We start from the raw sequence: 56,353 nt of genomic DNA, 5'->3' as shown, positions 1-56,353 counted from the left end.
TCATCGTGTGGGCGATCGCCGAGGGGCGGGCGGTGGCGGCGGCCGTCGACCGTTATCTGACGGGGAGTTCGCGCCTGCCGGCGCCGATCTCGCCGTACGACCGTCCGATGACGGTGTGACGGGGGCGCCGGACCACCCCTCCCCCGCCTCCCCTCCTTCCTCCCCTAGCGCCGCTCGTCCGTCCCCGCCACCTTCCCCGTGGCCAGCGCCACCCTGTTCCACGTGTTGATGGCGAGGATCAGGGCCAGTACGTGGGCCAGCTCCTGGTCGTCGAAGTGCGCCGCGGCCTGGGCGTAGACCTCGTCGGGAACCCCGCCGTCGGCCACCAGGGTCACCGCCTCCGTCAGCGCCAGGGCCGCCTGTTCCTTCTCGGTGTAGAAGTGGCGGGCCTCGCGCCAGACGGCGACCAGGTGCAGCCGGTCCTCGCTCTCGCCGGCCTTGCGGGCGTCGTTGGTGTGCATGTGGAGGCAGTAGGCGCAGTGGTTGAGGTGCGAGGCGCGGATCTGGATCAGCTCGACCAGCGCCGGGTCCAGGCCCTCGCGGGCGGCGGCGTCGAAGCCGATGATGGCGCGGAAGACCTTGGGGGCGGACTTCGCGAGGTCCAGACGGGTCCGCGCGGCCTCGGCCGTGGCGATGGCGGAGTCGATGCCGGAAGTGCCCTGCGTCGCAGTCGTGTTCGTCGTCATGTGCTCCAAGGTACGAGCCCGAAAGACCCACTGTAGGGTGCATTTCCATGGCGAGATCGTGGGTCAATTCCGCGGAGCGGATCGGTGCCGACCTGCACCTGGACCTCTCGGAGTCATCCGGGGCATCCGGGCCCGGCGGGCGGCGGGCCGCGCTGACCCGTGGGCTGCGCGAGGCGGTACGCGACGGGCGGCTCGCGCCCGGCACGCGGCTGCCGCCGTACCGCTCGCTCGCCGCGGATCTCGGGATCGCCCGCAACACCGTGGCCGACGCGTATGCGGAGCTGGTGGCCGAGGGCTGGCTCACCGCCCGGCAGGGCTCGGGGACGCGGGTGGCCGAGCGCGCCGAGCCCCTGCGGCGCGCCGAGCGGGTGCCCCGTAAGGCACCGCCACGCGCGCGTGGACCTCGGCACGACCTGCGGCAGGGCACGCCGGACGCGTCGGCGTTCCCGCGCGCGGCGTGGCTGGCCTCCTATCGGCGGGCCCTCCAGCAGGCGCCGAACGAGGTCTTCGGGCCCGGTGATCCCGCCGGACGGATCGAACTGCGGGAGGCGCTCACCGAATACCTGGCACGCGCGCGTGGCGTGCGCACCGAGCCGGGCCGGATCGTGATCTGCTCCGGCTTCGCGCACGCCCTGCGCCTGCTGTTCTCCCAGGAGGGCGGCGGCGTGCTGCGCGGTCCGCTGGCCATGGAGGCGTACGGACTGGGCTTCCACCGGGAGCTGCTCGCCGCCGCGGGCGTACGGACCGTACCGCTGCCCCTCGACGAGGACGGCGCCCGCGTCGACCGGCTGGCACGCGAGCGGGCCGTGCTGCTCACGCCCGCGCATCAGTTCCCGACCGGCGGCCCGCTGCACCCCGAGCGCCGGGCCGCCGTGATCGACTGGGCACGCGCGCGTGGGGGCGTCGTGCTGGAGGACGACTACGACGGGGAGTTCCGCTACGACCGCAAGCCCGTCGGTGCCGTCCAGGGCCTCGATCCCGAGCGGGTGATCTTCATCGGCTCGGTCAGCAAGAGCCTGTCGCCGGCGGTGCGGCTCGGGTGGATGGTGCTGCCGGAGCGGTTCGTCGGCGACGTCCTCGCGGCCAAGGGCGAGCGCGAGGCGTGGGCGAGCGTCCTCGATCAGCTGAGCCTCGCCGACTTCATCGTCTCCGGGGCGTACGACCGTCATGTACGGCGCATGCGGCAGCGGTACCGGAGCCGCCGCGACCGGCTCGTCTCAGCCCTCGCCGCGCACGCACCGGACATCGAGGTCACCGGTGTCGCCGCCGGACTCCACGCGGTACTGCGGCTGCCGCCGGGCAGCGAGCGGTCCGTGGTCAAGGCGGCCACCTGGCAGGGCATCGCCCTGGAGGGCCTGGCCGAGTTCCGGCACCCGGAGGCGGCGGAGCCCGGCATGCCGGTCCGTGACGGCATCGTCGTCGGATACGCGACGCCCTCGGAACACGCGTACGGAGCGGCACTGGAGGCGCTGTGCGGGGTGCTGCCGCCGGGTCCGTAGCGGAGGCCGGACGGGGCGTCCTGCCGTGCCGGAATCCTGCCTGCGGAGGATCGCTTGGACCCGGGTCCTGCCCAGGACGGCCCGGCCGTCGTGCCGCTGGACCAGCCCGGCACCGCCCTCCCTTGGCTGCTGGGCTCCAAGGCTGCCGACCCCGCCCGCGCGGCCCGCGCCGGACTGCCCGTCCTGCCCGGCATCGTCATCCCGTACCGAGCCGCCGGCGACACGTTCGCCCTGCGCCGCGCCCGGACGAGCTCTCCGACTGCGGCGCCCGCCCTCTCGTCGTACGGTCGTCCTCGCCGCGGGAGGACACGGAGGTAACCCCCGAACCGGTGAGCACGCCGGCCGCTACGGCTTGCGGCCCACCGCCCCGTACCCGGGAATGACCCCGTCGTCCTGCCCGGGGACCGGCTCACCCAGTTCGGGGTGCCACTGGTGCGGCACCTCGACGCCGGGCTCGACGAGTTCGAGGCCGTCGAAGAAGCGCGCGAACTCCTCGCGGGAGCGCAGGGCCAGCGTGACGCCGGCCGCCTTGAGCTTCTCGGTCGCCGCCTTCGACTCCTCGGGAGTGAAGTCGGCGGTCGCGTGCGTCATCACCAGGTAGCTGCCGGAGGGGAGTTCGGACAGCAGCCGGCCGACCAGTTCGTGCGCGCCGTCCTCGTCGGAGACGAAGTGCAACAGCGCGACGAGGGAAAGGGCCACCGGGCGGCTGAAGTCCAGTATCTTCCGGGCGCCTTCGACGATGGCGTCCGGGTTGCGCACATCGGCCTGCAGATACTCGGTGGCGCCCTCGTCCGTGCCACGCAGCAGGGCCGCCGCGTGGGCCAGCACGATGGGGTCGTTGTCGCAGTAGACGACGCGTGCGCCAGAGGCGATTCCCTGGGCGATCTGGTGGAGGTTCGGCTCGGTCGGGATTCCGGTGCCGACGTCCAGGAACTGGCGCACGCCGTTCTTGGCGAGCCAGCGGGTGGTGCGGTGCATGAACGCGCGGTTGACCCGCGCCATCACCGGGACGCGCGGGTCGAGGGCGAGCATCTGCTGCCCCATGGCCTCGTCGACCGGGTAGTTGTCCTTGCCGCCGAGGTACCAGTCGTACATCCGCGCGGGATGCGGCTTGCTGGTGTCGATCTCGACGAAACGGTTCCGCCCGGTCATGACGAACTCCATAAGGGTCTGCAGCAGTCGGTGGCTGTCAACTCGGCGACTATCAACTCAGTGGCTATCAACTCAGGACCAAAATAAGGGAATTGACTGAAAAACAAGTCCGCTCACGACAGCAGGAAGTCCGCCTCCCCGGCCTTGGCGCCCTCGATGAACGCCGTCATCTCGTCCGTGGTGTAGATCAGCGCCGGCCCGTCCGGGTCGGTCGACTGCCGGACGGCGATACGGCCGTCGGCGAGCTTCATCGCCTCCAGGCAGTTACCTCCGTTGCCGCCGCTCCACGGCTTGTGCCAGCCTTCGCTGCCCAAGTCCCGCGCGGGCATGCCGTTGTAGACGCGTATGCGCGGCTTGATGCGATCCATTCACAGCTCCTTGCGGAGATCCCGGAGGATCTCCTTCGTGCGATGTGCCGTAGCGGCCTGCGCCGCCATGCGGTCCATGACCTCGAGGTGGGTCGCCACCTCGGTGCGCGCGTCGAGGTAGACGGCGCCGGTCAGGTACTCGCTGTAGACCATGTCCGGCAGTTCTGACATGGCAAATCGGAACAGCACGAAGGGCCCGTACGTGCCGGGGTGCGGCCCGTTCGCGAACGGGGCCACCTGCAGCGTCACGTTGGGCAGCCTCGTGGCCTGGAGCAGCCGGTCGATCTGGGCCCGCATCACCTCCGGGCCGCCGACCTGGCGGCGCAGCACGGTCTCGTCCATCACGACCCACAACCGCGGCGCGTCCTCACGGGTGAGCAGTTGCTGGCGTTGCATACGCAGCGCGACATGGCGCTCTATGTCGTCGGGGCTGGTCTGGCCGATGGCGCCCGACGTCAGCACGCCGCGCGCGTAGTCCTCGGTCTGCAACAGGCCGGGTACGAAGTGGGGTTCGTAGGACCGGATGAGCGCGGCGGCGCCCTCCAGGCTGACGTACATCGAGAACCAGCCGGGCAGGATGTCGTGGAAGCGCTGCCACCAGCCGGGCCTGTTGGCCTCCTCGGCCAGTTGCACGAAGGCGTCGGCCTCGTCGTCGGAGATGCCGTAGGCCTTCAGGAGCAGTTGAAGGTACGGGATCTTGAGCGAGACCTCGGCCATCTCCATACGGCGGACGGTCGCTGGAGCGACCCGGAGCACCCGGGCTGCCTCCTCGCGCTTGAGCCCGGCGCGTTCGCGCAGGTCGAGCAGGCGGCGGCCGAGGACGACCTGGCCGACCGTAGGTGCGGACCGCGGCTCGCTCACGCTCCACCTCCACGTATGAATCCCGACAGGTCGATTGAATCCTGACAGGCCGACGGCGCCATTCGAAGACCCATTCGAAGATCTCGGTGGATCTTCGGCGATCTCAACTGGCGCCGTTCGACATGCTGTTGCGAGCAGTGTGCCACGGCCTTCCAGAGAGTCACACAGCACTCTGCATTTTTCAGAGTGACACTTGCCAAGTGTTCACGCCGGGGAGATAGTGGCAAGCGTGATTCCGTCCCCGCCCTTAGGAACAGACGCCACCGTGGTCCCCCACGACCTCGGTGCCGCCCCGACAGTGGGACCCCAGCGGAACACCGCCGCCGAGCGCCGGTTCCGTTTCGAACTGGCCGCGCATCCGGGTTCTCCCGCGCAGGCCAGACGCCTGACGAAGGCGCGGCTGAACGGCTGGGCGGTGTGCGAGGACACCTGCGCCACGGCGGCTCTCGTCGTGTCGGAACTGGTCACCAACGCGATCGTGCACACCGCCAGCGAGCACATAGTGTGCGAGCTGCGCGACGGCGCCGACCTGGTGCGCATAGCCGTGCGCGACGAAGGATGCGCGCCGGGTGAGCCGCATCCCCTGTCGGCGCGACCCGAGGAGGAGCACGGGAGGGGACTGCTCCTCATAGACGCCCTCTGCCAGGCCTGGGGGGCGGGCGAGGACGGGACCGGGCTGGTGGTCTGGGCCGACCTGCCGAGGGTCGCCGGGTTCCAGGACGCCTCTCGAGGTGACACCGGGCCGTACAACGTCGGGCCGTACAACGACCTCGGGTGGAAGTCCCGGCCCAAGCCGGGTTCCTCCGGGGGCTCGGGCGACGAGGACGAGGACGAAACACAGGCGCGGTACGGCAGGGGAACGGGGTCCGCATGGCTGTGAGGGGCGCGTCCGGCGGCGGTCAGGTCCTGAGCCTGGACACGCTGGTCCGCCTTCGCCGCGACATGCCGACGAGGGGGGCGCCTCGACGGCTGCCGGTCCCCGACGGGATGACGGCGCCGCTGGGCTTCGACGCGGTGGCGGTGCCCGCCCGCTACGGGCCTCTGATCATGCCTCGGCTGCCTCGGGTCGGCTGTGTGTACGCCGATGAGTCGCACTGGTGGTGGATCGTGCCGTCCGACTCCGACTACGCGCTGGAGTGGCCGGCGTCCGTGCGGTACCTGACGGGCGCGGTCGCCCTGGACACGCCTCCACTGATCCACCGGCCCGACGGGCCCGTGCCCTATACGCCGCCGATTCCGCTGTATCTGGCGTTGTGCAGGGTTACGGGGACTACGCCTACGTGGCAACGGCAGATCTCTGCGTGAGGCTCCGCCGGTTGGGCGGGGGTTTTGGTGCTGTGAGTGACGGGGCGTCGCCGCTGTCGTCCCGTACCAAGGGGCTGCCGCCCCCTGGACCCCCGCTTCGGCCCTGGCGGGCCTCGTCCTCAAACGCCGGACGGGCTGGAATACCTGGGCCGGCGCCGAAGAGTGACCGGCCGTCTCGCGCCCCAGACCCGCCCGCGCGGCGTACGCCCGCGCGCACCCCCTGCCCTCACTCACGCCCTCCCCCGAACTCGCCCGCCCCGCCATAGTGGCCCTCCGTCGCGAGGGCGGTCGGGGGAGGGTGGACGGTGGGGAAGAAACGCGCTGCCGGTGGGCCCGAGGTGTCCGAGTCGGAGCAGCTGCTCTTCGGGGGGCCGCTGCGGTACGACATGGGGTGGAACCGGCATCGGGACGCCTTTCTGGAGCTGAACTTCCGGGCGATGGTGACGCGGCTGCCGTCCCTGCTGTCGTCGAGTTTCCGGCTCGCGTGGCAGGCCGACCGGCGGGCCGCGCGGACCGTGCTGGTGGCCGAGGTGGGGCGCGGGCTTGCACAGGCGGTCGGGCTGCTTGCCGTGAACAGTGTGCTGGGGCGGCTGATCGGGGGCGGGGCCCTGGAGGAGCGGTTACGGGGTGCCGTTCCCGCGCTGGTCACCATGGCCGCCGTGATGGTGGTCTCGACGCTGCTGCGGGCCGCGTCGATCTACGCCACCGGGCGCCTGGAGCCCAAGGTGGAGCGGGTGGCGACCGAGCTGTATCTGGAGCGGGCGGCGGCCGTGGAGCTCGCCGCGATCGAGGACCACGCCTTCCACAAGCTGCTGGACACCGCACAGTACGGCGCCGGAGCCGCCCGCCGGATGATCTCGTACAGCACGCGGGTCGTGAACGCGGCCATCTCGTTGATCGCGGCGGCGGGCGTCCTCACCGTGCTGCACCCTGCCCTGCTGCCCCTCCTCGCCACGATGACGCTGCCCAGCGCCTGGAGCGCCCTGACGAACGCCCGACGCCGCTACGAGTCCTTCCACACCTGGGTGCAGCACTCCCGGGCCGGCCATCTGATCAGCGGGCTGCTGACCGAGCCCGCCGCGGCGCCCGAGATCCGTGTGCACGGGGTCGGGCCGTTCCTCCTGCGCCACTACCGGGCGATGTCGGAGACGGCGGAGGCAGAGCAGGCGCGACTGGCCAGGCTTGCGGCGCGTACCGGGCTCATCGCGGCGGCGTGGACGGGGCTCGCGACCGTCGCGACGTACGCCACGCTGGGCGGGCTGCTGCTCGCCGGTGCCATGGCGCTGTCCGTGGCGGGTACGGCCGTCATCGCGATCCGCACGGGCTCGTCGAGCCTCGACAGCCTGGTCCTGGAGGTGAACGCGCTCCACGAGGAAGCGCTTTTCGTGGGCGATCTGCAACGGCTGTACGTCGAGGCGGCCGAACGGGCGATTCCGGTCGGTGGCGCCGCGCTGCCCGAGGACCCGCGGGAGGTCCGCTTCGAGAACGTCAGCTTCAGCTACCCGGGTGAATCGGCCCGCCCCGCCCTCGACGACGTCACGCTCGCCCTCCCCCTCGGCCGGATCATCGCCCTGGTCGGCGAGAACGGCTCCGGCAAGACCACCCTGGTCAAGCTGCTGGCCGGGCTCTACACCCCGGACTCCGGCCGCATCCTGTGGGACGACGTCGACGCGGCCGGTGCCGACCGGCACCAACTCGCCGAGCGCATCGCGATGGTGGCCCAGGACTTCAAGCGCTGGCCGTTCACCGCCCGGGTCAATGTGGCGGTCGGCCGTTCCTCCGCGCCTCTCACCGAGGAACGTCTGGCCACGGCGGTCGCGGAGGCGGGGGCCGGGGACGTGGTGGCCGATCTGCCGCGCGGCCTGGACACGTTGCTGGCACGCCAGTTCAACGGCGGGCACGAGCTGTCCGGGGGGCAGTGGCAGCGGCTCGGGATCGCGCGGGCCGCCTACCGGCGGGGCCGCATCCTGATCGTGGACGAGCCGACCGCGGCCCTGGACGCACGCGCCGAACTGGAGGTTTTCGAGAAGATCCGCGCCCTGGCCTCCACCGGCCAGACGGTCGTCCTCATCACCCACCGGCTGGCGTCCGTACGCCACGCCGATCTGGTGCATGTCCTCGACCAGGGCAAGCTCGTGGAGTCCGGCACGCCCGACGAGCTGCTGGCCACGGGCGGAGTCTACGCGGAGCTGTACTCGCTCCAGGCGGAGCAGTTCACGACGCGGGTGCCCGCGCCGAAGGCGGGCTGACCTCGACGAGGGCCCGGCGCAAAGCCGGGCCGACCCTCATCTGACGCGCCCTCACCTCGCTCGGCGGCGTCACGCGGCGGCGTCGACCACCATGTCACCGCGGACGATCACGAGGAACGCGTCCGTGGCGAGGTCCATGACGACCTCGGCGGGCAGACCTTCCATCCGCCGCGCGTGTGCGAACTCCTCCGCCGGCCACGAACCTCGCGGCCCTCCCGCGGGAAAGCGTTCGAGCACTGTTCGCCCGTTCACCATCCTGCACCTCCCGAAAGCGTCGTACTTGTAGGAGTTAACGCCTGCCGGAGGTGAAACGCCTCGCCCGGTGACGGGACTGAGACGTAGTTGACACTCGTTCACCGCTATGTGTGAGCTTCCGATCACCCTCGATGATCAATCGCTACACCTTGTGTCAGTCCTCGTACTCGTCGTGATATCGGATCCGTTCACTGCCCGCAGGCGCACCAAGAGCCGACGCACGCCCCTTGGGCTCCTCCCACTCCTCCTGCCGGCCCAGCGCGGTGAGGTCCAGGAAGCCGGTGGTCGAGCCCAGCCCGTCGAGACCGCGCTCGTACGTCGAGTAGGTGTGGAAGATGCGGTCCCGGTCCCGCAGGAAACAGCTGACACCGGGGCGTTCCACCAGCTCGCCCTCGTGCTCCAGGGTCGCTTCGAAGTCGTGGTTGAAGTCGCTGCCGCACGACGAGTACCAGGGCACCGTCCAGCCCATGCGCGCCTTGAACGGCAGGATCTTCGTGTACGGCGCCCTGGACACGGCGGCGAAGGTCGTCCCCCGTGCCTTCAGGTGCGCCACATGCCCGATCTGGTCCAGGAATCCGGAGCAGCTGCGGCATCCGGCGTCCCAGTCCGGGGCGAACATGAAGTGGTAGACGACGAGTTGGTGCCGCCCCTCGAAGAGGTCGAGCAGGGTGGCCTTGCCGTCGCCGCCCTCGAAGACGTACTCCTCCTCGATCTCGACCATGGGCAGTCTGCGCCGCTCGGCGTTGAGCGCGTCACGCGCGCGTGTGGCTGCCTTCTCCCTGACCAGCAGTTCCTCGCGCGCCACGCGCCACTGCTCGCGCGAGACGATCTCCGGAAGCGACATGGGCGCCCCTCCTGTGCAACGGTCCGTCCGGGTGGTGACCGGCGCGAGGGGCGTAACTCATCGCCCGCCCGGAGAATTTCAGGAGTTTTTCTCGGAGTACGTCACCGGCAGCGCGAGCAGGCCACGGGCGCGCAGCGAGCGGCGCCACCGGAGGTCGCCGTCGGCGAGGGCGAGTTCGGGGAACCGTTCCAGGAGGGCGGCCAGGGCGATCTCGGTCTCGGCGCGGGCGAGCGGGGCGCCGAGGCAGTAGTGGATGCCGTGTCCGAGCGCGAGGTGACCGGAGGCGTCGCGGCCGAGGTCGAGGCGGTCGGGGTCGGGGAAGCGGGCGGGGTCGCGGTCGGCGGCGGAGAGTGAGAGCAGGACGGTGTCCCCGGCGGGGACGGTCACGCCGCCGATGGTCACGTCCTCGGTCGGGAAGCGCCGGATGGCGAGGAGGGCGGGGCCGTCGTAGCGCGCGAACTCCTCGACCGCGAAGGGGATGCGGGACGGGTCTGCGCGCAGGGCCGCAAGCTGCTCGGGGTGGTCGAGCAGGGCGAGCACGGCGTTGCCGATGAGCTGCACGGTGTTCTCGTACCCGGCGAACAGGATGAGGAAGGCGAGGGACATCAGCTCGTCCTCGCTCAGCCGGTCGCCGTCGGTGTCGCGGACCGCGATGAGGTCACAGAGCAGGTCGTCGGCAGGTTCCGTGCGCTTGTCGGCGAGGAGCCGGGTGAAGAACCCGAGCATCGCCACGACAGCCTCCTTGGCGGCCTGCGGTCGCGCCGGGTCGGGGGCGACGAGGGCGTCGGTCCACTCCCGGAAGTCCCGTCGGTGCTCGTCGGGGACGCCGAGGAGGTCGCAGATGACGGTGATGGGGAGGGGGGCGGCGTAGGAGGCGATCAGGTCGGCGGTGCCGTGCGGGCCGAGGGCGTCGAGGAGCCGGTCGGCGGTCCGCCGTATGGGCATGCGGAGCTGCTCGACGCGGCGCGGGGTGAAGGCACGGCCGACCAGGCGGCGCAAGCGGGTGTGGTCGGGCGGGTCCATGTTGAGGAGGTTGGCGTCGAGGGCGGGAGGGAGAGCCAGGCCCCGGTAACTCCCGGGTGCCGCATGCCTCTTGTCCAGGGACAGCCGTGGGTCGGCGAGAGCCTCGCGGACGTCGTCGTACCGGGTGACGAGCCAGGCGGGACTGCCGTCGGGTCCGGCCGTGCGGTGCACCGGGGCGGTGTCGCGCAGGCGCCGGTACACGTCGTACGGGTGATCGAGGAGGCCGTCGGCGAGATCCATGGTCCTCAGACTATGCACCTCGGATCATGCACCTCGGAAACAGGCCCTAGGTGCCGTACTCCTGGATGCGCCGGCCGTGGCTGCGGTCCAGGAGCGCGGGCATCCGCTCGCCCAACTCCCGTACGACGGCGGGCACATCGATGGTGAGCAGCTCCCGGTCACGCATCAGCACGCGCCCGTCCACGATCGTCGTGCGGACGTCGGAGGAGCGGGCGCTGTGGACGAGCGTGGCGGCGAGGTCGTGGACGGGCTGGGTGTGCGGTCCGGTGAGGTCGACCAGGATGATGTCGGCGCGCCGGCCGGGTGCGATGCTGCCGGCCACCTCACCGAGTCCGACGGCGCGGGCGCTCTGGAGCGTGGCGTGGTGCAGCGCTTGACGGGCTGTCAGCCAGCGGGGATCGCCGGTGGTCGACTTCTGGATGAGGGCGGTGAGGGCCATCGACTCCCATACGTCGAGGGAGTTGTTGGAGGCGGCGCCGTCCGTGGCGAGGCCGACCGGGATGCCGAGGTCGCGCAGGGCACGTACGGGTGTGGTGGTGGGCCAGGCGAACTTGAGGTAGCCGCGCGGGGCGCTGGCGACGGCGACGCGGCCGGCGGCGTTGCGCAGGATCGGCAGGTCGCGGTCGAGGATGCCGGTGCCGTGCGCGATGAGGACGTCGACGTCGAGGATGCCGGTGCGCCGGAGTACCTCGATGGGCGTGACGCCGTGGCGGGCGAGGCTGGCCTCTGCCTGGTCGCGGTTCTCGGAGGCGTGGAGGTGGACGGGGAGGCCGTGCTCACGGGCGAGTTCGGCGGTGGCGGCCAGGTCGGCGTCGTCGACGGTGTAGGGGGCGTGCGGGGCGAGGGTGGTGGTGATACGGCCGCCCGCGCCGCCGCGATGCCGTAGCGCGAACTCCAGTGACCTCTCCCGCCCTTGCGGGCCCTGGGAGGAGAAGTAGGCCTCGCCGAGGTGGGCACGCATCCCGCACTCGTCGACCACGGCGGCGACGGCGTCCATCGAGAAGTAGTGGTCGGCGAAACAGGTGACCCCGCCGCGGATCATCTCGGCGCAGGCGAGCCGGGCCCCCGACGCCACGTCCTGCTCGGTGAGGTTGGACTCGACGGGCCACACGACGTCGTTGAACCACTCCTCGGTGGGCAGGTCCTCGGCGACCCCGCGCAGGGCGACCATGGGGGCGTGGGTGTGGCAGTTGACGAGGCCGGGGAGGGCGACCTGGCCGTGGGCGTCGATGCGCTCGGTCGCGGTCAGCTCCTCGGCCTGAGCGCTGCTGATCACCGCCTCGACGACCCCGTCCCGTACGACGATCGCGGAGTCCTCGGCGAACCCGATCCCCTCATGATCGTCGTGCGTGAGCACCGTGCACCGGGTGATGATGAGACCGGCGGGAGAAGGCGTCATGCAGTCACCGTACGACGCGGTCGTGCCCCCGGACGGGGTGAACCGCGTATCCCGTCGGCGCTCTGTCCCGGCGGCGTGGGCACGTGCACTCTGGCCTCACCACCGCCCGTCGTACGGCTTCCGGAAAGGGGCCCGACATGCTCCTCGGTACCTGGAATCTAGAGAATCTGATGCTGCCGGGCAGCGGTGACGGCGCGCCCGAGACCGACGCCGAGTACGAGGCGAAGGTGACGTCCCTCGCCTCGGTGATCACCGCGCTCGACCCGATGCTGCTGGGCGTCCAGGAGGTCAAGCAGGAGGAGGCGCTCGACGACCTGGTCCGGGCGGTGGGCGGGGAGTGGCACACCGCGCTCTCCCGGCACCGGGACGCCCGCGGCATCCGAGTCGGCTTCATCAGCCGTACGCCGATGCGGGTGCGCCGGGACACGCGCGTGTTCGCGCAGAAGCTGCGCCCCGTGCAGAGCGACGACGGCGCGCAGCCCGGCGATCACGACCAGGAGGCGAGCCGTGGCTTCCTGGCGGTGGAGGTCGACACGGCGGACGGGCCCGTGCGGGTGGCCGTGGCGCACCTCAAGTCGAAGCTGCTGACGTACCCGGGCAATGGCAGCAAGTCGCGCTTCCACCCGCACAACGAGGTCGAACGGGCGCGCTTCGGCGCCTACGCCCTCTATCGCCGGGCAGCCGAGGCGGCAACTCTGCGCGGCCTCGCGGACTTCCTGCTGGAGGACGACGGGCGCGAGCGGGACGTGGCCGTCCTCGGTGACATGAACGACGTGGTGAACGCCGCGACGACGCAGATCCTGCTCGGCCCTCCGGGATCCGAGCTCGACAGGGAGCACGCCTTCAGGAAACCCGATCTGGGCGATGCGCTCCGGCTGTGGAACGTGGCCCCGCTGATACCCGTGAAGCGACGCTTCTCCCGCGTCAACTTCGGGCGCGGGGAGCTGATCGACCACGTCCTGACCAGCCACCGCTTGGTCCACCGCGTCTCGGAGGCGGGCACGGGCCTGCCCGACCAGCAGGACCGGGCCCTCGAACTGCCGTCGGTCGGCGACGACCCGACGGAGCGGGTCGGGACGCCTGGGTCGGACCATGCGCCGGTGTGGATACGGTTCGGCGACTGACACCGCGGTGCCACTCAGGCCGGTCCCGGAGCGACTGACCTGGGCGGTGGAGAACCTTGACCTCGCGCCCGGCGACCGAGTACTGGAGATCGGCTGCGGCCGGGGAGTCGCGGTGGCCCTGGTCAGGTACTCGCCGTCGACGTGAACCTGTTCTGGGTGCGCTCCCCCGACCGGGAGTTGGCCGCGCCGAGACGCCGGCCGGCGCCGGGCCGAGGAGATCGCCGGGAAGGTGACGGCGGCCGTGGCGTCGCGGGGGTTCGTGGCGGAGGTGCGGGTGGGGGTGACCTGGGCGGGCAGCAGGTTGGTGTGCGTGCGGGCACGGGGCTGACGGACATCACCCGGCGAGAGGTACGTCGGTGGTCGCGGGACCCCGTGGCCCGTGCAGCCCGGCCCGGTCGCGCTTCTCACCGAGTTCCTCCAGCAACTCGGTGAGCCGGTCGGTGTGCCAGGGCGTGAGCCGGCCCGAGTCGTCGAGGTGCACGGCGCAGGCGGTGGTCGCGTCGACGAGCTGTTCGAGGGTGGCGACGACCTCGTCCGCGCCCTCCGTGTGCCGGGCGAGCGCGGGAAGTTCGGCGGCGGCGAGGGCATGGGCGGTACGGGCCTCGGCGAGCGCACGGTAGGCCTCGCGGCGCAGGGTCCAGCGGACGGCGCGGGAGTCGGTGCGGGTCGGGTCGGGCTCGTACGGCATGCGGGGGGCGTCGGCCTCGCGCCGAGCAGAGGTGGCCTCGGACTCCCGCAGCACGTGCGCGAGGTAGGCATGTGCCGCCCGGTCGGCCGTCGCGAGTCGGGACCGTACGCCCCCGCCCCGCTGCCCCGGCATCGGCAGGTGCCCCACGACCAGCACGATCGTGCAGGCCAGCAGCGTCTCGCCGATCCTGCTCACGGAGGCCTGCGGCTCGCCGCCGACCATGACCAGGGCGAGCACGAGAACGGTCACGACGGCGGTCTGGGCGGCGAAGTGCCGGGTGGCCACGGGAATCAGGGCACCGCTGAGAGCCACGAGCGCGATGAGCCCGTCCGGCCGGGGCAGTACGGCCGCGAACCCGGCGAAGAGCAGGGCTCCCAGCACGGTGCCGGCGGCGCGGCACAGCACCCGGGACGCGAGCGGTCCGAGGTCTGGCTTGACGAGGAAGACGGCGGTGGCGGGGAGCCAGTACCAGTGCTCGTGCTGCCCGTACCACTGGGTGTGGTGCAGCGCCTGGGCGACGGCGGCGCTGGCTCCGAAGCACAGGGCGACGCGCAGGCCGTACTCCCGTCCGCCGGCCCCGAACACGGATCGGGCGAGGTCCGCGGCGGTACGGCGCCGGGTGTGCAGGTCGCGGTTGCCCCGGCCCCGGTCGAAGGCCTCGGCGGCGTGCAGCAGGGCATCGTCCAGGGCGCGCAGGGCGGGCGCGGAGCGGGAGGGCGCCGGGAGGGGTCCGGTGTGGGTGTTGCCGCGTACGGCGGCGGCGAGGCGCCGGGGGCCTTCGGAGGCCCGCGCGGGCACGGCTTCCCCGGCCCAGGCGAGCGCGGTGGCGGCCTCGGCGAGGGGCAGTGCGGCCGCGTACTGCGCGTGCAGCCGCCGCTCGGTGGACGAGGAGGCGTACCGCCGCAGCCGGGGCCCGGTGAGGGCGTCCTGCGCATGGTCCAGGGCGGCGGTGAGCGCGACCCGGCGGGCGGTGGCGTGCCGGGTGCCGACGGCGTCGAGGAGGTCCGCGACGGCGTCGTACACGTCGGCTACGGCGTCACGCTCGCCGTCGAACCGGAAGTCACCGACGAGGGAGCCGGGCGTGGGGAGGGCCAGCCGCAGCCCGAGCAGCCAGGCGGCACCGCCGAGATAGGCGAGCGCCCGCAGCCACCCGCTCTCCGGCAACGGCATCCCCGCCCCGATGGCGGAGGCGACGAGCAGCTGCGTACCGGCGGCGGAGGCAACGGGCCCGACGGCGCTGATCCCTCCCGCGAAGAGCCCGAGCCCGGTGAGGAGGAGGGTGAGCGGAACGGCCCCTAGGCGGTCCCCGGCCATCGTTCCGGCGAGGAGCCCGACCGCCCCCGCCAGCGCGGGCACCCCGAGCCGGTGGACGGAGACACGACGGCTGCCGGGACGGTCGTTGATCCCGGCGAGCATGGCGGCGATGGCGGCCACGACCCCGAGAGAGGGCCGGCCGGCGAGCACGGCGGCGAGGAGGAGCGGCCCGGCGGCCAGGGCTCCCCGGACCACGGCACTCCAGGGGACCGGGCCGCGCTGGGCGCGCAGGGTGTGGGCGAGCCAGGGCGGGAGAGCGAGGGCCGGACGTGCGGGGCGGGACACAGGGCTCCTGTCGGGGCGAGGGCGGGGGTGTGCCTTCGGGCGACGGTGGCCGGGCTCGGGCTGGGCTGTGGTGTCCACGGTAGGGCGAGCCCTTGGAGGCTATGGGACGCCGACGTTTCGACGATGTGACGATGCGTGGAAACGCCACGTTCTTTATGAACGCAACTACGGGCGGGCGCACCGAGCGGCGAGGGGTCCTGCGGAGTCCGGCGGTCGTACTGTCGAACCCGTCACCGAGGAGGACTCTGATGCGCAGCGTGACCTATTCGATGGGCGTCTCACTCGACGGCTACATCGTGGGGCCGGACGGCGACTTCGACTGGGGGGACCCCAGCGAGGACGTCTTTCGTCTCGCCGTCGACGAGATCCGTGGGGTCGGCGTCCATCTGATGGGCCGCCGGCTGTACGAGACGATGCTGTACTGGGAGACCGCCGACCAGCATCCAGCGCTCGCCTTCTCCACGCTCGATTTTGCCGCGCTCTGGAAGGCGCTCCCGAAGGTGGTGTTCTCCACCACGCTGTCGGCGGTGCAGGGCAATGCCCGTCTGGCCTCCGGCAGTCTGGCGGAGGAGATCGAGCGGTTGCGGGCCGAGCCCGGGGAGGGCGACATCGCGATCGGCGGCGCGACGCTCGCCGCCGAGGCGGCCGCGTCCGATCTGATCGACGAGTACCGGGCCAGGGTCTACCCGGTGCTGCTCGGCGGCGGCATTCCGTTCTTTGCCCAGCACGAGCGCCGGGTGGATCTGGAACTCGTCGAGACCCGCACCTTCAACTCCAAAGTCGTCTACCTCCGCTACCGCGTGGCGCGGTAGTCGGGAGTTCCCTCGCTCTCCCCGGAGAACCGTCCCCGCCCCTCGTGCCGAAGGTGGCAGGGATGTGGACATTCACCTCGGCCCGGCCGGGGTCGGACGGCACGGCCAGGCTGCCGCTGTCGACGGTGCGGCTCGCGCCGAAGCTGAGCCTTGAGGGGACGGCTCCGGCATGCGGCACGCTCACGGTGCCGCTGAAGCTGAGCGGCGCCGCCGCCGCGGCCGGGCAGGTCGCCGCGCTGACCGTGAACGTCTCCTACGACGGCGGCCGGACCTGGAAGCCGCTCGCTCCGTGAAGTGACGGTGCGACCGACGCTGGGATATTCGGATGCGAGGAGGGGTGCGGGCGCGCATGATCGGCGGATCGACCGCCGACTGCGCTGCACCGCCCAGGAGCCCCCATGATCCGACGCGTCACCTCCCCCGCCCTCTTCCCGCCCCCCACCTACTCCCATGCCTCCGTCGTCGAAGCCGGCACGAGGCTCGCCTTCCTCGCCGGTTCCGTGCCCCTCGACCGCGACGGGAACCTCGTCGGTGAAGGAGATGCGGTGCGGCAGGCCGAGCAGGTGATCGCCAACCTCGAAGTACAACTGGAGGCGATCGGCAGCGACTTGGCGCACGTCCTGGCGACCGACGTGTACGTGGTGAGCGGTGAGCCGGCGGTGCTGTCCGCCGTCTGGGAGGTCGTCGAGGCGTCAGGGCTGAGCGTCGGACCGCACTCGTCGACGCTGCTCGGCGTCGCCTGCCTCGGATACACGGGGCAGTTGGTGGAGATCACGGCCACGGCCGCCGTCCCGGAAGAGGCGCCGCGCCCATGACGCCCGTAGCGCTCCGCCGCGCCAGGCCCACCGATGCCGGTGCCGCGGCCGACGTCTGGCTGCGGTCGTTCGCCGCCGCGCTGCCGACGGTCGTCCGGCCGCGCACCGACGACGACGTGCGGACGTACTTCCGGGAGGTGGTGGTGCTGCTCAGGGAGACCTGGGTCGCCGAGGCCGCCGACCGCATCGTCGGCCTGATGGTCCTCGACGCGGACCAACTCTCCCAGCTCTACCTGGATCCCGACTGGCGCGGCCACGGCATCGGCGACCGTCTCGTCGACCTCGCCAAGCGGCGCCGCCCGGACGGGCTGAGCCTGTGGACCTTCCAGGTCAACAGGCCCGCCCACCGGTTCTACGAGCGCCACGGCTTCGTCGCCGTCGAGTTCACGGACGGCAGCGGGAACGAGGAGCAGGAGCCGGACGTGCGGTACGTCTGGCAGCCCGGCCGACCCGATTCCCGGTGATCACTCCCGCGTCCGACCCCACACCCGCCCCTTGGGCAACGGCCGCGCATACCCCCCGACCCGGCTCGTCCTCAGCCCCAACCCCACCAGCGATTCGGCGAGTTTCACGGCCGCACCCACCCCGTCGACCACCGGAACCCCCAGCTTCTCCCCCATGGCCCGCTGCAGCCCAGTCATCCCGGCGCAGCCCAGCACCAACACCTCCGCACCCGCGTCCCGCGCCCGTTCGGCGGCCGCCAGGAAGGCGGACTCGGTGCGTTCGGCGTCCTCCAGGTCCAGCACTCCGAGCCCCGTACCGATGACGGCGACGCAGTTGCGGCCCACCCCGGCCGTATCGAGGCTGTCCTCGATCTGCCCGCACGAGCGCTCCAGCGTGGTCACCACCCCGTACCGGCGCCCGATCAGACAGGCCAGGTGCGCGGCGGCCTCCGTGATGTCGACGACCGGTACGTCCACCAGCTCCCGGACGCCTTCGCGGCCGTGCTCCCCGAAGCCGGCCATGACGACCGCGTCGTAGGCGGGACCGTCGTACGTCCGCAGCGCGTCCATCACCGCCGCCGCCGAGAGGTAGCTGTCGAGCCAGCCCTCGGCCGACTCGGGTCCCCACCCGGGGGTCAGCCCGAGCACGGTGGTGCCCGGGCCTGCGGCGGCCCGGGCTCCTCGTACGATCTCCTCGGTCATCTCCTGCGTGGTGTTGCAGTTGGTGACGACGATCCGCACGTCCTTCAGACCTCCCGCGCCACGGACCCGGCAGCCGGCTCATCGGCGCCTGCGGCGCGCTCATCGCGGCACAGCACCAGATACAGCCCCGCCGCCATCGCCGTCCCGATGAACCACGAGTACGGCGCCACATCGCTGAACGTCTTCACCAGCGCCAGCACCGCCGCGACCCCAGCCGCCGGCAGGAAGGCCCACAGCGCCCTGGGGTTGACGCCCTTGCGGTAGTAGTAGCGCGAGCCCGGTGCGGCGGAGAACAGTTCGTTCACGTCCACCCGGCCCCGCTTGACCAGGTAGTAGTCGACCATGATCACACCGAACAGGGGCCCCAGGAAGGCGCCGAGGCCGCCGAGGAAGTAGTTGACGACCGTCGGGTTCGAGAACAGATTCCACGGCGTCACCACGAGCGCCGCCACCGTGCTGATCATGCCGCCGACCTTGAAGGTGATCTTCTGCGGCCAGACGTTGGCCAGGTCGTACGCCGGTGAGACGAAGTTGGCGACGATGTTGACGCCCATCGTGGCGATGGCGAACGTCAGGGCGGCGAGCACCAGGACCCAGGTGTTGCCGACCTTCGCCACCAGTTCCGCCGGATCCGTGATGGCCTCGCCGAACACCTCCAGCGAACCGGCCGTGACGATCACCGAAACGACCACGAAGGCGGTGGAGTTGATGGGCAGGCCCCAGAAGTTGCCCTTCCGCACCGTCCGGTAGTCCGGCGCGAAGCGCGAGAAGTCGCAGAAGTTGAGCATCAGCGTGCCGTACGTGGCGAGGATCAGGCCGATCGCGCCGAACCACTGCCGCCACTGCTCGCCGACGGACACCGGGTGCGGGGTGGTCGTGAGCGAGATCGTCCAGCCGGCCTTGGCGAGGATCCACACCGCCAGCGCGATCATCACGATCCAGATCGCCGGGCCGCAGAAGTCCTGGAACTTGCGCACCGACTCCATGCCCCGGCTGATGATCAGCGCCTGGATCAGCCACAGGGAGAGGAACGACACCCAGCCGAGCGCGTCCAGCCCCAGGAAGGAGCTGTGTGTCCAGGACTCCAGCCCCGGCCACGCGGCCAGCAGCATGATGTTGACGGCGACGGAGGCCAGATAGGTCTGGATGCCGTACCACATGATGGCGATCACGGCCCTGATCAGCGCAGGGATGTTCGCGCCCCACACCCCGAAGCTGATCCGGCTGACGACCGGGAACGGGACGCCGTGCCGCTGGCCGATCCTGCCCATCCAGTTCATGCCGATGTAGATGAGCACGAAGCCGACGAGCAGGGACGTGAAGACCTGCCACACGTTCATGCCGAGGACCAGCAGACCGGCCGCGAACGTGTAGTTGCCGAGGTTGTGGACGTCGGACATCCACATGGCGAAGAGGTCGAAGACCTTCCAGTTGCGCTTGCCCGCGGGCGCGAGGTCTTCGTTGGTGAGCCGGGGATCGGGGACGAACGCTGGTGTGCCGGTGACTTCGGCACGGTCGGCGAGGGACACGGGGCCTCCAGGAGCCGGGGGACGGAGGACTGCTTATGGAGGGGCGCCTTGTGAAGGGGGCACCGAGGCGCGTGTTTGGTATACCAAACTGCGGACATGGTCCTCCCGTCAACCGTTCTGACCGATGTCGCTCCCGTTAACGCTCCGTAAATCACACCCGGAGTCGGCGAAGATGGCCCCATGAGCTCCTCGACGAAGACCGAACCCCTGGGTGCGGTACGGGAACGCGTCCTGGCGACCCTGCGGCAGGACATCATCGCCGGCCGCCTCCGGCCAGGTGACCGGCTCGTCGAACGGGAGCTGGCCGAGCGCCTCGGGGTCTCGCGCGTTCCGGTCCGCGAGGCGATCCGGGCCTTGGTCGCCGAAGGCTTCGTCCAGTTCGAGTCGGCACGCCGGACGGTCGTACGCCGGCTGACCCCGGCCGACGTCAAGGAGCTCTTCGAACTGCGCGAGGCCCTGGAGGTGTACGCGGCCGGACTCGCCGCGTCACGGGCGACGCCGGACGACCTCGCCGAGGTGGAAGGGCTCCTCGACCAGGCTGCCGCCGCGACCGCGGCGGGTGACGCGGAAGCGATCACCGACGTCAACAGCCGGCTGCACGACCGCATCGTCGCCATGGCCGGCAACACCCTGCTGATCGAGGCACTGGAACCGGTCGCCGGCCGCCTGCGCTGGATGACCCGGCGGAACGAGGAGTGGCCCCAACTCCTCGTGGAGCACCGTGAGTTGTACGAGGCGATCGCCTCAGGGGACCCGAACCGGGCCCGCGCGCACGCACTCACCCACGTGCGCACCAACCACCGCTCGACGGTACGGCAGCTCTTCGGCGAGGCGGCGGCCGAGGAGCTCTCCTAGCGACCGCCGTACTTGGCTGTCATCGGTCCGCGTACTTGTCCGTCGCCGCCACCAGCGCCGCCGCCACGGTCGGCGCCCCCGCGTCGTGCCCCACGTCGTCGACGACGACCAGCTCGCTGCCGGGCCAGGCCCGATGGAGCCGCCACACGGTCCCCAGCAGGTTGCCGAAGTCGAGGCTGCCCTGGACCAGGGTGCCGGGGATGCCCTTCAGCAGCGGGGCGTCCCGCAGGACGACGCCCTCGTCGTTGCCCTCGCCCAGGAAGTGGTCGTTGCCGAAGTAGTGCGTGACGGTACGGGCGAAAGCCATGCGGAACCGCTCGTCCTCGTACCTCGGGAACGACCGGGGCGGGGCGGGGACGCACGCCGTCTCCCAGTCCGTCCAGGCCCGCGCCGCCCGCACCCGCACGCCGGGGTCGGGCGACTCGATCAGCCTGTGGTACGCGGCGGCAAGGTTGCCGTCGCGCTCCCCGGGCGGCAGCTCACCCAGGAACCGCTCGAACGCCGCCGGGAAGATCCGCCCCAACCCCCTGGTCAGCAGGGCCACTTCGGGGTTCGACCCGGTGGCGACCCCGGTCAGCACCAGCTCGGACACGGCCCCCGGACGCGTCTGCGCATACCGCAGCCCCAGCACCGACCCCCACGACACACCCCACACCAGCCAGCGCCCGATGCCGAGATGCCGTCGCAGCAGCTCCAGGTCGGCGATGAGATGAGCCGTCGTGTTCACGCTCATGTCGGTCTCGTACGCGCTCGCGTGCGGCGTCGAACGCCCGCACCCGCGCTGGTCGAGCAGCACGATCCGGTAGGCGGCCGGATCGAACAGCCGCCGGAAGTACGGGGTGCAGCCGGAGCCCGGCCCGCCGTGCAGCACGAGCGCGGGCTTGCCGTGCGGGTTCCCGCAGGTCTCCCAGTAGACGTGGTTGCCGTCGCCGACATCGAGCATGCCGTGGTCGTACGGTTCGATCTCCGGGTAGAGGGTCATCCGGGCACCGTATCGACGGCCCGACCGCCCCCGCCCCTCATTTCAGGCCGGCCGCCTCCGCCGCCGTACGCAGCACGTCCCGCAGCATCTCGGGCGTGAGCCTGCCGGTGAAGGTGTTGCGCTGGCTGACGTGGAAGCACCCGAAGACGTCGAGCCCGGCGCGGCCGTCGGCGCCGTCCAGCGGGACCCGCGCCCCGTGCGCGAACGCCGGCCGCGGCCTGGGCACGCTCCACCCCGCCTCCACCAGTGCGGGCAGCGTCGCCTGCCAGCCGAAGGCGCCCAGTACGACGACCGCCCGCACGGTCGGGCGCAGCAGCCTCAGCTCCTGCACCAGCCAGGACCGGCAGGTCTCCCGCTCATCCGGCGTGGGTTTGTTGGCGGGCGGTGCGCAGTGCACCGGGGCCGTGACGCGCACGCCGTACAGCTCCAGGCCGTCCCCGACGGCGACGGACGTGGGCTGCGAGGCGAGGCCCACGTCGTACAGCGCCTGGTAGAGCACGTCTCCGGAGCGGTCCCCGGTGAACATCCGCCCGGTGCGGTTGCCCCCGTGCGCGGCCGGGGCGAGCCCGATGATCAGCAGCCGCGCGTCGGGCGGGCCGAAGCCGGGCACTGGGCGGCCCCAGTACGTCTGGTCGGCGAAGGCGGCGCGCTTGGTGCGGGCCACTTCCTCACGCCAGTCGACCAGCCGGGGGCAGGCCCGGCAGCCCGCGATTCTGCGGTCGAGATCGGCCAGTGCGTCCACAGCTCCACCGTAAGGCCGTCGCGGTCCCGCAGGGGGACTCCATGCGGGACGCCGTGCGAGGACTGCGAGGGCCGGGACGGGACTAAGGTCGAGGCATGGCTTCCGAGGATGACGAGGAGAAGGCCGGCAGCACGGCCGAGGGGCAGCCGGCCACGGCCGACGCGCAGGCGGCCGTGGACCCGCAGGTCGCCGCCGCCGTGGCCGCGGCCGAGGCCGCCGGTGCGCAGAGCGGCGAGTCCGTACGGATCGACAGCTGGATCTGGGCCGTACGCCTGGTCAAGACCCGCTCCATGGGCGCCACCGCCTGCAAGGGCGGCCACGTGCGCGTGAACGGCCAGAACGTGAAGCCCTCCCACGCCCTGCGCATCGGCGACGAGGTGCGCCTGCGCCAGGAGAACCGGGAGCGGATCATCATCGTCAAGCGGCTCATCCGCAAGCGGGTCGGCGCACCGGTGGCGGTCCAGTGCTACGTCGACAACTCGCCCCCTCCCCCGCCGCGCGAGGCCGTCGCCCCGGCCGGCATCCGCGACCGCGGCACGGGCCGCCCGACCAAGCGGGACCGCCGCGAGCTGGAACGACTCCGCGGACTCATGGGCGGCGACGCGGAACGACCGCGCGGACGGTGACATACAGCGGTGGCGTCCGGCAGGCCGGGAAGGCCCGGTCCGGACGCCACCGAAGTCGTTTCGCGCAGGCGCACGCGCGCACGGGCGCACCGGTCAGGCGCGTCGTCGCACCAGCCGCAGCAGATCCGCGTTCGAGCTCCGCCGTGCCCAGGCGATCAGGGCGAGGGGCACGATGAGGATGAGCGGTGTCGCCGCGTTCTCGCCGCCGTAGGCGGTGATCGTGACGACGAACGCGCCGACCATCAGCGCGCTCAGCGCCATCGCCGCCACCGACTGCAGCACCGGGATCAACAGCGCTATGGCCCCGGCCAGTTCGAGCGCACCGATGGTGTACATGCCCGCGCTGCCCCAGCCCAGCTCGTCGAAGCCCTCGGCTGCCGACGGGTGCGCGATCAGCTTGGGCAGCGCGCTCGCGATCGCGTAGAAGAGGGCGAGCAGAATCTGCAGGCCGCGCAGGGCGATGCGGGCACGGCGACCGCGCGGGGTGGCGGACTCGGCGATGACGGTGCCGGAGGTGCGGGCCGTGGCGGAGGCGGTGGTCTCGGGCATGAGGGTCTCCTGGGTGAAGCGTTCCGTGGTGATGTCGGAGAGGTAGACCGGGGCCGACTCCGGAACTCATCGCCGTGGGACGGCAATTCGTCATCGCCGTACGAAAAACTTCACCCGCGCCCGTCGAACGGCAGCCACCCGTGCCCCACAAACCAGTGACCGCCCGCCCGCAGGTGGTCCCCGACGGCCCGCTCCACGGCCGTGCGCCGCGGCAGGCTCTCGACCGGCAACTCCGGGTCGCCGAAGACGAACTGGACGGGCTCGCTGTCGGCCTGCTCCCGGTCCTCGTGGGCGACGCGGAAACGCTCCTGGAAGCGCACGATGTTGGAGTCCTCGGGCAGGTACTTCCGCAGCTGCGGGTCCAGCAGCCAGGAGTGGCAGGTCGCCACCTCGTACCGCTCCTGCGGAAAGTGCACGGCGAAGAACTCCCGGGCCAGTGCCAGGGAACGGTCGACCGCGGCCGGTGACAGCGGGCCGTAGAAGTCGGGGATGTGCACGTTGAGGCAGCCCGAGTCGGGGCCCACGTCGAGCCCGGCCGCCGCGAGTCTCGTCCCCGCACGCTGCCCGAGCCGTGCCCGCTCGAACTGCAGCCGTCCCAGCTGGTACAGCTCGCCTCGGAAGTGATGGACGAGCCACCACGGTGCCTGCACCCCCGTCCTGCCATGGCGTCTGCGGTGCACGGCCATGTTCCGCCCGATGTCCGCGAGGGTGCGCCGGGAGACATCGGCGGGGATGCCGCGCTCCCGGTGGTAGGCGCGCGTGGACGGCAGCGCCGCGACGAACACGTACACCGGGAAGCAGCGCCGCAGGGGTCCCGAGGCCCAGTCGAGGTCGGGCAGGTCGACCGCGCCGCCGACCTGGCCGATCCCCCGGACGAGCTCGTCGACGGACCGCTCCAGGTGGTGCCGCAGCTCCGGGTCGTCCGTCACCCGTGGGCCCATCCGCACGAGGTCGTTGATGTCCTCATGGGGTACTCCGAGGTCGAGCAGGCTTTCGGCCAGTTCATCGGTGTCCGGCAGCACGAGGCCCCCTTCGAGGAGTACGAGCGGTACGAGCGGTACGAGCGGTACGAGCGGTACGGGGAATACGAGGAGTACGTTTCAGTAAGGAGTGGTGATCCCGATGCGTACGGGCAGTGAGCCGAGGACAGCGCGCAGTGCACTGCGGGCCCGTTTCTGGCTGTGCGTGTGGGGCGTGGTGTGGGCGATCTTCGGTACCGTCGCGTTCGTGCTCGCGGGACGCCCCGGCTGGGCGGCGGCCTGCGGGGCGCTGTGGCTGGTGATCACCATCGACATGGCCATGGTCCTCAGACACATCCGTCAGGGCCCGCACTACCAGCCGGGCCGCGACATCCCCCCGTATCGCCCGCCTGAGAACCGCCACCCCTAGGCGCCGCTCACGCTTCGAACCGTGCCGCCTTGAGGTACTGCGGGTTCGGGTCGAGCGCGGCCGCCAGCCGGAAGTGGCGCTTGGCCTCGTCGGGCCGGCCCCGGCGCTCGTAGGTCCGGGCGAGCGCGAAGTGCGCGAACGCGTTGTCCGGCTCGCGCTCCAGGACGATGGTGAACTCCAGCTCGGCGGGCCGCAGTTGCGCGGCGGCGAAGAAGGCACGCGCGCGCAGCAGCCGGGCGGCGGTGTTCTCCGGGTGCGCGGCGATGACTCCGTCGAGCAGCTTCACCGCGCCCCGCGGATCCCGCGCGGCGAGCAGCTGCTCGGCGGCGCGGAAGTCGATGACATGCGTCTCCGGAGTACGTCCGGGCGATCCGCTGGTCTCGGGCACGGCAAAGTCCTTCCCTCGCTGGAAGGGTTCAACGCGCGATCGCGCCGGGGCTATTCCTGGGGCGAGCGGGACCGAGGGCTCCCCTGGGCGCCGTGGGATCTGCGCACCAGCTCGTCCCAGACGTCCTTCACGCGTCGCTGAAGTTCTTCCAGTGGTACGTCGTTGTCGATGACGATGTCCGCGATCTCCAGGCGCTTGTCACGCGTCGCCTGCGCGGCCATACGCGCGCGTGCGTCCTCCTCGGCCATGCCGCGCAGCCGGACGAGCCGGTCGAGCTGGGTCTCGGGGCCGGCGTCGACGACGACCACCACGTCGTACAGCGGTGCCAGGCCGTTCTCCGTGAGGAGCGGGACGTCGTGGACGAGGACGGCGTCCTCGGTGGCGGCCTCTTCGAGCTCGCGGGAGCGGGCGCCTACGAGGGGGTGCACGATCGAGTTCAGTACGGCGAGCCGGTCGGGGTCGGCGAAGACGATCGAGCCCAGCTTGGGCCGGTCAAGGCTGCCGTCGTCGGTGAGCACGTCCTCGCCGAACGCCTCGACGACGGCGGCGAGGCCGGGGGTGCCGGGTGCGACGACCTCCCGCGCGATCCGGTCCGCGTCGATCAGCACGGCCCCGTGCTCCACGAGCAGCCGCGACACCTCGCTCTTACCGGCTCCGATGCCCCCGGTCAGGCCCACCTTCAGCATGACCCGAAGCTTAGGGCCTGCCACTGACAAAGCGCCGGGCAGGCCGCACTTCGCCCTCGACCGCCGTCTCCGGCGGCCCTCAGTTGTCGCCTTCCCGTTCCGCCAGGAACCGCTCGAACTCCCGCCCGATCTCGTCCGCCGACGGGATGTCCACCGGCTCGGCGAGCATGTTGCCGCGGCTCTCGGCGCCCGCGACCGCGTCGTACTGGTGCTCCAGGCCCTCGACGAGGTTGGTGAGCTCCTCGTCGCCCTCGCGGATCTGCCGGTCGATCTCGTTCTGCGTGCGGTGTGCGTCCGTGCGCAGGGAGTGGGCGATGCCCGGCAGGACCAGCCCGGTCGCCGCGGTGACCGTCTCCAGGACGGTGAGCGCCGCGTCCGGGTACGGGGAGCGAGCGATGTAGTGCGGGACGTGCGCGGCGACGCCCAGGACGTCGTGCCCGGCCTCCATCAGCCGGTACTCGACGAGGGACTCGGCGCTGCCGGGCACCTGCGCCTCGTCGAAGGGGCTGCGGTGGCCGGGGACGAGGTCGACGCGGTTGCCGTGCGGGGTGACGCCGACCGGGCGGGTGTGCGGGACGCCCATCGGGATGCCGTGGAAGTTCACCGACAGACGCACCCCGAGGCGCTCCACGATCTCCTTGACGGCCGCGGCGAAGCGCTCCCACTCCACGTCCGGCTCGGGCCCGGACAGCAGCAGGAACGGCGCGCCGGTGGCGTCCTGGACCAGCCGCACCTCGATCGCGGGATCCTCGTACTCGGCCCAGCGGTCGCGCTTGAACGTCAGCAGCGGGCGACGGGCGCGGTAGTCCACCAGCCGGTCGTGGTCGAAGCGGGCGACGACCTGGTGGGGCAGCGAGTCCAGAAGCCCGTCGACGATCTGGTCGCCGGTCTCACCCGCGTCGATGTATCCGTCGAAGTGGTAGAGCATGACAAGGCCGGCCGACTCCTGGGCAAGCGCCATGTCGACAACGGCGAGGCCCTTCGGCTCCCATGCGTACAAACCCTGCGGATCAAGCACTGTGACCGCTCCTCCTCGTGTTCATACCCCACAACACCCGTACGGGCGTGGGCATTCCCGAGGGAGGAGCTCATTGATCTTGCCGGGCTGGGCAACGCCCTTCCAGGGGCGCGGGGAACTGCGCGACAAGCCCCCACCGGCCGGCAGCCGAAGGACGAGCCTTCCGCGCAGCACTGAGGGGCCGCACCTCGAAAGGTACGGCCCCTCAGTCAACTGCTAGGCGTCAGCGAGCCAGCGTTCAGCTCTGGCCGCCCGCCAGCTTCTCGCGCAGCGCGGCAAGCGCCTCGTCCGAGGCAAGCGCGCCGGAGTTGTCCGGGCCCTCGGAGGAGTAGGAACCGCCACCGGACGCGGCCGGAGCCGCACCCGCCGCGTCGCCACCCTCGGCGGCAGCCGCAGCGTCCGCCTCGCGGGACTTGATGACCTGGGCCTGGTGCTGCTCGAAGCGCTGCTGCGCCTCGGCGTACTGGCCCTCCCAAGCCTCGCGCTGGGTCTCGTAACCCTCGAGCCAGTCGTTGGTCTCGGGGTCGAAGCCCTCGGGGTAGATGTAGTTGCCCTGGTCGTCGTACGAGGCAGCCATGCCGTACAGGGTCGGGTCGAACTCGACCGAGGCCGGGTCGGCACCGAAGGACTCGTTGGCCTGCTTCAGCGAGAGGCTGATGCGGCGGCGCTCGAGGTCGATGTCGATGACCTTGACGAAGATCTCGTCGTTGACCTGGACGACCTGCTCCGGGATCTCCACGTGGCGCTCGGCCAGCTCGGAGATGTGGACCAGACCCTCGATGCCCTCGTCCACGCGGACGAACGCACCGAACGGAACCAGCTTGGTGACCTTACCCGGGACGACCTGACCGATCTGGTGGGTCCGGGCGAACTGCTGCCACGGGTCCTCCTGCGTCGCCTTCAGCGACAGGGAGACACGCTCGCGGTCCATGTCGACGTCGAGAACCTCGACGGTGACTTCCTGGCCGACCTCGACAACCTCGGAGGGGTGGTCGATGTGCTTCCAGGAGAGCTCGGAGACGTGGACCAGACCGTCGACGCCACCCAGGTCCACGAAGGCACCGAAGTTGACGATCGAGGAGACGACGCCGGAACGGACCTGACCCTTCTGGAGGGTGGTGAGGAACGTCTGGCGGACCTCGGACTGGGTCTGCTCCAGCCAGGCACGGCGGGACAGGACCACGTTGTTGCGGTTCTTGTCCAGCTCGATGATCTTGGCCTCGAGCTCCTTGCCCACGTAGGGCTGGAGGTCGCGAACGCGGCGCATCTCGACCAGGGAGGCCGGGAGGAAGCCACGGAGGCCGATGTCGAGGATGAGACCACCCTTGACGACCTCGATGACGGTACCGGTAACGATGCCGTCCTCTTCCTTGATCTTCTCGATGGTGCCCCAGGCGCGCTCGTACTGGGCGCGCTTCTTCGAGAGGATCAGGCGGCCTTCCTTGTCCTCCTTCTGGAGAACAAGGGCTTCGATCTCGTCACCGACGGCGACGACCTCGTTGGGGTCGACGTCGTGCTTGATCGAGAGCTCTCGGCTCGGGATGACACCTTCGGTCTTGTAACCGATGTCGAGCAGGACCTCGTCCCGGTCGACCTTCACGATGACGCCGTCGACGATGTCGCCGTCGTTGAAGTACTTGATCGTCTCGTCGATCGCGGCGAGGAATGCTTCCTCGTTACCGATGTCGTTGACCGCAACCTGCGGGGTGGTGGCGGTGGTCTCGGTGCTGCTCGTCATGTGGGAAAGGGCTCCGGTACGGACATTGAGTCGTAGGTACTGCTACGCCGGGAGCCCGTATCGCTCTGAAGAAGCCGGACAGCCAAGGAAGCGCCCCACCAGGGAAGGGTGATGGCGCCTCGAAAACCGAGGGGACATACAACAGATGCGAGCGCAGCCTGCTACGTCTGAGGTGCGCAGGCCCGCAGCGCAACTTGTAGCATACGGGGGCAGCCGGACAGGGTCAATGCGCGAAGCCGCCCACCCGGGGCGGATCGCCGCATACCCGGCACAAAACGTGTCTCCTGAGGCCACGCAGGCCTTGGAGCACCCCTCACGTGACACCACCGTGAGGGCCCCGCGCCGTTCAGGTGACGGAAGAGTACGACGAGGGAGCCGATCATCCAAGAGTACGAACCGGAGGCCACGCGCCGTGAGTCCGGCGTTGCGGAGAGCTCGCACGCCAACCGTGGCTGGTGGGACCGGAACGCAGACGAGTACCAGACCGAGCACGGCACGTTCCTCGGCGACGATCGTTTCGTCTGGGGTCCCGAGGGCCTGGACGAGGTGGAGGCCGAGCTGCTCGGCCCGCCGGAGGACCTCAAGGGCAAGGACGTCCTGGAGATCGGCGCCGGCGCGGCTCAATGCTCGCGCTGGCTGACCGCGCAGGGGGCCCGCCCGGTCGCCCTGGACATCTCCCACCGTCAGCTCCAGCACGCGCTGCGCATCGGCGGTGCGTTCCCCCTGGTGTGCGCCGACGCGGGCGCCCTTCCCTTCGCCGACGCCTCCTTCGACCTGGTGTGCTCGGCGTACGGCGCGCTGCCGTTCGTCGCCGACCCGGTGCTGGTGCTGAAGGAGGTGCGCCGGGTGCTGCGGCCGGGAGGGCGTCTCGTCTTCTCCGTGACCCATCCCATCCGCTGGGCGTTCCCCGACGAGCCGGGCCCCGAGGGTCTGTCCGTCTCGGCCTCTTACTTCGACCGCACTCCTTACGTCGAGCAGGACGACGAGGGCCGCGCGGTCTACGTCGAGCATCACCGCACGATCGGCGACCGGGTCCGGGACGTCGTGGCGGCGGGCTTGCGGCTGGTGGACCTGGTGGAGCCGGAGTGGCCGGCCTGGAACACCTCGGAGTGGGGCGGCTGGTCGCCGCTGCGCGGGAACCTGATCCCGGGCACGGCGATCTTCGTGTGCGAGCGAAGCGAGATGGGGGCACCCCCGGCCGGAGGCTGGGGGAGAGACTGAGAGCGTGATCCGTTACGACGCCCTGGACGCGCTGCCCGTACGCAGCGCCCTGCCCGGTCTGAACGACGCCCTGGCCACGCACGGCACCGCGGTGCTCGTCGCGCCGCCCGGCACCGGCAAGACCACCCTGGTGCCGCTGGTGCTGGCCGGGCTGCTCGGCGAGGGACCGGCGAGGCGGGTCGTCGTGGCCGAGCCGCGGCGGATCGCGGCCCGGGCCGCCGCCCGGCGGATGGCGTGGCTGCTCGGCGAGAAGGTCGGCGAGAGCGTCGGCTACACCGTGCGCGGCGAACGGGTCGTCGGGCGGCACGCACGCGTGGAGGTCGTCACGACCGGTGTGCTGTTGCAGCGTTTGCAGCGCGACCAGGAGCTGGCGGGCGTGGACGTGGTGGTGCTCGACGAGTGCCACGAGCGGCATCTGGACGCGGACACGGTGGCGGCGTTCCTGTGGGACGTACGTCAGACGCTGCGGCCGGAGCTGCGGCTGGTGGCCGCATCGGCGACGACGGACGCGCAGGGGTGGGCTCGGCTGCTGGGCGATGCGCCGGTGGTGGCGGCGGAGGGCGTCTCGCACCCCGTGGAGGTGGTGTGGGCACCGCCGACGCGCCCCGTAAGGCGCCCGCACGGCATGCGGGTCGACCCGGCGCTGCTGACGCACGTGGCCTCGACCGTACGACGGGCGCTGGCCGAGCGGACGGGGGACGTGCTGTGTTTCCTGCCGGGTGTCGGCGAGATCGCGCGGGTGGCCGGGCAGCTGGGGCAGCACGGGGACGTCGAGGTGCTGCACGTGCACGGTCGGGCGTCGGCGGCCGTGCAGGACGCGGTGCTGACCGGCGGGGAGCGGCGCCGGGTGGTGCTGGCGACGTCCGTCGCGGAGTCGTCGCTGACGGTCCCCGGGGTGCGCGTGGTCGTCGACTCCGGGCTGGCGCGGGAGCCGCGGGTCGATCACGCGCGCGGGCTGAGCGCACTGACGACGGTACGGGCCTCCCAGGCGGCCGGGCGGCAGCGGGCGGGGCGGGCCGGGCGTGAGGCGCCGGGCGCGGTGTACCGGTGCTGGGCGGAGGCGGAGGACGTGCGGCTGCCGCGGTTCCCGTCGCCGGAGATCAAGGTGGCCGACCTGACGGCGTTCGCGTTGCAGGCGGCGTGCTGGGGCGACCCGGAGGCGACCGGGCTGGCGTTGCTCGATCCACCGCCCAGTGGAGCGATGGCGGTGGCACGGAGCGTCCTTGCGGCCATCGGTGCGGTGGACTCCGACGGGCGGGCCACGGCGCGGGGCACTGCGCTGTCCCGGCTGGGGCTGCACCCCCGACTGGGCAGGGCGCTGCTGGACACGTCCGGTGCGGGTGCCGAGGCGGTCGCGCTGCTGAGCGAGGAGGCACCGAGGGAGTACGGGGACGACCTGGCTGCCGCTCTGCGGGCGGCTCGGCGTGGCGGTGACGCCTATGCGGGGCGCTGGCGGGCGGAGGTGCGGCGTTTGCGGGCGAACATTGAGAACTCGGCTGCGCAGAGCGTCGACGACCGCACCGTGGGCCTCGTCGCCGCCCTCGCCTTCCCCGAGCGGGTGGCCAAAGCCGACGGCGGTTCCTACCTCATGGCCTCCGGCACCCGCGCCGAGCTCGGTGCCGGCAGCCCGCTGCGCGGTGCCCCGTGGATCGCCGTGGCCATCGCGGACCGTCCCGTCGGCAAGGGGCACGCGCGCGTGCAGCTCGCCGCCGTGGCGGACGAGGACATGGCCCGGTCCGCGGCAGCCTCGATGTACTCCGCGAGCCAGGAGGTCCACTGGGGCGACGGGGACGTCGTCGCCCGGCGGGTCGAGCGGCTCGGGGCGATCGAACTCGCGGTGCGGCCCCTGCGGGACGCCGACCCCGTACTCGTACGCGATGCGCTCCTCGAAGGGCTGCGGCAGGAAGGGCTCGGCCTGCTGCGGTGGTCCCCTGACGCCGGCGTACTGCGGCAGCGGCTCGCTTTCCTGCACCTCCACCTCGGCGCGCCCTGGCCCGACGTCCGCGACGACGCGCTCCACGCGCGCGTGGACGAGTGGCTGGAGCCCGAGCTGAGCCGGGCGCGGCGGCGGGCCGATCTGGCCCGGATCGACGCCGGGCAGGCGCTCACCAGGCTGCTGCCGTGGGCCTCCGGGGAGGCGGGGCGGCTCGACGAGCTGGCGCCCGAGCGCATGGCGGCACCCAGTGGGTCCAGGATCCGGATCGACTACGGCAACCCCGAGCAGCCCGTCCTCGCCGTGAAGGTGCAGGAGATGTTCGGACTGCACGAGTCACCGTCCGTCGCCGGCGTACCGCTCCTCGTCCACCTGCTCTCCCCCGCGGGCCGGCCCGCCGCCGTCACCGCGGACCTCGCGTCGTTCTGGAGGGACGGCTACCGAGCAGTTCGTGCGGAGTTGCGCGGGCGTTATCCGAAGCATCCGTGGCCCGAGGACCCCGCCTCCGCCGAGCCGACCCGGTACACGAACGCCAGACTCAGGCGCTGACCGGTTCCGGTTCGGTGTCCTTGGTCGGTTCCGGGTCGCCGGGACGGCGGCTGCGTGCCTCCACATACAGGGACAGCGCCAGTAGCAGCAGGCCCAGGGCCAGGAAGCCCCACGGGAGGTACGACGTCAGCAGCAGGACCAGCGTGCGGTTGGACTTGACCAGGTCCACCGTGGAGACGATGTAGTCCTCGCGCATCTTCACGTGGCCGGCGAACGCCGTCACCTTGTCGCGGTCCCCGAGCAGGGTGCCGCCGCGCAGTTCCTCCTTGTGGATCTCCTCGCCGTAGACGGGCGCTCCGGTGAGCGGTTCGACCCAGAACTTGCGGACGGTGGTGTACCAGCGGGTCGTGCCGGTCTTGGCGACCGACTCCGGGGTGATGCCCTCGACCGGCATCGTCCTGGGGAACCTGACCTTCGTCCACGGGATGGTCTGTTCGAAGTAGTAGACCTCGACGCCGCGGAAGTTCTGGGTGCCCTTGTAGTGGATGGGGGCGGTGATGCGGGCCTGCGCGTCGAAGTACTCGTAGTCCCGCTTCTCCGTCAGGAAGGGCCACTTGAACTCGATGCCCTGTCGCTTCACGGGGTCGCCGTCGACCATCTCACCGGTGGCATGGACGGGTTCCTGGGTGTGGGCGTCGAAGATGTAGCGCTCGGGGATCTTGGAGACCATCTTGCCGTCGGGGCCGACGACGTAGGACAGACCATCCCAGACCACCACGTCCTTGCCTGCCGTCTCCTCGATCTTCTCCGAGGCTTCGACGTTGCCCTTGAGCGTCTGCACGATGGTGACCTTGGAGACCTTGCGGGCCTTCATCGTGCCGTAGTCGAGGAGGGTCGCGTCCTTCGCCTCCAGGACCATGTCCTGGTACTGGTTGGCCGGGATCTTGGCCAGGCGCGGGAATGCGTACCAGCGCAGCAGCGGGGACAGCGCCGCGAAGAACACGGCGAGGGCGAGCAGGACCAGGCCGGCCTTGCGGCGCATCTCGGCCTCCCTCCCGGACGGGCGGTTACGGGTGTGTGGGCACCGTCGTCAGCAGCGGCTTGGGGGATGTCTCACCGGCCGGTGAACCCAGCGCGGTCATCGCGAGGACCAGGGCGAGCGCGGCGACGAGACCGGTCGCCGCGGCGATCAGGGCGCGCATAGGGGCCTCCCGAATCCGGACTGTGACGATCCACGGCGTGAAAATCCGGGACTGTGAAAATCCGCGACTGTGACATCTGATACATCGTCAGGTCCGGCACCGTAGCAACGGGCGGGCAAGATGAGAACACGTTGCGCGCATGAACAAAGGGCGCCCCGTCCGCCGTAGCGGAAGAGGCGCCCTTCGGTGGACTCTGCGGTGCCTACGCGCTCGGGCTCGGCGATGCCGATCCGGACGCGGATTCCGATGCCGACGGCGTCGGGCTGGGCGACGTCTCGGCCGCCGCCACCTTCAGCTCGACGGTCAGCGTCGCGCCGCCCGCGGTGTTGATGCGGAGCAGGAACGTGCCGGTGGTGTCGTCGGCGTACAGCTTCGGCAGCTTGAGCATGCCCTTGGCGTCCGTCGTCAGGCCGGTCAGGGTGCGTACGGCCTTGCCGTCGGCGTCCTTGAAGTAGGGGCCCTTGTCGTTCTCGGCCGGGTCGTCCGCCGACTTGACGAGCGTGGCGGTGGCCGCGACCTTGTCGGCCACGGCGTCCTTGTAGGTCGCCTTCACCTCGACCTGGTCGGCGAACTCGCCGCCGGGCGTGCAGGTCAGCGCGGTGTCGCTGGTGCGGGTCAGGGTGTCGGCGGCACGCTCGGTGACGGTGGCCTTGTAGTCGAGACCGGCGATCGTGCGGCCGACGACGGTGACGCGGACGACGAACTCGCCGGTGTTCTCACCCGCCTTGAGCGCGGGCGCCGACGCCTCACCGATGCTGCTGGTGAGGACGGTCGCGTACTTCTCACCGGTGCTGAAGGTCGCGTCGGTGGCGCCGATGATCGTGAAGCGGACACGGACCTTGGCGACGGCCTTGCCGGCCTTGGTCTCGGCGCGCGCGGAGATCTTCTCGGCGAAGGTGTCGCCCGCCATCGCGCTGAGCTTGGCGGTGCCCGCGTCCTCCAGGTGGTGCACGGTGTCGGTGGGCGTGGGCGGCGTCGTGCTCGGCGGGGTGGTGGCCGGCGGGATCGGCTTCGGGCTGGAGGAGCCGTTGTCGCCGCCGGGCTTGGGGCTGCTCGGCGTGGTCGGTGTCGTCGGGGTGCCGGGCGTGGAGGGCGCCGTCGGTGTCGGGTTCGCGCCCGCCGTGTCGTCGCTGCGGTCCGACGGGACGGTGCCGGTGCCGTCCGGGATCTCGTGGGTGCCCTTGCGGTAGTACTCCAGCCACCTCATGACGAGGTTGAGGTAGTCCTGCGAGTTGTTGTAGCTGAGGATCGCGCGGTCGAGGTCGCCCTGGGTGGACAGGTCCCAGCCGAAGCGGCACAGGTAGTGGCCGGCGGCGAGCGCGGCGTCGTAGATGTTGTTGGGGTCCTTCTTGCCGTCGTCGTTGCCGTCGCGGCCGGCCCACTCCCAGGTGGAGGGGATGAACTGCATGGGTCCGACGGCACGGTCGTACGAGCTGTCCCCGTCGTAGGCGCCGTTGTCGGTGTCGCCGATGTTCGCGAAGCCGTTGCCGTTGAGCTGCGGGCCGAGGATCGGGGAGATCGTGGTGCCGTCGGCGTTGACGCGGCCGCCGCCTGCCTGGCCCGACTCGACCTTGCCGATCGCGGCGAGGAGTTCCCAGGGGAGGTTGCAGCCGGGCTTGGCCTGCTGGAGCGCGGCCTGGGCCCTCTTGTACGCGTCGAGGACGGTCGCGGGGATGCCGGCCTCGGTGACGCCCGGGTCGACGGGGGTGTCCGCGGACGGCGAGGGGTTGGGGCTGTTCAGCGGCGGCAGGTCCGTGTAGTACGGCGAATTGCCGGTCGCGCTGTCCTCGGCGGGTGTGTCCGGGGAGGGCTGGGTGCCGTTGGTGACTCTTCTGCCGGCGTCGTCGGTTATCACTCCCGGAGCCTGGGACGCGGCCAGTGCCGCGACCACGACCGCGGCCACCGTGGTGTTCACCGCCCCCTTGCGGAGCCTGCCGAATTGCGCCGCCATGAAATGGACCCCTCCCGTGGGCGCCCGGGCGCCCGACTCTGCCTGCCGGTCTGCCGGCCGGGCTCGCCGTGCCGAGCCCGCCCCTGTTGTGACGATCGACTCGCCGCGACAGTTGCCCCCGCGGCACGCTTTTAGTCGCCGTTCATCTGTTCGACCACACGCCCCCGGCGCGGTGACCCAGGCGACACTACGACAACTTCCTTTGCGGGGGCACCCGTTGGTGCCCGTTTTTTACCGGTTGGCCACATGCGGTCCGTCCGTCGGATGTCCCTCATACTGGCTTCGCCGACGCCCTGGGCCGACCGGCCCCGCCAACATCCCTCATGAGGAGCCCCGTTGCCGTTCACGCTCAGCCACGCGGCGGCCGTACTGCCCGGCGTACGCACCGACGGAACCGGCCGCCTCGCACTTGTACCGGCCATGCTGGTGGCGGGGTCGTTCTCTCCCGACATGACCTATTACGTGGCGAGTGTCCTGCCGGAGGCGATGGAGTTCGGCGATGTCACGCACTCGTTCGCCGGCGTGTTCACCGTCGATGTGGCGATCGCCTGGGCGCTGGTGGGCCTCTGGCTCCTGCTGCGTGAGCCGCTGGTGGCACTGCTGCCACCGCGGCGACAGGCGCGGGTGGCCACACTGGTGCGCTGCGGGGCGCCACGCGCGCGTGTACGGCCGTCGTCGGCGCTGCGCTGGTACGTCTCGGCCGTCCTCGGCTCGCTGACGCATGTCGTGTGGGACGCGTTCACCCACCTCGACCGCTGGGGGATGCGGCTCTTTCCCGTCCTGGGCGAGGAGATCGCGGGATCGCCGCTGTACTGGTATCTGCAGTACGGCGGTTCGGCGGTCGCCGCGGTCGCCATCGCCGCAATTGTGATCGTGGCGCTGCGGCGGACCGGTGCTGTCGCGCCGGTCGGGGTCCCGGTGCTTTCGGTACGGGACCGGTGGTGGGCCGCCGTGGTGATCGGCGGGATTGCCGCAGTGGCGGCCGTGCAGCGGGCGTCGCGCTGGTGGGCCTACTGGGGGTCGACCGCGAAGTACTGGGAGCTGATTCCCACGCTGTGCTTCGGAGCCGGCGCGGGGCTCGTTCTGGGGCTGGTGCTGTACGCCGTGGGCGTCAGGGTGTGGCGTCCGGTCCTGGGCCCTGGCAGTTCGGATGCGGATGCGGATGCGGATGCGGGTGGGGCCGGTCGGGAGCCGAGCCGTCCGGGGGCTCGGTGACGGTTCCGGCCGTCGCGACGAACACGGTGACGGTACGGCCCGAGCGGCCGGGGCGCCGGCGTGGGAGGGCGGTGCGGGCGAGGGCCAGGTGGCCGCGGAGGGTTGTCGCCCTGTGCCGCAGAGCTCCCATCAGGTCGGCGGGGATGCGGGCGGTGCTTGCGCCGGAGGCGAAGGGTGGGACCGAGGGCCGCGCTGTGGGGGCGTCTTCGGTGTTCGCGTTCGCCGGTGCCGGGGCCGTCCGGCGGTTGAGCGTGCGTATACCCATGCCCGCATCCTTACGGGCATGGGGTGCCAGGAGCGCTTTTGCGGGGGCCACGCGAGTGACGGGTCGCTCCGGGGCTTGGGCCGAATCCGGGCGTCCCGCGTGGTGACGGTTGTCTTGGGCCGCGGGTCGTTCGTGGCTGGTCGCGCGGTTCCCCGCGCCCCTTCGGGGCGCGCTGCGGGTCCGTCCCTCCAAAGCGCCGCCGAGTGCCGGGCAGGGTGCCAATCTGCCCGGCATTGACGGGAGGGCCTGCGGCGGCGACTAGTGGGCCGCCGACTCCCAGTCCGGGCCCGCGCCCACCGAGACGCCCAGGGGAACGTTGAGGTGGACGGCGTTGGACATTTCTCGGCGGACCAGTTCCTCGGCGGTCCGGCGCTCGCCGGGGGCGATTTCCAGGACGATTTCGTCGTGGACCTGGAGGAGCATGCGGGAGGTGAGGTTCTCCTCGCGCAGGGCCCGGTCGACGTTGAGCATGGCGATCTTGACGATGTCCGCCGCCGTGCCCTGGATGGGGGCGTTGAGGGCCATGCGCTCGGCCGCCTCGCGGCGCTGGCGGTTGTCGCTGTTGAGGTCGGGGAGGTAGCGGCGGCGGCCGAAGAGCGTCGCCGTGTAGCCCGTCGCCCGTGCCTCGTCGACGGCGCGGCGCAGGTAGTCCCGGACGCCGCCGAAGCGCTCGAAGTAGGCGTCCATCAGCGCGCGGGCCTCGCCGGCGTCGATGTTCAGCTGCTGGGAGAGGCCGAAGGCCGACAGCCCGTAGGCCAGGCCGTACGACATGGCCTTGATCTTGCGGCGCATCTCCGCGTCCACCCCGGCGGGCTCCACGGCGAACACCTGCGAGGCGGCCGTGGTGTGCAGGTCCTCGCCGGAGGTGAACGCCTCGATGAGGCCCTCGTCCTCGGAGAGGTGGGCCATCACGCGCAGCTCGATCTGGCTGTAGTCCGCGGTCATCAGGGACTCGAAGCCCTCCCCGACCACGAAGCCCCGGCGGATCGCCCTGCCTTCGTCCGTGCGGACCGGGATGTTCTGCAGGTTCGGGTCGGTCGAGGAGAGGCGGCCGGTGGCCGCGACCGTCTGGTTGAAGGTCGTGTGGATACGGCCGTCCGCAGCGATCGTCTTGATCAGGCCCTCGACGGTAACGCGGAGCTTCGCCTGCTCGCGGTGGCGGAGCATGATGACCGGCAGTTCGTTGTCGGTCTGGGTCGCGAGCCACGCCAGGGCGTCGGCGTCCGTCGTGTAGCCCGTCTTCGTCTTCTTCGTCCTGGGCAGGGCGAGTTCGCCGAAGAGGACCTCCTGGAGCTGCTTGGGCGAGCCCAGGTTGAACTCGTGCCCGGCCGCCGCGTGCGCCTCCTTCACGGCCTGCTGCACGGCGCCCGCGAACATCTGCTCCATGGCCTCCAGGTGCGCCCGGTCGGCCGCGATGCCGTGCCGCTCCATGCGGGCCAGCAGGGCGGAGGTCGGCAGTTCCATGTCGCGGAGCAGGTCCGCGGCGCCGACCTCCTCCAGACGGCCCTCGAAGGCCTCGCCCAGGTCCAGGACCGCGCGGGCCTGGATCATCAGTGCCTCGGCCTCGGCGCCGTCGTCCGTGCCGAAGGCCAGCTGACCGTCGGCCGCCGCGGCGGGGACCAGCTCGCGGTGGAGGTACTCCAGGGACAGCGCGTCCAGGTCGAACGAGCGGCGTCCCGGCTTGACGAGGTAGGCGGCGAGTGCGGTGTCCATGCGCACGCCGGCGATGCTCCAGCCGTGCTCGGCGAAGACCCGCATCGCGCCCTTGGCGTTGTGGAAGACCTTCGGCTTGTCGGCGTCGGCCAGCCAGGCGCTGAGGGCCTTCTCGTCGGCCTCGTCCAGCTGCGACGGGTCGAACCAGCCGGCCGCGCCGTCGGCCGCGGCGAGGGCGACCTCGGCGACGGAGCCGGTGCCGAGCGCCCAGGCGTCGACGGTGGCCACGCCGAGCGGCTCGCCGCCGTGCTCCGCCAGCCAGGGGGCCAGCTCGCCGGTGCCGAGCACGGCGCCGTCCAGCTCCACGCCGTCGGTCGAGATCGGCGTGGCCTCGGCCTCCTCGGCTCCGGGGTCGACGCCGAAGAGTCGCTCGCGCAGCGACGGGTTACGGATCTCCAGGGTGTCCAGGATCATCGCGACGGCCTTGCGGTCGAACGGCACGCGCGCGACATCGGCGACGGTCTTGGGCAGCTCGACGTTGCGCTCCAGCTCGGTCAGGCGGCGGTTGAGCTTGACCGACTCCAGGTGGTCACGCAGGTTCTGCCCGGCCTTGCCCTTGACCTCCTCGACGCGCTCGACCAGCTCGGCGAACGAACCGAACTGGTTGATCCACTTCGCCGCCGTCTTCTCGCCGACGCCCGGGATGCCCGGCAGGTTGTCGGACGGGTCGCCGCGCAGGGCCGCGAAGTCGGGGTACTGGGCGGGCGTCAGTGCGTACTTCTCGAAGACCTTCTCCGGGGTGAACCGGGTCAGCTCGGAGACGCCCTTGGTCGGATACAGCACCGTCGTGTGCTCGCTGACCAGCTGGAAGGAGTCCCGGTCGCCGGTGACGATCAGCACCTCGAAGCCTTCGGCCTCGGCCTGGGTGGCGAGCGTGGCGATCACGTCGTCGGCCTCGAAGCCGTCGACGGCGAACCGCGAGACGTGCATCGCGTCGAGCAGCTCGCCGATCAGCTCGACCTGGCCCTTGAACTCGTCCGGGGTCTTGGAGCGGTTCGCCTTGTACTCCGTGAACTCCGCGGAGCGCCAGGTCTTGCGGGACACGTCGAAGGCCACCGCGAAGTGCGTGGGCGCCTCGTCGCGCAGCGTGTTGGCCAGCATCGACGCGAAGCCGTAGATCGCGTTCGTCGGCTGGCCCGTCGCGGTCGTGAAGTTCTCCGCGGGCAGCGCGAAGAACGCACGGTAGGCCAGCGAGTGCCCGTCCATGAGCATCAGGCGGGGCCGGCTGCCGCCGGGGTTGGTCTCGGTCTGCTTCGATGCTGTCTCTGCCACGTCCCCGATCCTGCCACGCCCCACTGACAGTCGGTCCCCATCGGGGGGTGCCGCTCCCGGGAGGGGGCGGGTGGGGCCGGACCGGGCCCGGGACCCCCGGCCACGTTGTCCGTCCCGCGTGCGAGGATCGGAGATGTACCTCACACGTGTACACAAAGGAGAGCGCGCGATGGCCACCAAGCCGCCCAAGGGTGATCCGGTTCAGGACGCGCCCCAGGTCGCCGAGCCGAAGCATGCGGCGGCGGGACTGCCGGCCATCGGGCACACCTTGCGGATCGCGCAGCAGCAGATGGGCGTGAAGCGCACCATGCTGACGCTGCTGAACGTCAACCAGAAGAACGGCTTCGACTGCCCGGGCTGCGCGTGGCCGGAGCCGGACCACCGGCACAAGGCGGAGTTCTGTGAGAACGGCGCCAAGGCGGTGGCCGAGGAGGCCACCCTGCGCCGGGTCACCCCGGAGTTCTTCGCCGCGCACTCCGTCGCCGATCTCACGACCAGGAGCGGTTACTGGCTGGGCCAGCAGGGGCGGCTCACGCACCCCGTGTACCTCCCCGAAGGGGGCACGCACTACGAGCCGGTGACCTGGGAGCGCGCCTTCGACATCATCGGCGAGGAGATCACCGCTCTCGGCTCCCCCGATGAGGCCGTCTTCTACACCTCGGGACGCACCAGCAACGAGGCCGCGTTCCTCTATCAGCTCTTCGCGCGCGAGCTCGGCACCAACAACCTGCCGGACTGCTCGAACATGTGCCACGAGTCCTCCGGGTCGGCCCTCTCCGAGACCATCGGCATCGGCAAGGGCAGCGTCCTGCTCGAGGACCTCTACAAGGCCGACCTGATCATCGTCGCCGGGCAGAACCCGGGTACGAACCACCCGCGCATGCTCTCCGCCCTGGAGAAGGCCAAGGCCAACGGCGCGAAGATCATCAGCGTCAACCCGCTGCCCGAGGCCGGCCTGGAGCGCTTCAAGAACCCGCAGACGCCGCAGGGCATGCTCAAGGGCGCCGCCCTCACCGACCTGTTCCTGCAGATCCGCATCGGCGGCGACCAGGCCCTGTTCCGCCTCTTCAACAAGCTGATCCTGCAGACTCAGGGCGCCGTCGACGAGGAGTTCGTCCGCGAACACACCCACGGCTACGAGGAGTTCGCCGCGGCCGCCCGTGCCGCCGACTGGGACGAGACCCTGACGGCGACCGGCCTCGCGCGCGCGGACATCGAAGAGGCCATGGCCATGGTCCTCGCCTCGCAGCGCACCATCGTCTGCTGGGCGATGGGCCTCACCCAGCACAAGCACTCCGTGCCGACCATCCGCGAGGTCGTCAACTTCCTTCTGCTGCGCGGCAACATAGGCCGCCCGGGCGCCGGCGTGTGCCCGGTGCGCGGTCACTCGAACGTGCAGGGCGACCGCACGATGGGCATCTTCGAGCGGCCCGCCCCGGCTTTCCTGGACGCCCTGGAGAAGGAGTTCGGCTTCGCGCCCCCGCGCGAGCACGGCTACGACGTCGTACGGGCCATCCGCGCCCTGCGGGACGGCGAGGCGAAGGTCTTCTTCGCCATGGGCGGCAACTTCGTGTCCGCCACGCCCGACACGGACGTCACCGAGGCCGCCATGCGGCGCGCCCGGCTGACCGTGCACGTGTCGACGAAACTCAACCGCTCGCACGCCGTCACGGGCGCGCGTGCGCTGATCCTGCCCACCCTCGGCCGGACCGAGCGCGATCTCCAGGGCAGCGGCGAGCAGTTCGTGACGGTCGAGGACTCCATGGGCATGGTGCACGCCTCCCGGGGGCGCCTGGAGCCCGCGAGCGCGCACCTGCTGTCGGAGCCGGCGATCGTGTGCCGCCTGGCACGCCGGGTGCTGGGCGAGAGCAGCGCCACCCCCTGGGAGGAGTTCGAGAAGGACTACGCGACGGTCCGGGACCGTATCGCCCGCGTGATCCCCGGCTTCGAGGACTTCAACGCGCGCGTGGCCCACCCCGGCGGCTTCACGCTCCCCCACGCGCCCCGCGACGAGCGCCGGTTCCCGACGGCGACGGGCAAGGCCAACTTCACGGCGGCCCCGATCGAGTACCCGACGGTGCCCGAGGGACGGCTGCTGCTGCAGACCCTGCGGTCGCACGACCAGTACAACACCACGATCTACGGCCTCGACGACCGTTACCGGGGCATCACGAACGGGCGCCGGGTCGTGATGATCAACCCCGAGGACGCACAGCGGCTGGACATCGCCGACGGCTCGTACGTCGACCTGGTGAGTGAGTGGAAGGACGGGGTCGAGCGGCGGGCGCCCGGCTTCCGTGTCGTCCTCTATCCGACGGCCCGGGGCTGCGCGGCGGCGTACTACCCGGAGACCAACGTCCTTGTCCCGCTGGATGCCACCGCGGACACCAGCAACACCCCGGCCAGCAAGTCCGTGATCGTGCGTCTGGAACAATCGGCGACCGACTGAGCGTTTGCTCAGTCGACGTCCCATCACGACGAACGGAGCCGGGCCCCATGGGCGAGCAGCAGCACGTGAAGTTCCCGCAAGAGGTCATCGACGAGTACGCCGCACTCGGCGTCGACCTGCCCGCCCTGTTCTCGGCCGGGCACCTCGGGACGCGCATGGGTGTCCAGATCGTGGAAGCGTCCGCCGAGCGGGTCGTCGGGACCATGCCGGTGGAGGGGAACACCCAGCCGTACGGGCTGCTGCACGGCGGCGCGTCCGCGGTGCTCGCCGAGACGCTGGGGTCGGTGGGCTCGATGCTGCACGCCGGCACCTCCAAGATCGCGGTCGGGGTCGACCTCAACTGCACCCACCACCGCGGTGCCCGTGCCGGCCTCGTCACCGGCGTGGCCACACCCCTGCACCGGGGCCGCTCGACGGCGACGTACGAGATCGTGATCAGCGACGAGGCCGGGCGGCGCGTGTGCAGCGCCCGGCTGACCTGTCTGCTGCGGGACGTGAACCCGAGCGACGGCGAGCAGCTCCGGGCGATGGGCTGAGCCGACTCAGGCCGCCTCGTGCGCCAACTCCCTTGAGGGCAACGCCCTTTGCCGCCCCACCCGGCGACCACATCCCTCGGTGCCGGTCCGCGCCGCAAGCAACACCCTTGCACCACCCCGCCGTTGAACCCGGACGCCCGGCGGCCTAACGTCAAGGCATGACGTCGGGAGGGGCCCCCGGGAGAGGAGCGGCGCCCGGACTCCCGCTCTCGGCCGCCGGGTTGCCGGCCGAAGGCGGTGAGCCGGGCAATGCCCAATTCCATTTTCGTGCCCCATACACGAAAACGGCCGAAGAACTCCGACCGACTTTCCCGGCTGTAACTCTGCGTAATACGACTGCAATACATACCCTCACTTCTCCCGCAGTGAGCGCGCTTCCCACACGTCCGCAGAGACCCTTGGGTAGCCTTCGGCAACGATCCAGGTAATCACCAAAACGTGTGAACACTCGTGAAGGTGCTACGCGCGAACGCTGCAAGTTCTCACTATGTGGACAGGGCGAACCGGCCGGAAATCCACACTTCCCCCCACGGAGTACCGCTCTGCGTTACCCCGTGTCATAACAAGAGCGTCACAGCCTTGGTCAGAGCCTCCTCCATGTTCCCCACCCGCGCTTAGAGTCACGGCCAGTCACGGCGCCATCGGATTCGAACTCACTTCGACCCAGCGCTCGACTCGGCGAGTTCCATGGGGGGCCGCCGTGCCAGGGAAAGGACCTGATTCGTGCGTCAACGTTCGATCATCGCCATAACCGCCGCGCTTGCGGCGGGATCGCTGACTCTCACGGCTTGTGGGTCGCGTGACGACGACGGCGGCAGTAGCAACGGCGACAAGACCACTGTGGTGATCGGTGTCGACGCCCCGCTGACCGGCGACCTGTCGGCGCTCGGCCTCGGCATCAAGAACTCCGCCGACCTGGCCGCCAAGACGGCCAACGAGAAGGAATTCGTCAAGGGCGTCGAGTTCAAGATCGAGGCTCTCGACGACCAGGCGCAGCCGTCCGTCGGCCAGCAGAACGCCCAGAAGTTCATCAGCAACAAGGACGTCCTCGGCGTCGTCGGCCCGCTGAACTCCAGCGTCTCGCAGCAGATGCAGAAGCCGCTCAACGACGCCGGCCTGACCCAGGTCTCCCCCGCCAACACGGGTACCGAGCTGACCCAGGGCGACGGCTGGAAGACCGGCGACTCGGTCCGCCAGTTCAAGACCTTCTTCCGCACGGCCACCACGGACGAGATCCAGGGCGCCTTCGCGGCCGACTACCTGTACAACCAGGCCAAGATCAAGAAGGTCTACCTGATCGACGATCAGAAGACCTACGGCGCCGGCCTCGCTGCCTCCTTCAAGGCGAACTTCACCAAGTTCGGCGGCAAGATCGTGGGCACCGACCACATCAACCCCGACGACCGTGACTTCAACGCCGTGGTCGCCAAGATCAAGAAGACCGGCGCCGAGGCCCTCTACTACGGCGGCGAGTACCCGGCCGCCGGCCCGCTGAGCCAGCAGCTCAAGGACAGCGGCCAGAACATCCCGCTCATGGGCGGCGACGGCATCTACTCCGGCGAGTTCCCGAAGCTGAATAAGAAGGCCGAGGGCGACCTCGCCACCTCCGTGGGCAAGCCGGTCGAGCAGCTCGACTCCGCCAAGACGTTCATCAAGGACTACGAGGCGGGCGGCTACGAGGACGCCTACGAGGCGTACGGCGGCCTCACCTACGACGCCACCTGGTCGATCATCGAGGCCGTCAAGCTGGCGGTCGAGGGCAACGACGGCAAGGTCCCGTCCGACGGCCGCAAGGCAGTCCTGGACGCCATGGCGAAGGTCAAGTTCGACGGCGTCACCGGCACCATCTCCTTCGACGAGTTCGGTGACACCACGAACCACACGATGACCGCGTACAAGGTCAAGAGCAACGCTTGGGCGCCCGTGTTCAGCGGCGAGCCCAAGCTGGGCTGAGCAGAGGACGAGTAACAGCACTCCACAAACACACATTGATCCAGGCCGCGCGGGATCGCCCATCAGCGCTCCCGCGCGGCGCCATATCCGAACCACTCCACGGAGGCCCTGCGGTGAACGAACTGCCGCAACAGCTGGCCAATGGACTCATCCTCGGCGCGATGTACGGACTCATCGCGATCGGCTACACGATGGTCTACGGCATCGTCCAGCTCATCAACTTCGCCCACGGCGAGATCTTCATGGTCGGGGGCTTCGGGGCCCTCACCGTCTGGTTGGTACTCCCCGAGGGCTTCGGCCTCGGGGCAGCAGTCCCCCTCATGATCATCGGCGGCGTCCTCGTATCGGTCGCCGTCGGCACCGCGGCGGAACGCTTCGCCTACCGGCCACTGCGCACCGCGCCACGGCTGGCACCCCTCATCACCGCCATCGGCCTGTCCATCGTCCTGCAGCAGGCCGTGTGGATGTGGTACCCGGACGCGAAGAAGGACCACCCCTTCCCGCAGTTCCACGGCGGTCCCATCGAAATACTCGGCGCCAACATCCAGCGCGGTGACCTCTTCGTCCTCATAGCCGCCCCGCTGTGCATGCTCGCCCTCGGCCTGTTCGTCACCAAGACGCGCTCCGGCCGCGGCATGCAGGCCACCGCCCAGGACCCGGACACGGCCAAGCTGATGGGCATCAACACCGACCGCATCATCGTCATGGCGTTCGCCATCGGTGCCGCGTTCGCCGCCATCGCCGCCGTCGCCTATGGCCTCAAGAACGGTCAGGTCGGCTTCCGCATGGGCTTCCTGATGGGCCTCAAGGCCTTCACCGCGGCCGTGCTCGGCGGTATCGGCAACATCTACGGCGCCATGCTCGGCGGCATCGTGCTCGGCGTCGCCGAGTCCCTCGCCACCGGCTACATCGGCGACATCCCCGGCATGGACCTCTTCGGCGGCGGCGCCTGGAAGGACGTGTGGGCGTTCGCTCTGCTCATCCTCGTACTGCTGTTCAGGCCACAAGGTCTGCTCGGCGAACGCGTCGCGGATCGGGCGTGATACCCATGACCACCGAGATCCCCATGGACAAGACCACCGACACCGCCAAGGTGTCCACAGCGGCGGCCACTCCGCTCATACCGCTGCCAGAGGTCGCGGCACGCGCGCTCACCGTCGCCGGCACCGCCGTCGCCCTGATGGGCACCTTCCTCGCCTGGACCTGGACCGAGGAGTTCCCGGGCAACCTGACCGTCACCGGCTACCCGGGCGGCCTTCAGGTCCTCACTCTCGTCGGGTCCCTGCTCACCCTGCTGTTCGCCCTCTCCGGCTACGGCATCCGTGGCCTGGGCTGGCTCACCCCCGGCGGCAAGAACAGCCCCGTCCTGCTCGCCGCTCTCGGCGTGTTCGGCGCCACCGGCTACTCGATCGGCGCGATCACCCAGGAGCTCGGCGGCCTGGTCAACCTGGAGCCGGGTGCCTGGGTCGCCGGCATCGGCGCCCTCATCGCCGTGATCGGTGCCCTCGGCCTCCCGGTCGACCAGCCCTACGGCGCCGCGGACCCGACCCCGAACCTCTGGGGCCGGATCCGCCACTCGCTCACCGCACCCGATCCCGGCCGTGCCAAGGACCTGCCCTCCTGGGTGGAGATCCTGATCATCGCCGCGGGCTTCGGCGTCGGCCTGTACGTCTTCGCGTACGGCATCGGCACCGAGTACTCCGAGCTGTTCATCGGCTTCCTGATCGTCACGACGTTCGGCTTCACCGCGGTGACCCGCGCGGGCCTGCTCAAGCGGCTCTCGGCGCTCACCGCCAAGCACCGCAACGTCTCCATGGCGGCGGCCTTCGTCGCGGCGATCTGCTTCCCCTTCACCCAGACCAACGACCAGTTCGCCCTCATCGGCGCGAACATCCTGATCTTCGCCACGGTCGCGCTGGGCCTCAACGTCGTCGTCGGCCTCGCCGGCCTGCTCGACCTCGGTTACGTCGCCTTCCTCGGCGTCGGCGCCTACGCCGCCGCCCTGGTCTCCGGCTCCCCGCAGTCGAGCATCGGCGTCGAGTTCCCGTTCTGGGCCGCCGTTCTCACCGGCGCCGCCGCCTCGCTGATCTTCGGCGTGGTGATCGGAGCCCCGACCCTGCGGCTGCGCGGCGACTACCTCGCCATCGTGACGCTCGGTTTTGGTGAGATCTTCCGCATCACCATGAACAACCTGAACGGCAACAGCGGACCGGACGTCACCAACGGCTCCAACGGCATCCCCAACATCCCGGACCTGGAGATCTTCGGGTTCAACCTCGGGCTGCCGCACAACGTCCTGGGCACCGAACTCACCCGGTCCGGCAACTACTACCTGCTGATGCTGGCGTGCACGGCGATCGTGGTCCTGGTCTTCCGCCGCTCCGCGGAGTCCCGCATCGGCCGCGCGTGGGTCGCCATCCGCGAGGACGAGACCGCCGCAACCGCGATGGGCATCAACGGCTTCCGCCTGAAGCTCCTCGCGTTCGCCCTCGGTGCTTCCCTCGCCGGCCTCGCCGGCACCGTCCAGGCGCACGTGTCGTACAGCGTCACGCCCGAGCAGTACCAGTTCGCCGGCTCCGTGCCGCCGAACTCCGCCTTCCTGCTCGCCGCCGTCATCCTCGGCGGTATGGGCACCATCAGCGGCCCGCTGATCGGCGCCGCGCTGCTCTACCTGATCCCGGCCAAGCTGCAGTTCATGGCGGAGTACCAGCTGCTCCTCTTCGGCATCGCGCTGATGCTGCTGATGCGCTTCCGCCCCGAGGGCCTGGTCGCCGACCGCAGGAAGCAGCTCGAATTCCACGAGACCGGACAGCTCGACGTACCGGAGGACAAGCCATTGCCCGAAGGCGCGACCGGCGTCGCGAAGGCAGGGGCGTGACCGCCATGACCACCACCACGACCGCACCCACCAGCACGACGGTGCTCGACGCCACCGGCGTCACGATGCGCTTCGGCGGTCTGACCGCCGTGCGCGACGTGAACCTCACCGTCAACACCGGCGAGATCGTCGGCCTCATCGGCCCCAACGGCGCCGGCAAGACGACCTTCTTCAACTGCCTCACCGGCCTGTACATCCCGACCGAGGGCAAGGTCGCCTACAAGGGCACCGTCCTGCCGCCCAAGCCGCACCTGGTCACCCAGGCCGGCATCGCCCGTACGTTCCAGAACATCCGGCTCTTCGCCAACATGACCGTTCTGGAGAACGTGCTGGTCGGACGGCACACCCGCACCAAGGAAGGCCTCTGGTCGGCCCTGCTGCGGCTGCCCGGCTTCAAGAAGGCCGAGGACGCGTCCCGGGCCCGGGCCATGGAACTCCTGGAGTTCACCGGTCTCGCCGCCAAGGCCGACCACCTCGCCCGCAACCTGCCCTACGGCGAGCAGCGCAAGCTGGAGATCGCCCGGGCCCTTGCGAGCGAGCCCGGCCTGCTCCTCCTCGACGAGCCCACCGCCGGTATGAACCCGCAGGAGACCCGGGCGGCCGAGGAGCTGATCTTCGCCATCCGGGACCAGGGCATCGCCGTCCTCGTCATCGAGCACGACATCCGGTTCATCATGAACCTGTGTGACCGGGTCGCCGTGCTGGTCCAGGGCGAGAAGATCGTCGAGGGCCCCGCGGAGGTCGTCCAGGCCGACGAGCGCGTCATCGCCGCCTACCTCGGTACGCCCTTCGAGGGCGAACCGGGCAAGGAGGAGGTCGCCGAGGTCGAGGCCGCGGAGGCCGGCGCCGAGGCGCAGAGCAGCACGGAAGGGGACGACAAGTGACCGCACTGCTGGAGGTCGAGGACCTCAGGGTCGCCTACGGCAAGATCGAGGCCGTCAAGGGCATCTCGTTCAAGGTGGAAGCGGGCGAGGTCGTCACCCTCATCGGCACCAACGGCGCCGGCAAGACCACGACCCTGCGCACTCTGTCGGGTCTGCTCCAGCCGCTGTCCGGCGAGATCAAGTTCGACGGCAAGTCGCTGAAGAAGGTCCCCGCGCACAAGGTCGTCTCGCTGGGGCTCGCCCACTCCCCCGAGGGGCGGCACATCTTTCCCCGCATGACGATCGAGGACAACCTCCGCCTCGGCGCGTTCCTGCGCACCGACAAGGAGGCCATCGAGAAGGACATCAAGCGCGCCTACGACCTGTTCCCCATCCTCGGAGAGCGCCGCAAGCAGGCCGCGGGCACCCTCTCCGGCGGTGAGCAGCAGATGCTCGCCATGGGACGGGCGCTGATGTCCCGGCCGAAGCTGCTCATGCTGGACGAGCCCTCCATGGGCCTCTCCCCCATCATGATGCAGAAGATCATGGCGACCATCCAGGAGCTCAAGTCCCAGGGCACCACCATCCTGCTCATCGAGCAGAACGCCCAGGCCGCGCTCTCCCTGGCCGACCACGGGCACGTCATGGAGGTCGGCAAGATCGTCCTCTCCGGCAGCGGACAGGACCTGCTGCACGACGAGTCGGTGCGCAAGGCGTACCTGGGCGAGGACTGATCGCCCGGCCCGCATGAGTCGAGGCCCGTGCCCCCCGGTCAGGGGCACGGGCCTCACTCTTTGCTGCTTCGATGTGCCGCTTCGGTACGTCAGCCCTTGGCGGCCTTCTTCTCGTCGGCGTCCTGGATGACGGCCTCGGCGACCTGCTGCATCGACATCCGGCGGTCCATGGAGGTCTTCTGGATCCACCGGAAGGCGGCGGGCTCGGTCAGCCCGTACTGGGTCTGGAGGATGGACTTGGCCCGGTCCACGAGCTTGCGCGTCTCCAGGCGCAGGGTGAGGTCGGCGACCTCCTTCTCCAGCTCCTTCAGCTCGGTGAACCGCGAGACGGCCATCTCGATCGCCGGCACGACGTCGCTCTTGCTGAACGGCTTGACCAGGTACGCCATGGCACCGGCGTCCCGGGCCCGCTCGACGAGGTCGCGCTGCGAGAACGCGGTCAGCATCAGCACCGGGGCGATGCTCTCCTCGGCGATCTTCTCGGCCGCCGAAATGCCGTCCAGCTTCGGCATCTTCACATCGAGGATGACGAGGTCGGGCCTGTGCTCGCGGGCCAGTTCGACGGCCTGCTCACCGTCTCCGGCCTCACCGACGACGGTGTACCCCTCTTCTTCGAGCATCTCTTTGAGATCGAGCCGGATCAGCGCCTCGTCCTCGGCAATGACGACACGGGTCGTCAGCGGAGGCACGTGCGACTTGTCGTCGTCGGGCGCGTCTACGGGCTGGGGCGACTCGGGGGCGGTCACGGGGGGCTCCTCGTTCAGGGGCAGGGGTGCTGCTCCCAAGAGCCTACCTAGCTACGGTAAGGTGGGGGCACGGCGGGTGACCACCAACCTTCGTATTGAAGGAGCCCCGGTAGCCCAGCGGAAGAGGCAATGGATTCAAAACCCATACAGCGTCGGTTCGAATCCGACTCGGGGCACTTTTCCTTGGCTTCCAAGGTCACAAGAAAGCGGATGTTCACGTTCTCGTGAACATCCGCTTTTTGCTGCGTGTCGCCGCGATCACTCTCACAGAGTTGCCACATGTACGACGTCAGCACACGCAAGCGAGCACTCGCGCTGGTTACCCAGGGGCGCAGCCTGAATTCGGTGAGCCGAGAGACGGGCATCTCTCGCGCCGCGATCCGCTCCTGGCAGCTCCGCTTGGAGCCACTACCTCGCATGACAACTCCAGACCCTGGACCACCCGCTGACGACTGTGCGTACGCCTACCTGCTGGGTCTCTACCTCGGCGACGGCTGTATCAGTGCGCACCCACGCGGCACCGGCTACTACCTCCGCATCGCATGCGCCGATGCATGGCCCGGTCTCCTCCAGCAGTGCCGCGAGGCCATCACGCAGGTTCGCCCCGGCATCGGCGTCTACACCCTTCAGAAACAGGGGTACGCGATGGTGACCAGCTACTCCCGGCACTGGCCCTGCGTCTTTCCCCAGCATGGCCCTGGCAAGAAACACGAGCGCCCCATCGTCCTCGAACCCTGGCAGCAGGAAATCGTCGACGCCCACCCCTGGGATTTCATCCGCGGCCTCATCCACTCCGACGGCTGCCGCATCACCAACTGGACGACTCGCCTCGTCGGCGGTGAGCGCAAGCGCTACGAATACCCCCGGTACTTCTTCACCAACGTGTCCGACGACATCCGTCAGCTCTACACGGACACCCTCGACAAGCTCGGCATCGCGTGGACGCAGTGCACCCGTAACGGCAACCCGTACAACATCTCCGTCGCCCGCAAAGCCTCCGTAGCCCTCATGGACGAACACGTAGGCCCCAAGCACTGACCACACCGCAAAGGGCCCCTCCTCAAGAGGGGCCCTCCGCCTCCTACTTGGGGCTGTCGTCCTCCCCGATGTGATGCACCCGCACCATGTTCGTCGAGCCGGACACCCCCGGAGGCGACCCCGCCGTGATGACGACGACGTCGCCCTTCTTGCAGCGGCCGTACTTCAGCAGCAGCTCATCCACCTGGTCGACCATCGCGTCCGTCGACTCCACGTGCGGCCCCAGGAACGTCTCCACGCCCCACGTCAGATTCAGCTGGGAACGCGTGGCCGGCTCGGGCGTGAAGGCCAGCAGCGGGATCGGCGAGCGGTAGCGGGACAGGCGGCGGGCCGTGTCGCCGGACTGGGTGAAGGCGACCAGGAACTTCGCGCCCAGGAAGTCGCCGATCTCGGCCGCCGCGCGGGCCACCGCGCCGGGCTGGGTGCGGGGCTTGTTGCGCTCGGTCAGCGGCGGCAGGCCCTTGGTGAGGATGTCCTCCTCGGCCGCTTCGACGATCTTCGCCATCGTCCGGACCGTCTCGATGGGGTACTTGCCGACGCTCGTCTCGCCGGACAGCATCACCGCGTCCGTGCCGTCGATGACGGCGTTCGCCACGTCCGACGCCTCCGCCCTCGTCGGGCGGGAGTTCTCGATCATCGAGTCGAGCATTTGCGTCGCCACAATCACCGGCTTGGCGTTGCGCTTGGCCAGCTTGACGGCGCGCTTCTGGACGATCGGGACCTGTTCCAGCGGCATCTCCACGCCCAGGTCGCCGCGGGCGACCATGATGCCGTCGAAGGCGGCCACGATGTCGTCGATCGCCTCCACCGCCTGCGGCTTCTCCACCTTGGCGATCACCGGGAGGCGGCGGCCCTCCTCGTCCATGATGCGGTGCACATCCTCGATGTCCCGGCCGCTCCGCACGAACGAAAGCGCGATGACGTCGAAGCCCGTGCGCAGCGCCCAGCGCAGGTCCGCCTCGTCTTTCTCCGACAGGGCGGGGACAGACACCGCGACGCCCGGGAGGTTGAGGCCCTTGTTGTCGGAGATCATGCCGCCCTCGACCACCGTCGTGTGGACGCGCGGGCCGTCGACGGAAGTGACCTCCAGGCACACCTTGCCGTCGTCGACGAGGATGCGTTCGCCGGGGATGACGTCCGCGGCGAGGCCGGAGTAGGTGGTCCCGCACTGCTGGCGGTCACCCTCGGCGCCCTCTTCGACCGTGATGGTGAAGGTGTCCCCGCGTTCAAGGAGTACGGGTCCTTCGGTGAAGCGGCCGAGGCGGATCTTCGGGCCTTGAAGGTCGGCGAGGACACCGACGCTGCGGCCGGTCTCGTCGGAGGCCTTCCGCACGCGCTGGTAGCGCTCCTCGTGATCGGCGTGACCGCCGTGGCTGAGGTTGAATCGGGCGACGTCCATTCCGGCGTCGACCAGTGCCTTTATCTGGTCGTACGAGTCGGTGGCGGGGCCCAGGGTGCAGACGATTTTTGCTCGGCGCATGTTTCGACTCTATGACTTACCGGCGGGTAGTGAATTGGCGCCGCATGACTACTCAACAACCTTTGCGTGAAGGGCTTTTGACAAGTGTTGAATTGCGCACCGGGGTGCTCCGATGAGCGTTCGAAGCACCCCTAAAGGGCTATTCACAGATGCGTTCACAGACGCGGCGGCGCCATCGTGAATCGCGCATTGACCTCGGCATGGACGTGCTGACGCTCGGGTTCGAGGTCGAGGGGGGCGGCGGAGTCCTCTTCCGCGGCGTAGGCCATCGAGCGCATACGGCCGCCGCGGGCCTGCGGATAGGCCGGCGGGGCGTTCTCCGCGCCGATGTCGGCGAGTTCCACCAGCGCGGCCAGGGAGGTCCCCAGCGCCTCGGCGTACTCCCGCGCGCGCTGCACGGCCTCCCGTACCGCCTGCTGCCGCGCTTCCCGGTGGGCCGGCGAGTCGGGGCGCAGGGCCCACCAGGGGCCGTCCACGCGGGTGAGCTCCAGGTCGGCCAGGCGTGTCGTGAGTTCGCCGAGCGCCGTGAAGTCGGCGAGTTCGGCGGTGATGTGGACGCGGCCGTGGTAGGCGTGGATGCGTTCGCCGCGGCCCTTGTCCTTCAGTTCGGGGCTGATGGAAAAGGCGCCGGTCTCCAGGCGCTCGACCGCGTCGCCGTAGGTCTTGATGAGGTCGAGGACGGCGGCGTTGCGGCGGGTCAGTTCGTCCAGGGCGGCGCGGCGGTCCTTGCCGCGGGAGGCCACGGTGACGCCGATGCGGGCGATCTCGGGGTCGACCTCGAGGTGGGCCTCACCGCGGACGGCGATGCGGGGGGCGTCGGGGGTGCCGTAGGGGACGGCGGGCTGAAGTTCTCCTGAGGGGGAGGTCATACGTCCCACTCTGTCATCGCTTGGCCGGCCGGGAGCCCGGCAGTTCACAGCTTCGGTCACCAGATCGAAACGTGCGGGGTCTGTTGCAACTCGCCATGGGCAGGTCAGAATCTACGCGCGTTGTTGACCATTCGCCCAGGAGAAGCACTCATGCCGTTGAACCGCCGTAAGTTCCTGACGAAGTCCGCCGTGACCGGAGCGGGGGTGGCGGTGGCCGGTGCGGTGAGCGCCCCGGCGGCGCAGGCCGCGCAGCCGGCGAAGGCGTCCCGGCCGAAGAAGCGGTACGCGCTGACGGTGATGGGCACGACCGACCTGCACGGCAACGTCTTCAACTGGGACTACTTCAAGGACGCGGAGTACGCCGACGCCAAGGGCAACGCGAAGGGCCTGTCCCGGGTCTCGACGCTGGTGAACCAGGTCCGCGACGAGAAGGGCCGCCGCAACACGCTGCTCATCGACGCGGGCGACACGATCCAGGGCACCCCGCTGACGTACTACTACGCCAAGGTCGACCCGATCACCGCCAAGGGCGGTCCGGTCCACCCGATGGCGGCGGCGATGAACGCCATCGGGTACGACGCGGTGGCCCTCGGCAACCACGAGTTCAACTACGGCATCGAGACGCTGCGCAAGTTCGAGGACCAGTGCCACTTCCCGCTGCTGGGTGCGAACGCACTGGACGCGAAGACGCTGAAGCCCGCCTTCCCGCCGTACTTCATCAAGAAGTTCCACGTGCCCGGCGCCCCGTCGGTCAAGGTCGCGGTCCTCGGTCTGACCAACCCCGGCATCGCGATCTGGGACAAGGCGTACGTCGAGGGCAAGATGGTGTTCCCGGGTCTGGAGGAGCAGGCCGCGAAGTGGGTGCCGAAGCTGCGCTCGATGGGTGCGGACGTGGTGGTCGTGTCGGCGCACTCCGGTTCGTCGGGGACGTCGTCGTACGGTGACCAGCTGCCGTACATCGAGAACTCGGCGGCACTGGTCGCCCAGCAGGTGCCGGGCATCGACGCGATCCTCGTCGGGCACGCGCACACGGAGATCGCGGAGCTGCTGGTCACGAACGAGAAGACGGGCAAGACCGTCGTGCTGTCCGAGCCGCTGTGCTACGCACAGCGGCTGTCGCTGTTCGACTTCGAGCTGGTCCTCGACAAGGGCTGCTGGAAGGTCGAGTCGGTGAAGGCGACGGTGCGCGACTCGAAGACGGTCGCCGACGACCCGAAGATCACCAAGCTGCTGAAGGACGACCACGACATCGTGGTGGAGTACGTCAACCAGATCGTCGGCACGGCGACCGAGAAGCTGACGACGGTCGACGCCCGCTACAAGGACGCCCCGATCATCGACCTGATCACCAAGGTCCAGGAGGACGTGGTCAAGGCAGCCCTGGCGGGCACGGAGCATGCCTCTCTGCCCGTCATCTCCCAGGCCTCCCCGTTCTCGCGCACCTCGGAGATCCCGGCCGGCAACGTGACCATCCGGGATCTGTCGAGCCTGTACGTGTACGACAACACGCTGGTCGCCAAGCTGATGACGGGTGCGCAGGTCAAGGCGTACCTGGAGTACTCGGCGGAGTACTTCGTGCAGACCGCCGCCGACGCGGCCGTCGACGTCGACAAGCTCACGAACGCCGGCAACCGCCCCGACTACAACTACGACTACGTGTCGGGGCTGTCGTACGAGATCGACATCGCGCAGGCGGCGGGTTCGCGGATCAAGAACCTGGCCTACAACGGTGCCGCGCTCGACGACGCCCAGAAGTTCGTGTTCGCGGTGAACAACTACCGGGCCAACGGCGGCGGCGCGTTCCCGCATGTGGCGTCGGCTCAGGAGCTGTGGTCGGAGTCGACGGAGATCCGCACCCGGATCGCGGAGTGGGTGACCGCGAAGGGCGTGCTGGACCCGAAGGACTTCGCGTCGGTGGACTGGAAGCTCACGCGGAACGGCACGCCGGTGTTCTAGCCGGAGTCGAACCAACCGGTCAGGAGCCTCAGATCCCGTCCATCAGCGGTGTCAGCACCTTCGGCTGACGCGCCCGCGGGATCCGGGGCTCCCGCTGTTCGAGGCCGAAAGTGGTGAACGACGTACGGCTGGGCAGCGGGTAGGTCTCCTTGCCGGTGACGGAGTTGAGGATGCTGGCGCTGCGCCAGGCCGCGAGACCGAGGTCGGGGGTGCCGACGCCGTGGGTGTGGCGCTCGGCGTTCTGGACGTAGACGTTGCAGCCGGAGCCGGTGACGGACGGGTCCATGACCAGGCGGTACTGGTCGTCGATGCGCGGGCGTTCCCGGCTGTCGAGGCGCATGTAGGGGTCGAGGCCGGCGAGGATGCGGGTGAGGGGGCGCTCGCGGTAGCCGGTGGCGAGGACGACCGCGTCGGTGGTCAGGCGTGAGCGGGTGCTCTGGTGGACGTGCTCCAGATGGAGCTCCACCTTGGTCGTGGCGATCCGGCCCGCGGTGCGCACGTGCACGCCGGGCGTGAGGACGGTGTCGGGCCAGCCGCCGTCCAGGGTGCGGCGGTAGAGCTCGTCGTGGATGGCGGCGAGGGTCTCGGCGTCGATGCCCTTGTGGAGCTGCCACTGCGAGGCGACGAGCTTGTCGCGGACCGGTTCGCCGAGTGCCTGGAAGTAGCGGGTGTAGTCGGGGGTGAAGTGCTCCAGGCCGAGCTTGGAGTACTCCATGGGCGCGAAGGCCTCGGTGCGCCCGAGCCAGTGCATCCGCTCGCGCCCGGCCGGCCGGCGCCGCAGCAGGTCGAGGAAGATCTCGGCACCGGACTGTCCGGAGCCGATGACGGTGATGTGCTCGGCGGCGAGGAGCCGCTCGCGGTGTTCGAGGTAGTCGGCGGCGTGGATGACCGGGACGGCGGGCGCCTCGACGAGGGGCCTGAGCGGGTCGGGGACATCCGGTTCGGTGCCGATGCCGAGGACGATGTTCTTCGTGTACGTACGGCCGAGCGCCTCGGCTTCTCCGTCCGGGGCGAGCTGGGTGAA

The 56,353-nt window shown here is 70.4% G+C and carries 55 protein-coding genes and 1 tRNA gene (2 of these 56 cut by a window edge); 29 read left to right on the top strand and 27 right to left on the bottom strand.

Going from position 1 to position 56,353, the window contains the following annotated elements:
• Positions 1-119 carry the 3' end of a glutamate synthase subunit beta gene (locus tag OG331_RS36525; protein WP_406204482.1) on the top strand. The gene continues 1,369 nt to the left of window position 1, outside the view, so the window shows 119 of its 1,488 coding nt (coding positions 1,370-1,488); the start codon falls outside the window, past its left edge; the stop codon is at positions 117-119.
• Between the two features lie 45 nt (positions 120-164).
• Here OG331_RS36525 and OG331_RS36520 read toward each other — a convergent pair whose 3' ends face one another.
• Positions 165-686 carry a carboxymuconolactone decarboxylase family protein gene (locus tag OG331_RS36520; protein ID WP_406204479.1) on the bottom strand — a complete coding sequence of 174 codons (522 nt, stop codon included), beginning with the start codon at positions 684-686 and terminating at the stop codon, positions 165-167.
• Positions 687-733: 47 nt separating this feature from the next.
• Between OG331_RS36520 and OG331_RS36515 the strand changes: the two genes are divergently transcribed.
• Together OG331_RS36515 and OG331_RS36510 are read left to right on the top strand one after the other, a co-directional pair.
• Complete coding sequence (locus OG331_RS36515) at positions 734-2,185, top strand: PLP-dependent aminotransferase family protein (protein ID WP_406204477.1); 1,452 nt, start codon at positions 734-736, stop codon at positions 2,183-2,185.
• A gap of 54 nt (positions 2,186-2,239) precedes the next feature.
• Positions 2,240-2,503 (top strand): hypothetical protein, encoded by a 264-nt coding sequence (locus OG331_RS36510; protein WP_406204474.1) that lies wholly within the window; start codon positions 2,240-2,242, stop codon positions 2,501-2,503.
• Positions 2,504-2,530: 27 nt separating this feature from the next.
• Here the strand turns inward: OG331_RS36510 and OG331_RS36505 are convergent, their stop codons facing one another.
• The 3 genes from OG331_RS36505 to OG331_RS36495 all read right to left on the bottom strand — a co-directional run bounded on the left by OG331_RS36505 (position 2,531) and on the right by OG331_RS36495 (position 4,566).
• On the bottom strand, positions 2,531-3,349 hold the full coding sequence (locus OG331_RS36505) for an SAM-dependent methyltransferase (RefSeq protein WP_406204472.1): 819 nt from the start codon (positions 3,347-3,349) through the stop codon (positions 2,531-2,533).
• A 101-nt stretch (positions 3,350-3,450) separates the two neighbouring features.
• Positions 3,451-3,705, bottom strand: coding sequence for a DUF397 domain-containing protein (locus OG331_RS36500; RefSeq protein WP_019757219.1), 255 nt, complete (start codon positions 3,703-3,705; stop codon positions 3,451-3,453).
• Positions 3,706-4,566, bottom strand: coding sequence for a helix-turn-helix transcriptional regulator (locus OG331_RS36495; protein WP_406204468.1), 861 nt, complete (start codon positions 4,564-4,566; stop codon positions 3,706-3,708). It lies immediately after the preceding gene.
• Between the two features lie 220 nt (positions 4,567-4,786).
• Here OG331_RS36495 and OG331_RS36490 point away from each other — a divergent pair, with 220 nt between their 5' ends.
• The 3 genes from OG331_RS36490 (at position 4,787) to OG331_RS36480 (ending at position 8,120) form a co-directional block, all read left to right on the top strand.
• Complete coding sequence (locus OG331_RS36490; protein ID WP_406204465.1) at positions 4,787-5,446, top strand: ATP-binding protein; 660 nt, start codon at positions 4,787-4,789, stop codon at positions 5,444-5,446.
• Positions 5,437-5,871, top strand: coding sequence for a hypothetical protein (locus tag OG331_RS36485; protein ID WP_406204462.1), 435 nt, complete (start codon positions 5,437-5,439; stop codon positions 5,869-5,871). The genes OG331_RS36490 and OG331_RS36485 overlap by 10 nt, the downstream gene beginning before the upstream one ends.
• A gap of 305 nt (positions 5,872-6,176) precedes the next feature.
• Complete coding sequence (locus OG331_RS36480; RefSeq protein WP_406204459.1) at positions 6,177-8,120, top strand: ABC transporter ATP-binding protein; 1,944 nt, start codon at positions 6,177-6,179, stop codon at positions 8,118-8,120.
• 69 nt (positions 8,121-8,189) lie between these two features.
• Here the strand turns inward: OG331_RS36480 and OG331_RS36475 are convergent, their stop codons facing one another.
• The 4 genes from OG331_RS36475 to OG331_RS36460 form a co-directional block, all read right to left on the bottom strand.
• Positions 8,190-8,375 (bottom strand): hypothetical protein, encoded by a 186-nt coding sequence (locus OG331_RS36475; protein WP_328882357.1) that lies wholly within the window; start codon positions 8,373-8,375, stop codon positions 8,190-8,192.
• 154 nt (positions 8,376-8,529) lie between these two features.
• The gene (locus OG331_RS36470) at positions 8,530-9,219 is read right to left on the bottom strand and encodes a DUF899 domain-containing protein (protein ID WP_406204455.1); all 690 of its coding nucleotides are present in this window, start codon (positions 9,217-9,219) and stop codon (positions 8,530-8,532) included.
• A gap of 78 nt (positions 9,220-9,297) precedes the next feature.
• Complete coding sequence (locus OG331_RS36465; RefSeq protein ID WP_406204454.1) at positions 9,298-10,482, bottom strand: cytochrome P450; 1,185 nt, start codon at positions 10,480-10,482, stop codon at positions 9,298-9,300.
• 46 nt (positions 10,483-10,528) lie between these two features.
• Positions 10,529-11,881, bottom strand: coding sequence for an amidohydrolase (locus tag OG331_RS36460; RefSeq protein WP_406204450.1), 1,353 nt, complete (start codon positions 11,879-11,881; stop codon positions 10,529-10,531).
• A 137-nt stretch (positions 11,882-12,018) separates the two neighbouring features.
• Between OG331_RS36460 and OG331_RS36455 the strand changes: the two genes are divergently transcribed.
• Positions 12,019-13,005: an endonuclease/exonuclease/phosphatase family protein gene (locus OG331_RS36455; protein WP_406204447.1), complete on the top strand. Its 987-nt coding sequence runs from the start codon at positions 12,019-12,021 to the stop codon at positions 13,003-13,005.
• Positions 13,006-13,012: 7 nt separating this feature from the next.
• Entirely contained in the window at positions 13,013-13,150 is a 138-nt protein-coding gene (locus OG331_RS36450; RefSeq protein WP_406204444.1) for a hypothetical protein, read from the top strand.
• Positions 13,151-13,339: 189 nt separating this feature from the next.
• On the opposite strand, the gene OG331_RS36445 is transcribed toward OG331_RS36450, so the two are convergent.
• Positions 13,340-15,292, bottom strand: coding sequence for an FUSC family protein (locus OG331_RS36445; protein ID WP_406204441.1), 1,953 nt, complete (start codon positions 15,290-15,292; stop codon positions 13,340-13,342).
• A 248-nt stretch (positions 15,293-15,540) separates the two neighbouring features.
• Between OG331_RS36445 and OG331_RS36440 the strand changes: the two genes are divergently transcribed.
• The 4 genes from OG331_RS36440 (at position 15,541) to OG331_RS36425 (ending at position 17,383) form a co-directional block, all read left to right on the top strand.
• The gene (locus OG331_RS36440; protein WP_406204438.1) at positions 15,541-16,104 is read left to right on the top strand and encodes a dihydrofolate reductase family protein; all 564 of its coding nucleotides are present in this window, start codon (positions 15,541-15,543) and stop codon (positions 16,102-16,104) included.
• A 62-nt stretch (positions 16,105-16,166) separates the two neighbouring features.
• Positions 16,167-16,397: a hypothetical protein gene (locus tag OG331_RS36435; protein WP_406204435.1), complete on the top strand. Its 231-nt coding sequence runs from the start codon at positions 16,167-16,169 to the stop codon at positions 16,395-16,397.
• Between the two features lie 105 nt (positions 16,398-16,502).
• Positions 16,503-16,919, top strand: coding sequence for a RidA family protein (locus OG331_RS36430; RefSeq protein ID WP_406204432.1), 417 nt, complete (start codon positions 16,503-16,505; stop codon positions 16,917-16,919).
• Positions 16,916-17,383: a GNAT family N-acetyltransferase gene (locus OG331_RS36425; protein ID WP_406204429.1), complete on the top strand. Its 468-nt coding sequence runs from the start codon at positions 16,916-16,918 to the stop codon at positions 17,381-17,383. The genes OG331_RS36430 and OG331_RS36425 overlap by 4 nt, the downstream gene beginning before the upstream one ends.
• Here the strand turns inward: OG331_RS36425 and OG331_RS36420 are convergent, their stop codons facing one another.
• Complete coding sequence (locus OG331_RS36420; protein WP_406204426.1) at positions 17,384-18,103, bottom strand: aspartate/glutamate racemase family protein; 720 nt, start codon at positions 18,101-18,103, stop codon at positions 17,384-17,386.
• Positions 18,104-18,108: 5 nt separating this feature from the next.
• Positions 18,109-19,593, bottom strand: coding sequence for an NCS1 family nucleobase:cation symporter-1 (locus OG331_RS36415; RefSeq protein WP_406204423.1), 1,485 nt, complete (start codon positions 19,591-19,593; stop codon positions 18,109-18,111).
• 180 nt (positions 19,594-19,773) lie between these two features.
• On the opposite strand from OG331_RS36415, the gene OG331_RS36410 reads away from it, so the two are divergent.
• Positions 19,774-20,448 (top strand): GntR family transcriptional regulator, encoded by a 675-nt coding sequence (locus OG331_RS36410; protein ID WP_406204421.1) that lies wholly within the window; start codon positions 19,774-19,776, stop codon positions 20,446-20,448.
• Positions 20,449-20,467: 19 nt separating this feature from the next.
• On the opposite strand, the gene pip is transcribed toward OG331_RS36410, so the two are convergent.
• Positions 20,468-21,430, bottom strand: coding sequence for a prolyl aminopeptidase (pip, locus tag OG331_RS36405; RefSeq protein ID WP_406204418.1), 963 nt, complete (start codon positions 21,428-21,430; stop codon positions 20,468-20,470).
• 37 nt (positions 21,431-21,467) lie between these two features.
• Positions 21,468-22,172, bottom strand: a complete 705-nt coding sequence (locus OG331_RS36400) for a uracil-DNA glycosylase (RefSeq protein WP_406204416.1) — start codon at positions 22,170-22,172, stop codon at positions 21,468-21,470.
• A gap of 95 nt (positions 22,173-22,267) precedes the next feature.
• Between OG331_RS36400 and OG331_RS36395 the strand changes: the two genes are divergently transcribed.
• Complete coding sequence (locus OG331_RS36395) at positions 22,268-22,798, top strand: RNA-binding S4 domain-containing protein (RefSeq protein ID WP_406204413.1); 531 nt, start codon at positions 22,268-22,270, stop codon at positions 22,796-22,798.
• 93 nt (positions 22,799-22,891) lie between these two features.
• Here the strand turns inward: OG331_RS36395 and OG331_RS36390 are convergent, their stop codons facing one another.
• Complete coding sequence (locus OG331_RS36390; protein WP_406204410.1) at positions 22,892-23,347, bottom strand: DoxX family protein; 456 nt, start codon at positions 23,345-23,347, stop codon at positions 22,892-22,894.
• A gap of 110 nt (positions 23,348-23,457) precedes the next feature.
• The gene (locus tag OG331_RS36385; RefSeq protein WP_406204407.1) at positions 23,458-24,369 is read right to left on the bottom strand and encodes an acyltransferase domain-containing protein; all 912 of its coding nucleotides are present in this window, start codon (positions 24,367-24,369) and stop codon (positions 23,458-23,460) included.
• Between OG331_RS36385 and OG331_RS36380 the strand changes: the two genes are divergently transcribed.
• A complete protein-coding gene (locus OG331_RS36380) occupies positions 24,313-24,486 on the top strand; it encodes a hypothetical protein (protein ID WP_406210933.1) in 174 nt (57 codons plus the stop codon). The genes OG331_RS36385 and OG331_RS36380 overlap by 57 nt on opposite strands.
• The gene (locus OG331_RS36375) at positions 24,470-24,736 is read left to right on the top strand and encodes a DUF6343 family protein (protein WP_406204404.1); all 267 of its coding nucleotides are present in this window, start codon (positions 24,470-24,472) and stop codon (positions 24,734-24,736) included. Before OG331_RS36380 ends, OG331_RS36375 begins: the two co-directional genes overlap by 17 nt.
• A 7-nt stretch (positions 24,737-24,743) precedes the next feature.
• On the opposite strand, the gene OG331_RS36370 is transcribed toward OG331_RS36375, so the two are convergent.
• The 4 genes from OG331_RS36370 to rpsA form a co-directional block, all read right to left on the bottom strand.
• Positions 24,744-25,124 carry a tetratricopeptide repeat protein gene (locus OG331_RS36370; protein ID WP_406204402.1) on the bottom strand — a complete coding sequence of 127 codons (381 nt, stop codon included), beginning with the start codon at positions 25,122-25,124 and terminating at the stop codon, positions 24,744-24,746.
• Between the two features lie 50 nt (positions 25,125-25,174).
• Positions 25,175-25,810, bottom strand: coding sequence for a dephospho-CoA kinase (gene coaE, locus OG331_RS36365; RefSeq protein WP_406204399.1), 636 nt, complete (start codon positions 25,808-25,810; stop codon positions 25,175-25,177).
• A 79-nt stretch (positions 25,811-25,889) separates the two neighbouring features.
• Positions 25,890-26,828, bottom strand: coding sequence for a PAC2 family protein (locus OG331_RS36360; protein WP_406204396.1), 939 nt, complete (start codon positions 26,826-26,828; stop codon positions 25,890-25,892).
• A 238-nt stretch (positions 26,829-27,066) separates the two neighbouring features.
• Entirely contained in the window at positions 27,067-28,566 is a 1,500-nt protein-coding gene (gene rpsA / locus OG331_RS36355) for a 30S ribosomal protein S1 (protein WP_369270373.1), read from the bottom strand.
• Positions 28,567-28,944: 378 nt separating this feature from the next.
• Between rpsA and OG331_RS36350 the strand changes: the two genes are divergently transcribed.
• Both OG331_RS36350 and hrpB read left to right on the top strand, forming a co-directional pair.
• Positions 28,945-29,787, top strand: coding sequence for a class I SAM-dependent methyltransferase (locus OG331_RS36350; protein WP_363034730.1), 843 nt, complete (start codon positions 28,945-28,947; stop codon positions 29,785-29,787).
• Between the two features lie 4 nt (positions 29,788-29,791).
• Positions 29,792-32,269 carry an ATP-dependent helicase HrpB gene (gene hrpB / locus OG331_RS36345; protein WP_406204393.1) on the top strand — a complete coding sequence of 826 codons (2,478 nt, stop codon included), beginning with the start codon at positions 29,792-29,794 and terminating at the stop codon, positions 32,267-32,269.
• Here hrpB and OG331_RS36340 read toward each other — a convergent pair.
• From OG331_RS36340 to OG331_RS36330, 3 genes are all read right to left on the bottom strand, one after another.
• The gene (locus OG331_RS36340) at positions 32,259-33,251 is read right to left on the bottom strand and encodes a DUF3068 domain-containing protein (RefSeq protein WP_406204390.1); all 993 of its coding nucleotides are present in this window, start codon (positions 33,249-33,251) and stop codon (positions 32,259-32,261) included. The genes hrpB and OG331_RS36340 overlap by 11 nt on opposite strands.
• 25 nt (positions 33,252-33,276) lie before the next feature.
• Complete coding sequence (locus OG331_RS36335; protein ID WP_328882332.1) at positions 33,277-33,411, bottom strand: SPW_0924 family protein; 135 nt, start codon at positions 33,409-33,411, stop codon at positions 33,277-33,279.
• 202 nt (positions 33,412-33,613) lie between these two features.
• Complete coding sequence (locus OG331_RS36330) at positions 33,614-35,362, bottom strand: lytic transglycosylase domain-containing protein (RefSeq protein WP_406204387.1); 1,749 nt, start codon at positions 35,360-35,362, stop codon at positions 33,614-33,616.
• A gap of 336 nt (positions 35,363-35,698) precedes the next feature.
• On the opposite strand from OG331_RS36330, the gene OG331_RS36325 reads away from it, so the two are divergent.
• Complete coding sequence (locus OG331_RS36325) at positions 35,699-36,577, top strand: DUF4184 family protein (RefSeq protein WP_406204384.1); 879 nt, start codon at positions 35,699-35,701, stop codon at positions 36,575-36,577.
• Between the two features lie 523 nt (positions 36,578-37,100).
• Here the strand turns inward: OG331_RS36325 and polA are convergent.
• Positions 37,101-39,827 carry a DNA polymerase I gene (gene polA / locus OG331_RS36320; protein WP_406204381.1) on the bottom strand — a complete coding sequence of 909 codons (2,727 nt, stop codon included), beginning with the start codon at positions 39,825-39,827 and terminating at the stop codon, positions 37,101-37,103.
• Positions 39,828-39,996: 169 nt separating this feature from the next.
• Between polA and OG331_RS36315 the strand changes: the two genes are divergently transcribed.
• The 7 genes from OG331_RS36315 (at position 39,997) to OG331_RS36285 (ending at position 49,240) form a co-directional block, all read left to right on the top strand.
• The gene (locus OG331_RS36315; protein ID WP_406204378.1) at positions 39,997-42,276 is read left to right on the top strand and encodes an FdhF/YdeP family oxidoreductase; all 2,280 of its coding nucleotides are present in this window, start codon (positions 39,997-39,999) and stop codon (positions 42,274-42,276) included.
• 47 nt (positions 42,277-42,323) lie between these two features.
• Positions 42,324-42,812, top strand: coding sequence for a PaaI family thioesterase (locus tag OG331_RS36310; RefSeq protein WP_406204375.1), 489 nt, complete (start codon positions 42,324-42,326; stop codon positions 42,810-42,812).
• Between the two features lie 723 nt (positions 42,813-43,535).
• Positions 43,536-44,765, top strand: coding sequence for a branched-chain amino acid ABC transporter substrate-binding protein (locus OG331_RS36305; protein WP_406204372.1), 1,230 nt, complete (start codon positions 43,536-43,538; stop codon positions 44,763-44,765).
• Positions 44,766-44,878: 113 nt separating this feature from the next.
• Entirely contained in the window at positions 44,879-45,808 is a 930-nt protein-coding gene (locus OG331_RS36300; RefSeq protein WP_406204368.1) for a branched-chain amino acid ABC transporter permease, read from the top strand.
• 23 nt (positions 45,809-45,831) lie between these two features.
• A complete protein-coding gene (locus OG331_RS36295) occupies positions 45,832-47,643 on the top strand; it encodes a branched-chain amino acid ABC transporter permease (RefSeq protein ID WP_406210525.1) in 1,812 nt (603 codons plus the stop codon).
• A gap of 5 nt (positions 47,644-47,648) precedes the next feature.
• Positions 47,649-48,527, top strand: coding sequence for an ABC transporter ATP-binding protein (locus tag OG331_RS36290; RefSeq protein ID WP_406204365.1), 879 nt, complete (start codon positions 47,649-47,651; stop codon positions 48,525-48,527).
• Complete coding sequence (locus OG331_RS36285; protein WP_328882325.1) at positions 48,524-49,240, top strand: ABC transporter ATP-binding protein; 717 nt, start codon at positions 48,524-48,526, stop codon at positions 49,238-49,240. Before OG331_RS36290 ends, OG331_RS36285 begins: the two co-directional genes overlap by 4 nt.
• 89 nt (positions 49,241-49,329) lie before the next feature.
• Here the strand turns inward: OG331_RS36285 and OG331_RS36280 are convergent, their stop codons facing one another.
• On the bottom strand, positions 49,330-49,986 hold the full coding sequence (locus tag OG331_RS36280) for a response regulator (protein ID WP_328882324.1): 657 nt from the start codon (positions 49,984-49,986) through the stop codon (positions 49,330-49,332).
• Positions 49,987-50,089: 103 nt separating this feature from the next.
• Here OG331_RS36280 and OG331_RS36275 point away from each other — a divergent pair.
• Together OG331_RS36275 and OG331_RS36270 are read left to right on the top strand one after the other, a co-directional pair.
• Positions 50,090-50,162: transfer RNA gene (locus tag OG331_RS36275), tRNA-Leu, on the top strand.
• Between the two features lie 103 nt (positions 50,163-50,265).
• On the top strand, positions 50,266-51,024 hold the full coding sequence (locus OG331_RS36270) for a transcriptional regulator (protein WP_406204362.1): 759 nt from the start codon (positions 50,266-50,268) through the stop codon (positions 51,022-51,024).
• 43 nt (positions 51,025-51,067) lie between these two features.
• Here the strand turns inward: OG331_RS36270 and pyk are convergent, their stop codons facing one another.
• Together pyk and OG331_RS36260 are read right to left on the bottom strand one after the other, a co-directional pair.
• On the bottom strand, positions 51,068-52,504 hold the full coding sequence (pyk, locus tag OG331_RS36265; protein ID WP_406204359.1) for a pyruvate kinase: 1,437 nt from the start codon (positions 52,502-52,504) through the stop codon (positions 51,068-51,070).
• A 155-nt stretch (positions 52,505-52,659) separates the two neighbouring features.
• Positions 52,660-53,373: an SIMPL domain-containing protein gene (locus tag OG331_RS36260; RefSeq protein ID WP_406204356.1), complete on the bottom strand. Its 714-nt coding sequence runs from the start codon at positions 53,371-53,373 to the stop codon at positions 52,660-52,662.
• 150 nt (positions 53,374-53,523) lie between these two features.
• Here OG331_RS36260 and OG331_RS36255 point away from each other — a divergent pair, with 150 nt between their 5' ends.
• Positions 53,524-55,329, top strand: a complete 1,806-nt coding sequence (locus OG331_RS36255) for a bifunctional metallophosphatase/5'-nucleotidase (protein WP_406204354.1) — start codon at positions 53,524-53,526, stop codon at positions 55,327-55,329.
• Positions 55,330-55,357: 28 nt separating this feature from the next.
• Here OG331_RS36255 and OG331_RS36250 read toward each other — a convergent pair whose 3' ends face one another.
• A protein-coding gene (locus OG331_RS36250) for a lysine N(6)-hydroxylase/L-ornithine N(5)-oxygenase family protein (RefSeq protein WP_406204351.1) crosses the window boundary here: on the bottom strand, positions 55,358-56,353 show its 3' portion. The gene runs 456 nt beyond the window's last position; the window shows 996 of its 1,452 coding nt (coding positions 457-1,452); its start codon lies beyond the right edge, outside the window; its stop codon occupies positions 55,358-55,360.

Origin of the sequence: Streptomyces sp. NBC_01017 (assembly GCF_045162795.1) — a bacterium.
GTDB classification, from domain to species: domain Bacteria; phylum Actinomycetota; class Actinomycetes; order Streptomycetales; family Streptomycetaceae; genus Streptomyces; species Streptomyces machairae.
This window is presented reverse-complemented; position numbering and strand designations above follow the sequence as displayed.

Bases quoted from the DNA above. Each gene is read 5' to 3' on its own strand.
- OG331_RS36520 (WP_406204479.1), bottom strand. From the start codon at position 686: ATGACGACGAACACGACTGCGACGCAGGGCACTTCCGGCATCGACTCC.
- OG331_RS36515 (WP_406204477.1), top strand. From the start codon at position 734: ATGGCGAGATCGTGGGTCAATTCCGCGGAGCGGATCGGTGCCGACCTG.
- OG331_RS36505 (WP_406204472.1), bottom strand. From the start codon at position 3,349: ATGGAGTTCGTCATGACCGGGCGGAACCGTTTCGTCGAGATCGACACC.
- OG331_RS36500 (WP_019757219.1), bottom strand. From the start codon at position 3,705: ATGGATCGCATCAAGCCGCGCATACGCGTCTACAACGGCATGCCCGCG.
- OG331_RS36485 (WP_406204462.1), top strand. From the start codon at position 5,437: ATGGCTGTGAGGGGCGCGTCCGGCGGCGGTCAGGTCCTGAGCCTGGAC.
- OG331_RS36475 (WP_328882357.1), bottom strand. From the start codon at position 8,375: ATGGTGAACGGGCGAACAGTGCTCGAACGCTTTCCCGCGGGAGGGCCG.
- OG331_RS36470 (WP_406204455.1), bottom strand. From the start codon at position 9,219: ATGTCGCTTCCGGAGATCGTCTCGCGCGAGCAGTGGCGCGTGGCGCGC.
- OG331_RS36465 (WP_406204454.1), bottom strand. From the start codon at position 10,482: ATGGATCTCGCCGACGGCCTCCTCGATCACCCGTACGACGTGTACCGG.
- OG331_RS36460 (WP_406204450.1), bottom strand. From the start codon at position 11,881: ATGACGCCTTCTCCCGCCGGTCTCATCATCACCCGGTGCACGGTGCTC.
- OG331_RS36455 (WP_406204447.1), top strand. From the start codon at position 12,019: ATGCTCCTCGGTACCTGGAATCTAGAGAATCTGATGCTGCCGGGCAGC.
- OG331_RS36440 (WP_406204438.1), top strand. From the start codon at position 15,541: ATGCGCAGCGTGACCTATTCGATGGGCGTCTCACTCGACGGCTACATC.
- OG331_RS36435 (WP_406204435.1), top strand. From the start codon at position 16,167: ATGTGGACATTCACCTCGGCCCGGCCGGGGTCGGACGGCACGGCCAGG.
- OG331_RS36430 (WP_406204432.1), top strand. From the start codon at position 16,503: ATGATCCGACGCGTCACCTCCCCCGCCCTCTTCCCGCCCCCCACCTAC.
- OG331_RS36425 (WP_406204429.1), top strand. From the start codon at position 16,916: ATGACGCCCGTAGCGCTCCGCCGCGCCAGGCCCACCGATGCCGGTGCC.
- OG331_RS36410 (WP_406204421.1), top strand. From the start codon at position 19,774: ATGAGCTCCTCGACGAAGACCGAACCCCTGGGTGCGGTACGGGAACGC.
- pip (WP_406204418.1), bottom strand. From the start codon at position 21,430: ATGACCCTCTACCCGGAGATCGAACCGTACGACCACGGCATGCTCGAT.
- OG331_RS36395 (WP_406204413.1), top strand. From the start codon at position 22,268: ATGGCTTCCGAGGATGACGAGGAGAAGGCCGGCAGCACGGCCGAGGGG.
- OG331_RS36390 (WP_406204410.1), bottom strand. From the start codon at position 23,347: ATGCCCGAGACCACCGCCTCCGCCACGGCCCGCACCTCCGGCACCGTC.
- OG331_RS36380 (WP_406210933.1), top strand. From the start codon at position 24,313: ATGGGGTACTCCGAGGTCGAGCAGGCTTTCGGCCAGTTCATCGGTGTC.
- OG331_RS36375 (WP_406204404.1), top strand. From the start codon at position 24,470: ATGCGTACGGGCAGTGAGCCGAGGACAGCGCGCAGTGCACTGCGGGCC.
- coaE (WP_406204399.1), bottom strand. From the start codon at position 25,810: ATGCTGAAGGTGGGCCTGACCGGGGGCATCGGAGCCGGTAAGAGCGAG.
- rpsA (WP_369270373.1), bottom strand. From the start codon at position 28,566: ATGACGAGCAGCACCGAGACCACCGCCACCACCCCGCAGGTTGCGGTC.
- OG331_RS36340 (WP_406204390.1), bottom strand. From the start codon at position 33,251: ATGCGCCGCAAGGCCGGCCTGGTCCTGCTCGCCCTCGCCGTGTTCTTC.
- OG331_RS36335 (WP_328882332.1), bottom strand. From the start codon at position 33,411: ATGCGCGCCCTGATCGCCGCGGCGACCGGTCTCGTCGCCGCGCTCGCC.
- OG331_RS36330 (WP_406204387.1), bottom strand. From the start codon at position 35,362: ATGGCGGCGCAATTCGGCAGGCTCCGCAAGGGGGCGGTGAACACCACG.
- OG331_RS36315 (WP_406204378.1), top strand. From the start codon at position 39,997: ATGGCCACCAAGCCGCCCAAGGGTGATCCGGTTCAGGACGCGCCCCAG.
- OG331_RS36310 (WP_406204375.1), top strand. From the start codon at position 42,324: ATGGGCGAGCAGCAGCACGTGAAGTTCCCGCAAGAGGTCATCGACGAG.
- OG331_RS36295 (WP_406210525.1), top strand. From the start codon at position 45,832: ATGGACAAGACCACCGACACCGCCAAGGTGTCCACAGCGGCGGCCACT.
- OG331_RS36290 (WP_406204365.1), top strand. From the start codon at position 47,649: ATGACCACCACCACGACCGCACCCACCAGCACGACGGTGCTCGACGCC.
- OG331_RS36270 (WP_406204362.1), top strand. From the start codon at position 50,266: ATGTACGACGTCAGCACACGCAAGCGAGCACTCGCGCTGGTTACCCAG.
- pyk (WP_406204359.1), bottom strand. From the start codon at position 52,504: ATGCGCCGAGCAAAAATCGTCTGCACCCTGGGCCCCGCCACCGACTCG.
- OG331_RS36260 (WP_406204356.1), bottom strand. From the start codon at position 53,373: ATGACCTCCCCCTCAGGAGAACTTCAGCCCGCCGTCCCCTACGGCACC.
- OG331_RS36255 (WP_406204354.1), top strand. From the start codon at position 53,524: ATGCCGTTGAACCGCCGTAAGTTCCTGACGAAGTCCGCCGTGACCGGA.